General features: G+C 59.4%; 49 protein-coding genes (1 of these 49 running past the window's edge). 40 read left to right on the top strand and 9 right to left on the bottom strand.

Annotated features, from left to right (window positions below):
• Nucleotides 1–144, bottom strand: partial view of a VOC family protein gene (locus Q0O19_RS00245; protein WP_295518716.1) — the 5' end (the start) only. Its footprint begins 564 nt before the window's first position; only the first 144 of its 708 coding nucleotides appear in the window; it begins with the start codon at nt 142–144; its stop codon lies beyond the left edge, outside the window.
• Between the two features lie 99 nt (nt 145–243).
• Here Q0O19_RS00245 and Q0O19_RS00240 point away from each other — a divergent pair, with 99 nt between their 5' ends.
• The 9 genes from Q0O19_RS00240 to Q0O19_RS00200 all read left to right on the top strand — a co-directional run bounded on the left by Q0O19_RS00240 (nt 244) and on the right by Q0O19_RS00200 (nt 12,660).
• Nucleotides 244–849, top strand: coding sequence for an isochorismatase family protein (locus tag Q0O19_RS00240; protein WP_295518713.1), 606 nt, complete (start codon nt 244–246; stop codon nt 847–849).
• Between the two features lie 203 nt (nt 850–1,052).
• Nucleotides 1,053–2,951 carry a propionate--CoA ligase gene (locus Q0O19_RS00235; RefSeq protein WP_295518710.1) on the top strand — a complete coding sequence of 633 codons (1,899 nt, stop codon included), beginning with the start codon at nt 1,053–1,055 and terminating at the stop codon, nt 2,949–2,951.
• 141 nt (nt 2,952–3,092) lie between these two features.
• Nucleotides 3,093–5,960 carry a 2-oxoglutarate dehydrogenase E1 component gene (locus tag Q0O19_RS00230; protein ID WP_295518708.1) on the top strand — a complete coding sequence of 956 codons (2,868 nt, stop codon included), beginning with the start codon at nt 3,093–3,095 and terminating at the stop codon, nt 5,958–5,960.
• Between the two features lie 70 nt (nt 5,961–6,030).
• Nucleotides 6,031–7,278 carry a 2-oxoglutarate dehydrogenase complex dihydrolipoyllysine-residue succinyltransferase gene (gene odhB / locus Q0O19_RS00225; protein ID WP_295518704.1) on the top strand — a complete coding sequence of 416 codons (1,248 nt, stop codon included), beginning with the start codon at nt 6,031–6,033 and terminating at the stop codon, nt 7,276–7,278.
• Nucleotides 7,279–7,338: 60 nt separating this feature from the next.
• The gene (gene lpdA, locus Q0O19_RS00220) at nt 7,339–8,766 is read left to right on the top strand and encodes a dihydrolipoyl dehydrogenase (RefSeq protein ID WP_295518702.1); all 1,428 of its coding nucleotides are present in this window, start codon (nt 7,339–7,341) and stop codon (nt 8,764–8,766) included.
• Nucleotides 8,767–8,880: 114 nt separating this feature from the next.
• Nucleotides 8,881–9,978 carry a cell division protein ZapE gene (gene zapE, locus Q0O19_RS00215; RefSeq protein WP_295518700.1) on the top strand — a complete coding sequence of 366 codons (1,098 nt, stop codon included), beginning with the start codon at nt 8,881–8,883 and terminating at the stop codon, nt 9,976–9,978.
• Nucleotides 9,975–10,322 carry a hypothetical protein gene (locus tag Q0O19_RS00210; protein WP_295518697.1) on the top strand — a complete coding sequence of 116 codons (348 nt, stop codon included), beginning with the start codon at nt 9,975–9,977 and terminating at the stop codon, nt 10,320–10,322. The genes zapE and Q0O19_RS00210 overlap by 4 nt, the downstream gene beginning before the upstream one ends.
• On the top strand, nt 10,319–10,537 hold the full coding sequence (locus tag Q0O19_RS00205; RefSeq protein WP_295518694.1) for a YdcH family protein: 219 nt from the start codon (nt 10,319–10,321) through the stop codon (nt 10,535–10,537). Before Q0O19_RS00210 ends, Q0O19_RS00205 begins: the two co-directional genes overlap by 4 nt.
• 95 nt (nt 10,538–10,632) lie before the next feature.
• Complete coding sequence (locus tag Q0O19_RS00200; protein WP_295518793.1) at nt 10,633–12,660, top strand: ATP-dependent DNA helicase; 2,028 nt, start codon at nt 10,633–10,635, stop codon at nt 12,658–12,660.
• On the opposite strand, the gene Q0O19_RS00195 is transcribed toward Q0O19_RS00200, so the two are convergent.
• On the bottom strand, nt 12,626–13,384 hold the full coding sequence (locus Q0O19_RS00195; protein ID WP_295518691.1) for an outer membrane protein assembly factor BamD: 759 nt from the start codon (nt 13,382–13,384) through the stop codon (nt 12,626–12,628). The two genes, Q0O19_RS00200 and Q0O19_RS00195, sit on opposite strands and share 35 nt — an antisense overlap.
• Nucleotides 13,385–13,484: 100 nt before the next feature.
• Here Q0O19_RS00195 and Q0O19_RS00190 point away from each other — a divergent pair, with 100 nt between their 5' ends.
• From Q0O19_RS00190 to Q0O19_RS00085, 22 genes are all read left to right on the top strand, one after another.
• The gene (locus Q0O19_RS00190) at nt 13,485–14,510 is read left to right on the top strand and encodes an RluA family pseudouridine synthase (RefSeq protein WP_295518791.1); all 1,026 of its coding nucleotides are present in this window, start codon (nt 13,485–13,487) and stop codon (nt 14,508–14,510) included.
• Between the two features lie 48 nt (nt 14,511–14,558).
• A complete protein-coding gene (gene scpB, locus Q0O19_RS00185; RefSeq protein WP_295518688.1) occupies nt 14,559–15,245 on the top strand; it encodes an SMC-Scp complex subunit ScpB in 687 nt (228 codons plus the stop codon).
• Entirely contained in the window at nt 15,242–16,444 is a 1,203-nt protein-coding gene (locus Q0O19_RS00180; RefSeq protein WP_295518685.1) for a pseudouridine synthase, read from the top strand. The genes scpB and Q0O19_RS00180 overlap by 4 nt, the downstream gene beginning before the upstream one ends.
• 149 nt (nt 16,445–16,593) lie before the next feature.
• Nucleotides 16,594–17,019 carry a nucleoside-diphosphate kinase gene (gene ndk / locus Q0O19_RS00175; protein ID WP_295518683.1) on the top strand — a complete coding sequence of 142 codons (426 nt, stop codon included), beginning with the start codon at nt 16,594–16,596 and terminating at the stop codon, nt 17,017–17,019.
• Between the two features lie 33 nt (nt 17,020–17,052).
• Nucleotides 17,053–18,222: a 23S rRNA (adenine(2503)-C(2))-methyltransferase RlmN gene (gene rlmN, locus Q0O19_RS00170; RefSeq protein WP_295518680.1), complete on the top strand. Its 1,170-nt coding sequence runs from the start codon at nt 17,053–17,055 to the stop codon at nt 18,220–18,222.
• 25 nt (nt 18,223–18,247) lie between these two features.
• A complete protein-coding gene (locus Q0O19_RS00165) occupies nt 18,248–19,120 on the top strand; it encodes a helix-turn-helix domain-containing protein (RefSeq protein ID WP_295518677.1) in 873 nt (290 codons plus the stop codon).
• Entirely contained in the window at nt 19,117–20,400 is a 1,284-nt protein-coding gene (gene ispG / locus Q0O19_RS00160) for a flavodoxin-dependent (E)-4-hydroxy-3-methylbut-2-enyl-diphosphate synthase (RefSeq protein ID WP_295518674.1), read from the top strand. Before Q0O19_RS00165 ends, ispG begins: the two co-directional genes overlap by 4 nt.
• Complete coding sequence (gene hisS, locus Q0O19_RS00155) at nt 20,397–21,737, top strand: histidine--tRNA ligase (RefSeq protein ID WP_295518671.1); 1,341 nt, start codon at nt 20,397–20,399, stop codon at nt 21,735–21,737. Before ispG ends, hisS begins: the two co-directional genes overlap by 4 nt.
• Nucleotides 21,738–21,761: 24 nt before the next feature.
• The gene (locus Q0O19_RS00150; protein ID WP_295518669.1) at nt 21,762–22,433 is read left to right on the top strand and encodes a tetratricopeptide repeat protein; all 672 of its coding nucleotides are present in this window, start codon (nt 21,762–21,764) and stop codon (nt 22,431–22,433) included.
• Complete coding sequence (gene bamB / locus Q0O19_RS00145; protein ID WP_295518666.1) at nt 22,430–23,566, top strand: outer membrane protein assembly factor BamB; 1,137 nt, start codon at nt 22,430–22,432, stop codon at nt 23,564–23,566. The genes Q0O19_RS00150 and bamB overlap by 4 nt, the downstream gene beginning before the upstream one ends.
• A gap of 19 nt (nt 23,567–23,585) precedes the next feature.
• Nucleotides 23,586–24,926 carry a ribosome biogenesis GTPase Der gene (der, locus tag Q0O19_RS00140; RefSeq protein WP_295518664.1) on the top strand — a complete coding sequence of 447 codons (1,341 nt, stop codon included), beginning with the start codon at nt 23,586–23,588 and terminating at the stop codon, nt 24,924–24,926.
• Between the two features lie 88 nt (nt 24,927–25,014).
• Nucleotides 25,015–25,260: an RNA chaperone Hfq gene (gene hfq, locus Q0O19_RS00135; protein ID WP_019429044.1), complete on the top strand. Its 246-nt coding sequence runs from the start codon at nt 25,015–25,017 to the stop codon at nt 25,258–25,260.
• Nucleotides 25,261–25,302: 42 nt separating this feature from the next.
• Nucleotides 25,303–26,499 (top strand): GTPase HflX, encoded by a 1,197-nt coding sequence (gene hflX / locus Q0O19_RS00130; RefSeq protein ID WP_295518660.1) that lies wholly within the window; start codon nt 25,303–25,305, stop codon nt 26,497–26,499.
• Between the two features lie 56 nt (nt 26,500–26,555).
• Nucleotides 26,556–27,944 (top strand): FtsH protease activity modulator HflK, encoded by a 1,389-nt coding sequence (gene hflK / locus Q0O19_RS00125; protein WP_295518657.1) that lies wholly within the window; start codon nt 26,556–26,558, stop codon nt 27,942–27,944.
• 11 nt (nt 27,945–27,955) lie between these two features.
• Nucleotides 27,956–28,855, top strand: coding sequence for a protease modulator HflC (hflC, locus tag Q0O19_RS00120; RefSeq protein WP_295518654.1), 900 nt, complete (start codon nt 27,956–27,958; stop codon nt 28,853–28,855).
• Between the two features lie 3 nt (nt 28,856–28,858).
• A complete protein-coding gene (locus Q0O19_RS00115; protein ID WP_295518651.1) occupies nt 28,859–29,044 on the top strand; it encodes a DUF2065 domain-containing protein in 186 nt (61 codons plus the stop codon).
• A gap of 66 nt (nt 29,045–29,110) precedes the next feature.
• Nucleotides 29,111–30,271 (top strand): ATP phosphoribosyltransferase regulatory subunit, encoded by a 1,161-nt coding sequence (locus tag Q0O19_RS00110; RefSeq protein ID WP_295518648.1) that lies wholly within the window; start codon nt 29,111–29,113, stop codon nt 30,269–30,271.
• A gap of 17 nt (nt 30,272–30,288) precedes the next feature.
• Nucleotides 30,289–31,617 carry an adenylosuccinate synthase gene (locus Q0O19_RS00105; protein ID WP_295518646.1) on the top strand — a complete coding sequence of 443 codons (1,329 nt, stop codon included), beginning with the start codon at nt 30,289–30,291 and terminating at the stop codon, nt 31,615–31,617.
• 63 nt (nt 31,618–31,680) lie between these two features.
• Nucleotides 31,681–32,205, top strand: coding sequence for a phosphoribosyltransferase (locus Q0O19_RS00100; protein WP_295518643.1), 525 nt, complete (start codon nt 31,681–31,683; stop codon nt 32,203–32,205).
• 109 nt (nt 32,206–32,314) lie between these two features.
• The gene (locus Q0O19_RS00095; protein WP_295518640.1) at nt 32,315–33,556 is read left to right on the top strand and encodes a PLP-dependent transferase; all 1,242 of its coding nucleotides are present in this window, start codon (nt 32,315–32,317) and stop codon (nt 33,554–33,556) included.
• Between the two features lie 182 nt (nt 33,557–33,738).
• On the top strand, nt 33,739–34,554 hold the full coding sequence (locus tag Q0O19_RS00090) for a DUF2189 domain-containing protein (RefSeq protein WP_295518788.1): 816 nt from the start codon (nt 33,739–33,741) through the stop codon (nt 34,552–34,554).
• Nucleotides 34,555–34,564: 10 nt separating this feature from the next.
• Entirely contained in the window at nt 34,565–34,756 is a 192-nt protein-coding gene (locus tag Q0O19_RS00085; protein WP_295518637.1) for a hypothetical protein, read from the top strand.
• A 5-nt stretch (nt 34,757–34,761) separates the two neighbouring features.
• Here Q0O19_RS00085 and mnmH read toward each other — a convergent pair whose 3' ends face one another.
• Together mnmH and Q0O19_RS00075 are read right to left on the bottom strand one after the other, a co-directional pair.
• Nucleotides 34,762–35,859: a tRNA 2-selenouridine(34) synthase MnmH gene (mnmH, locus tag Q0O19_RS00080; protein WP_295518635.1), complete on the bottom strand. Its 1,098-nt coding sequence runs from the start codon at nt 35,857–35,859 to the stop codon at nt 34,762–34,764.
• Entirely contained in the window at nt 35,856–36,518 is a 663-nt protein-coding gene (locus tag Q0O19_RS00075) for an arylesterase (RefSeq protein ID WP_295518632.1), read from the bottom strand. The genes mnmH and Q0O19_RS00075 overlap by 4 nt, the downstream gene beginning before the upstream one ends.
• Here Q0O19_RS00075 and Q0O19_RS00070 point away from each other — a divergent pair.
• Genes Q0O19_RS00070 through Q0O19_RS00060 form a run of 3 tightly spaced genes read left to right on the top strand, consistent with a single transcriptional unit; the run spans nt 36,517 to nt 38,368 of the window.
• Nucleotides 36,517–37,206: an ABC transporter ATP-binding protein gene (locus Q0O19_RS00070; protein WP_295518629.1), complete on the top strand. Its 690-nt coding sequence runs from the start codon at nt 36,517–36,519 to the stop codon at nt 37,204–37,206. The genes Q0O19_RS00075 and Q0O19_RS00070 overlap by 2 nt on opposite strands.
• Before the next feature lie 60 nt (nt 37,207–37,266).
• The gene (gene rlmB, locus Q0O19_RS00065; protein ID WP_295518627.1) at nt 37,267–38,001 is read left to right on the top strand and encodes a 23S rRNA (guanosine(2251)-2'-O)-methyltransferase RlmB; all 735 of its coding nucleotides are present in this window, start codon (nt 37,267–37,269) and stop codon (nt 37,999–38,001) included.
• Between the two features lie 16 nt (nt 38,002–38,017).
• Nucleotides 38,018–38,368: a hypothetical protein gene (locus Q0O19_RS00060; RefSeq protein ID WP_295518624.1), complete on the top strand. Its 351-nt coding sequence runs from the start codon at nt 38,018–38,020 to the stop codon at nt 38,366–38,368.
• Between the two features lie 15 nt (nt 38,369–38,383).
• On the opposite strand, the gene Q0O19_RS00055 is transcribed toward Q0O19_RS00060, so the two are convergent.
• Both Q0O19_RS00055 and Q0O19_RS00050 read right to left on the bottom strand, forming a co-directional pair.
• On the bottom strand, nt 38,384–38,986 hold the full coding sequence (locus Q0O19_RS00055; RefSeq protein WP_295518622.1) for a chromate transporter: 603 nt from the start codon (nt 38,984–38,986) through the stop codon (nt 38,384–38,386).
• Nucleotides 38,983–39,588 (bottom strand): chromate transporter, encoded by a 606-nt coding sequence (locus tag Q0O19_RS00050; protein WP_295518619.1) that lies wholly within the window; start codon nt 39,586–39,588, stop codon nt 38,983–38,985. Before Q0O19_RS00050 ends, Q0O19_RS00055 begins: the two co-directional genes overlap by 4 nt.
• 150 nt (nt 39,589–39,738) lie before the next feature.
• On the opposite strand from Q0O19_RS00050, the gene Q0O19_RS00045 reads away from it, so the two are divergent.
• The gene (locus tag Q0O19_RS00045; protein WP_295518785.1) at nt 39,739–42,120 is read left to right on the top strand and encodes a YgiQ family radical SAM protein; all 2,382 of its coding nucleotides are present in this window, start codon (nt 39,739–39,741) and stop codon (nt 42,118–42,120) included.
• Between the two features lie 31 nt (nt 42,121–42,151).
• Here the strand turns inward: Q0O19_RS00045 and Q0O19_RS00040 are convergent, their stop codons facing one another.
• Together Q0O19_RS00040 and map are read right to left on the bottom strand one after the other, a co-directional pair.
• On the bottom strand, nt 42,152–44,800 hold the full coding sequence (locus tag Q0O19_RS00040) for a [protein-PII] uridylyltransferase (RefSeq protein ID WP_295518616.1): 2,649 nt from the start codon (nt 44,798–44,800) through the stop codon (nt 42,152–42,154).
• Nucleotide 44,801: 1 nt separating this feature from the next.
• Nucleotides 44,802–45,629, bottom strand: a complete 828-nt coding sequence (gene map, locus Q0O19_RS00035) for a type I methionyl aminopeptidase (protein ID WP_295518614.1) — start codon at nt 45,627–45,629, stop codon at nt 44,802–44,804.
• Between the two features lie 151 nt (nt 45,630–45,780).
• On the opposite strand from map, the gene Q0O19_RS00030 reads away from it, so the two are divergent.
• The 5 genes from Q0O19_RS00030 to Q0O19_RS00010 all read left to right on the top strand — a co-directional run bounded on the left by Q0O19_RS00030 (nt 45,781) and on the right by Q0O19_RS00010 (nt 56,302).
• A complete protein-coding gene (locus Q0O19_RS00030) occupies nt 45,781–46,461 on the top strand; it encodes a GntR family transcriptional regulator (protein ID WP_295518612.1) in 681 nt (226 codons plus the stop codon).
• A gap of 2 nt (nt 46,462–46,463) precedes the next feature.
• Entirely contained in the window at nt 46,464–47,336 is an 873-nt protein-coding gene (locus tag Q0O19_RS00025) for a phytanoyl-CoA dioxygenase family protein (RefSeq protein WP_295518610.1), read from the top strand.
• Nucleotides 47,333–48,676, top strand: coding sequence for a Gfo/Idh/MocA family oxidoreductase (locus Q0O19_RS00020; RefSeq protein WP_295518607.1), 1,344 nt, complete (start codon nt 47,333–47,335; stop codon nt 48,674–48,676). Before Q0O19_RS00025 ends, Q0O19_RS00020 begins: the two co-directional genes overlap by 4 nt.
• 198 nt (nt 48,677–48,874) lie before the next feature.
• On the top strand, nt 48,875–52,888 hold the full coding sequence (gene purL, locus Q0O19_RS00015; RefSeq protein WP_295518606.1) for a phosphoribosylformylglycinamidine synthase: 4,014 nt from the start codon (nt 48,875–48,877) through the stop codon (nt 52,886–52,888).
• A gap of 12 nt (nt 52,889–52,900) precedes the next feature.
• On the top strand, nt 52,901–56,302 hold the full coding sequence (locus Q0O19_RS00010; protein ID WP_295518603.1) for a DEAD/DEAH box helicase: 3,402 nt from the start codon (nt 52,901–52,903) through the stop codon (nt 56,300–56,302).
• A 62-nt stretch (nt 56,303–56,364) separates the two neighbouring features.
• On the opposite strand, the gene Q0O19_RS00005 is transcribed toward Q0O19_RS00010, so the two are convergent.
• Nucleotides 56,365–57,671, bottom strand: a 1,307-nt coding sequence (locus Q0O19_RS00005) for a DUF3656 domain-containing protein (RefSeq protein ID WP_295518601.1), incomplete at its 5' end; no start/stop codon positions are given.

Genomic DNA, 57,671 nt, shown 5'->3' with positions numbered 1-57,671 from the left:
AATTTTGAACAGGCGGTTGTGGGTGCCGTATTTTTCGTGTTCGCCGCCTGGCCCGGGGGTGATGCCGAGCGTGTCTTCACACCATTGCACGCCTGCTTCTAAGGATGAGGCCATCACCACGAGGTGGTCAATTTGGGTTTTCATTTTTCAAGATCAGATTGTTGGCGTGGAGCATAACGGATGGCCACCCCTTTGTACCCACGCGGGCCTGCGACAATCGAGGCACCCTTCCATGGAGCCCTTATGTTGATCGATGCAGACGAAAGCCAACTGGTGTTGGTGGATTTTCAGGCCCGCCTCAAGCCCGTGATGTGGGACGCCGAAGCCGTTTGGGCCAATGCCGCCCGCTTGGCCACCTTGGCCCAAGCCTTGTCCGTACCGACCTGGGGCACCGAGCAAAACCCTTCCCGCTTGGGCGAGATGCCGCCTGAAATCCGCAGCCACTGCCGCCAAGTGTTGGCCAAGATGCAGTTCAGCGCTGTGGAAGAGGGCTTGGGCGAATGGCTTCAACCTGAGCCGCCCCAAGCGCCGAAGGGCAACGCACGCAGTTTGCCTCGCCACCTGCAAAAACCCCAGCCCGGTGTCGAAGAGCGCAAAACCATTGTGTTGGCCGGCTGCGAGGCCCATATTTGCCTCATGCAAACCGCGCTCGATGTGCTCGAAGACGAGTTCGAGGTGTGGGTGGTGACCGACGCGTGCAGCTCCCGCACCGAGCGCAACCGCGATGCCGCTTACGACCGTTTGGCCGGGGCCGGGGCTGAGCTGGTGACGGCTGAAATGGTGGCTTTCGAGTGGGTTCGCACAGCAGAGCACTCGCAATTCAAGCTCTTGCAAAGCCTGTTCAAGTGATGCCCTCAACGGTTTTGTGTGTCTTGACCCTGGTCCGGACTTCAGAGCCTTGACTGTAGCGATATGGTTACTTTGCGCACTGCATTTGTGGAGTCAGCTTCTTGCAAGTCACTTCGTCATAATTATGAATTCAAAAGTACGGGGTGGTGCCACGGAACCGCCCCATCACCGACTTCATGTGGCCAGGCATTCAGGAGACTTTCATGGGCAACTTTGCTGACTTTCACGCACGCTCGATCAACGACCGCGACGCTTTTTGGGCCGAACAGGCGAAGTTGGTGGACTGGAAAGTCCAGCCGCAGCGAATCTGTGACTACAGTCAGCCGCCCTTTGCCAAATGGTTTGTGGGGGGGCAAACCAACCTGTGCCACAACGCGGTGGACCGCCACTTGGCCGAGCGGGCAGAACAGCCTGCGTTGATCTTTGTTTCGACCGAAACCGATCAGGAAAAAACCTACACCTTCCGCGAACTGCATGCCGAAGTCCAGCGCATGGCTGCTGTGTTGCAAGACCTGGGTGTGGTCAAAGGCGACCGCGTGCTGATTTACATGCCCATGATCGCCGAGGCAGCATTCGCCATGCTCGCTTGCGTCCGTCTGGGTGCCATCCATTCGGTGGTGTTTGGCGGTTTCGCCTCTCATTCCCTGGCCACCCGCATCGAAGACGCTTCGCCCAAAGTCATCATCAGCGCCGACGCCGGTTCGCGCGGTGGCAAGGTGGTGCCTTACAAACCGTTACTGGACGAGGCCATCGAATTGTCCGCCCACAAGCCTGCCAAGGTGATCATGGTGGACCGTCAGCTGTCGGCCTTCACGGCTGTGGCCAGCCGCGATGTGGACTACGCCACCGAGCGCGCCAAGCACTTGGACGCGGTGGTGCCATGCGAGTGGGTCGAATCGACACACCCCAGCTACACGCTGTACACATCGGGCACCACGGGCAAGCCCAAGGGGGTTCAGCGCGACACCGGTGGCTACACCGTGGCTTTGGCCGCCAGCATCCCGTACGTCTTTGAAGGACAAGCCGGTGGCACGTTTTTCTGCACCAGCGACATTGGGTGGGTGGTGGGCCACAGCTACATCATCTATGGCCCGCTGATCGGCGGCATGGCGACCATCCTGTACGAAGGCCTGCCGATCCGGCCGGACGGCGGCATTTGGTGGAGTTTGGTCGAAAAATACCAAGTCAACGTCATGTTCAGCGCCCCGACGGCGATTCGGGTGCTCAAAAAACAAGACCCAGCGCTGCTGAGCAAATACGACCTGTCCAGCTTGCAAGCCCTGTTTTTGGCCGGTGAGCCGCTCGACGAGCCCACCGCCAAGTGGATCTCTGAGGGTTTGAGCGGCAAGCCCATCATCGACAACTACTGGCAAACCGAAACCGGTTGGCCGATTTTGAGCATTTGCAATGGCGTGGAAAAAGCACCCAGCAAGTTCGGCTCGCCTGGCAAGGCCATTTATGGCTACAACGTCAAACTGGTCGACGACCAGACCGGTGAAGAGCTGACCGGTGCCCATCAAAAGGGCGTGTTGACCATTGAAGGCCCATTGCCTCCTGGCAACCTGCAAACCATTTGGGGCGATGACGCACGTTTCGTCAAAACCTACTGGAACACCGTGCCGAACAAGCTGGTTTACAGCACCTTTGACTGGGCGGTTCGTGACGAAGACGGTTACTTCTTTATTTTGGGCCGCACCGATGACGTGATCAATGTGGCCGGACACCGGCTGGGCACCCGCGAGATCGAAGAAAGCATTTCCAGCCACCCCAACATCGCCGAAGTGGCCGTGGTGGGTGTGGCCGACCCGCTCAAAGGCCAGGTCGCCATGGCTTTTGCCATTGCCAAAGACACCTCAGGCTTGACGGACGCGAGGTCACGCCTTCAGTTCGAAGGCGAAGTGATGAAGGTGGTGGATTCTCAATTGGGCGCAGTGGCGCGGCCTTCCAGGGTGTTCTTTGTGACCGCTTTGCCCAAGACCCGCAGCGGCAAACTGCTGCGTCGCGCCATCCAGGCGGTGGCCGAAGGCCGTGACCCGGGCGACTTGACCACGATGGACGACCCCGCTGCCTTGCAGCAGATCGTGGATGGGGTCAAAGGCTGATTCCCAAGCCATGGCACAATGCGTTTTGTACTCAGGCCCTTCCCCTGCCACAGTCGCATCCGCCAACCGGTCCAGCCGTGTCGCGGAAGGTAACAATCCACCAACTAATGTTTCCCCGAGGGAAACGGAGGTCAGCGAAACATGAGCGAGACTAATTCCGTCTACTCTGCCTATTCAGGCAATACCCATCTCTTCGGGGGCAACACCCCCTACGTTGAAGAGATGTATGACAACTATTTGGCCAACCCCGGCAGCGTGCCCGATTCTTGGCGCGACTACTTCGACGCTCTTCAGCACGTTCCAGCACTCGATGGCTCCAATGCCAAAGACGTGCCTCATCAGCCGGTCATCAATGCTTTTGCCGAGCGCGCCAAAGCCGGCGGCACCAAAGTCGTTTTGGCCAGTGCCGATGTCGAAATGGGCCGCAAGCGCACCGCCGTTCAGCAGCTGATCGCCGCTTACCGCAACGTGGGCCAACGCTGGGCCGATCTGGACCCGCTCAAACGGACCGAGCGCCCCAATATCCCTGACCTCGACCCCGCGTTTTTTGGCTTCACCGATGCCGACCAAGAAACCGTGTTTGACACCAGCAACACCTTTTTCGGCAAAAATCGCATGTCTTTGCGCGAGCTGCTCAATGCGCTGCGTGAAACCTATTGCGGCACGCTGGGTGCGGAATACATGTACACCACCGAGCAGGCTGAAAAGCGCTGGTGGCAACAAAAGCTCGAAAGCATCCGCAGCAAGCCCAATTTCACATCGGACAAGAAAAAGCAGATCCTCGACCGTCTGACGGCTGCCGAAGGTCTGGAGCGCTACTTGCACACCAAATATGTGGGACAAAAGCGTTTCTCTCTGGAAGGTGGCGAAAGCTTCATTGCCGCCATGGACGAGTTGATCCAGCAAGCCGGTGCGCAAGGCGTGCAGGAAGTGGTGATCGGCATGGCCCACCGTGGCCGCCTGAACGTCTTGGTCAACACCATGGGCAAGCTGCCGGCCGACATGTTTGCCGAGTTCGATCACACCGCGCCTGAAGATTTGCCTGCGGGTGACGTTAAGTACCACCAAGGCTTCAGCTCTGACGTGAACACCGCCGGTGGGCCGGTTCACCTGTCGTTGGCCTTCAACCCCTCGCACCTGGAAATCGTCAACCCCGTGGTTGAAGGCTCGGTGCGCGCCCGAATGGACCGCCGAAACGATCCGTTGGGCAAGCAAGTGCTGCCCGTCCTGGTGCACGGCGATGCGGCCTTTGGTGGCCAAGGTGTGAACCAGGAAACCTTTGCCTTGGCCCAAACCCGTGGTTACTCCACAGGCGGCACGGTCCACATCATCATCAACAACCAGATCGGCTTCACCACCTCGGACCCTCGCGACATGCGCTCGAGCGTGTTCTGCACCGACATCGTCAAGATGGTCGAGGCCCCAGTGTTGCACGTCAACGGTGACGACCCGGAGGCGGTGGTGTTGGCCACCCAGCTGGCTTTGGAATACCGCATGACGTTCCAAAAAGACGTGGTGCTGGACGTGGTGTGTTTCCGAAAGTTGGGCCACAACGAGCAGGACACCCCCGCTCTGACACAACCTTTGATGTACAAAAAGATTGCAGCCCATCCCGGTACCCGCAAGTTGTTTGCCGACAAACTGGCCACGCAAGGCTTGGGCGACACCCTGGGTGACGACATGGCCAAGGCCTACCGCGCCGCTTTGGATGCTGGCATCAACACGACCGAACCCGTGTTGACCAACTTCAAAACACAGTTCACCGTGGACTGGGCTCCCTTCATGGGCAAGAAGTGGACCGATGCGGGAGACACCTCCATCCCCTTGGCCGACTGGAAGCGTTTGGCCGAGAAGATCACCACCATTCCTGAGTCTGTCACGCCGCACCAGTTGGTGAAAAAGGTGTACGACGACCGCGCCGCCATGGGGCGCGGCGACACCCCGGTGGATTGGGGCATGGGCGAGCACATGGCTTTTGCCTCTTTGGTGGCAGGTGGTTACCCAGTGCGCCTGTCTGGCGAAGACAGCGGCCGTGGCACCTTCACCCACCGCCATGCCGTGATTCACGACCAAAAGCGCGAGAAGTGGGACACAGGCACCTATGTGGCCCTGCAAAACGTCTCGGACAAGCAGGCCCCGTTTGTGGTCATCGACTCGATCCTGTCAGAAGAGGCTGTCTTGGCTTTTGAGTACGGTTACGCATCGAACGACCCGCACACCTTGGTGATCTGGGAGGCTCAGTTTGGCGATTTCGCCAACGGCGCCCAGGTGGTGATTGACCAGTTCATCGCCTCCGGTGAAGTCAAGTGGGGCCGTGTCAATGGCATGACCTTGATGCTGCCGCACGGCTACGAAGGTCAAGGCCCCGAGCACAGCTCGGCCCGCGTCGAGCGTTTCATGCAACTGGCTGCCGACACCAACATGCAGCTTGTGCAGCCGACCACGGCCAGCCAGATTTTCCATGTTCTGCGTCGCCAGATGGTGCGTGACCTGCGCAAGCCCCTGGTCATCTTCACGCCCAAGTCGCTGCTGCGCAACAAAGACGCCACCAGCCCGGTGTCTGAGTTCACCAAAGGCAGCTTCCAGACGGTGATCCCCGAGAACAAGGCGCTCAAGGCCGACAAGGTCAAGCGCGTGATCGCTTGCTCGGGCAAGGTCTACTACGACTTGGTCAAACATCGCGAAGCCAAGGGCTCTGACGACACCGCGATCATCCGCGTGGAGCAGCTTTATCCGTTCCCGCACAAAGCGTTTGCGGCCGAGCTGAAAAAATACCCGAACGCCAGCGACATCGTGTGGTGCCAGGACGAGCCACAGAACCAGGGTGCCTGGTTTTTCATTCAGCACAACATCCACGAGAACATGCTCGAAGGTCAAAAGCTCGGTTATGCCGGTCGCGCAGCGTCCGCATCGCCAGCGGTGGGTTACTCCCACCTGCACCAAGACCAACAAAAAGCACTGATCGAAGCGGCCTTCTCGAAGCTCAAGGGCTTCGTGCTGTCCAAGTGAACCAGCGTCTGACGCTGAAGGTTCAGCGTCAGACCCCCTCGTCAAACGACCAACGCATAACGGAAACACCATGGCCATCGTAGAAGTCAAAGTCCCCCAACTGTCCGAGTCTGTGGCGGAAGCCACCATGCTGCAGTGGAAAAAGAAAGTCGGCGAATCGGTTGCAGCCGACGAAATCTTGATTGACATCGAGACCGACAAAGTCGTGCTCGAAGTGCCAGCCCCCTCGGCTGGTGTGATTTGTGAAATCCTGGTGGCCGACGGCGGCACCGTGGCGGCCGAGCAATTGATCGCCCGCATCGACACCGATGGCAAGGTCGGTGCTGCAGCGGCCCCAGCCGCGACTCCCGCAGCGCCAGTGGCCGCCGCACCCGTGGCTGCAGCCGCCACTGGCGGCAGCATGGCGGGTGTGGCGATGCCCGCCGCTGCCAAGTTGATGGCCGACAACAGCCTGGCGGCTGGTTCGGTGGCCGGTTCTGGCAAAGACGGCCGCGTGACCAAGGGCGATGTGCTGTCGGCCGTTGCTGGTGGCGTCAAATCGACCGCCGCTGTCATCCCCACAGGCGTGCCCACCAAGGCCTTGGCCCAAGTGGCCGCACCTGATGTGAACTTGGGCGACCGCCCAGAGCAGCGCGTGCCCATGACGCGTTTGCGCGCCCGCGTGGCCGAGCGTTTGCTGCAATCGCAGTCGACCAACGCCATCTTGACCACCTTCAACGAAATCAACATGGCCCCGGTCATGGACATGCGCAAACGCATGCAAGACCGTTTCGAAAAGGAACACGGCTGCAAGCTGGGTTTCATGAGCTTCTTCGTCAAGGCCGCTGTGCACGCCCTGAAGAAATTCCCGGTCCTGAACGCCTCGGTGGACGGCAACGACATCGTCTACCACGGCTATTTCGACATCGGCATCGCGGTCGGTTCGCCACGCGGCTTGGTGGTGCCCATTTTGCGCAATGCCGACCAAATGAGCTTTGCCGATATCGAAAAGAAGATCGCTGAATTTGGCCAAAAAGCCAAAGACGGCAAGCTGGGCATTGAAGAGATGACTGGCGGCACTTTTTCTATCTCTAACGGTGGCACCTTCGGCTCGATGATGTCCACCCCGATCATCAACCCACCCCAGTCGGCCATTTTGGGCGTGCACGCGACCAAAGACCGCGCGATGGTGGAAAACGGCCAAGTCGTGGTTCGCCCCATGAACTACTTCGCCATGTCGTACGACCACCGCATCATTGACGGCCGCGAAGCCGTCTTGGGCTTGGTGGCGATGAAAGAGGCGCTGGAAGACCCAGCCCGCTTGCTCTTCGACATCTAAATTTCCTTGTTTTGAATGCCCCCTGCCCAGGGGGCGTTTTCCATCCATAAGACCTATCTCATGAGCAAACAATTCGACGTCGTTGTCATCGGCGGTGGCCCCGGTGGCTACATTGCGGCCATTCGCGCGGCACAACTCGGTTTTCAAGTCGCCTGCATTGACGAATGGAAAAACGCTGCCGGTGGTCCTGCGCCCGGTGGCACCTGCACCAACGTGGGTTGCATTCCCTCCAAAGCGCTGCTGCAGTCCAGTGAACACTTTGACCACGCCAACCACCACTTCGCCGAGCACGGCATCAGCGCCACGGGCGTGAAGATGGATGTGGCCAAGATGATTGCCCGCAAGGACACCGTGGTCAAGCAAAACAACGATGGCATCCTTTACTTGCTCAAAAAGAACAAGGTCACGTTTTTCCACGGCCGCGGCAGTTTTGTCGGCAAAGCCGAAGGCGCCTACGAGATCAAGGTGGCAGGCAAGACCGAAGAGGCCATCACGGCCAAACAGGTCATCATCGCCACAGGCTCTAATGCCCGTGCGTTGCCCGGCACACCGTTTGACGAGCTCAATGTCTTGTCCAACGACGGCGCTTTGCGCTTGGGCGCTGTGCCCAAGAAACTGGCCTTGATCGGTTCAGGCGTGATTGGTCTGGAGATGGGTTCGGTCTGGCGTCGTCTCGGCGCGGACGTGACCATCCTTGAAGGCTTGTCCACGTTTTTGGGCGCTGTGGACGAGCAAATCGCCAAAGAAGCCAAGAAGGCATTTGACAAACAAGGCCTGAAGATCGAACTCGGCGTGAAAGTCGGCGAGATCGTCAATGGCAAGAAGGGCGTCACGGTCAATTACACCAACGCCAAGGGCGAGGCGGTGGCGTTGGATGCGGACAAGCTGATCATCTCGATCGGCCGCGTGCCCAACACCATGGGCCTGAACACCGAAGCCGTGGGCCTGCAGCTCGACGAGCGCGGCGCGGTGGTGGTGGATGCGGATTGCAAAACCAACCTGCCTGGCGTCTGGGCGGTGGGTGATGTGGTGCGTGGCCCGATGTTGGCGCACAAAGCCGAAGAAGAGGGTGTGGCCGTGGCCGAGCGCATTGCGGGCCAACACGGGCATGTCAACTTCAACACCATTCCTTGGGTGATTTACACCAGTCCCGAGATCGCCTGGGTGGGCCGCACCGAACAGCAGCTCAAAGCCGACGGCGTGGCCTACAAGGCGGGTTCGTTTCCGTTCCTGGCCAACGGCCGTGCCCGCGCTTTGGGCGATACGACCGGCATGGTGAAGATGCTGGCGGACGCGACCACCGACGAAATCCTGGGCGTGCACATCGTTGGGCCTCAAGCCTCAGAGCTGATTGCTGAGGCCGTGGTGGCCATGGAGTTCCGTGCCAGCGCGGAAGACATTGCCCGCATTTGCCATGCACACCCGTCTTTGAGCGAGTCGACCAAAGAGGCCGCGTTGGCGGTGGACAAGCGCAGCTTGAACTTCTAAGCTCATACCCGACCCCAGACATGGTTCATGGGTGAGTTGGGTTAAAGTTCTGCATCCCTGAAAACCCGGGCTTGGTCCCGGGTTTTGTCATATGAATTGAAGAGCACGCCACCCATGTCCGTTCGTGAAGTTTACGAAGCAGAGTTGCAAAAACGCGGCTACCAGAGTGACCCGGCTCAACTGCGAGCGATTGAGGCACTGGAGCGTTGTGCGCAGGAGTGGACCGGCTACAAATCCAAGCGTTCGGGCCTGTTGGGCAAATTCTTCAGTCGACCTGAAATCCCCAAGGGGGTTTACATGTTTGGTGGGGTGGGGCGTGGCAAAAGTTTTTTGATGGACTGTTTTTTTGCAGCAGTCCCTGTCGAGCGAAAAACCCGTTTGCACTTCCATGAATTCATGCGCGAGGTGCATCGCGAACTGGCGGCCATTCAGGGCACCGTGAACCCGCTGGACGAACTGGGCAAACGCATGGCCAAGCGTTACCGCCTGATTTGCTTTGACGAGTTCCACGTCGCCGACATCACCGACGCGATGATCTTGCACCGCTTGTTGGTGTCCTTGTTTGACAACGGCGTGGGTTTTGTCACCACCTCCAACTTCGAGCCCGACGGCTTATACCCGGATGGCTTGCACCGCGACCGCATCTTGCCCGCCATTGCCTTACTCAACCAGCGCATGCAGGTGCTGAATGTGGACAATGGCACCGACTACCGCCGCCGCACGCTGGAGATGGTCAAGCTCTACCACTCGCCACTCGGTGCGCAGGCTGACGACGAAATGAACGACGCCTTCAACCGCCTCGCCACAGGCCCGGACGAAGACCCGGTGCTGCACATCGAAGCGCGTGACATCACCGCCAAACGCCGTGCAGGGGATGTGGTGTGGTTTGACTTCCGTGCCATTTGTGGCGGCCCGCGTTCGCAAAACGATTACCTTGAAATTGCCACCCAATACCACACCGTCTTGTTGAGTAACGTCCCTCCAATGTCCGCCAGCATGGCGTCGGAAGCGCGTCGATTCACTTGGCTGATCGATGTGCTGTATGACCGGCGCGTCAAACTGATCATGTCGGCTGCAGTGGCACCTGAGGCCCTTTACACAGCGGGCCCCCTGTCGCACGAGTTTCCACGCACCGTTTCGCGTTTGCATGAAATGCAGTCCAGTGAGTTTTTGGCCCTGGAGCACCGCACGGTGGACACCCATCTCACATGAAACACTTGGCGCTTGTTTCCTTGTCGGTTTGGATCGTGCTGACCAGCTCGCTGGTGGGTGCTCAGACCCTTTCGGGTGAGCCAGAGTTCATCCGGTCGCAGCGTGAAGCCATCGCGCAAGATCGCCAAGCCGTCATGCACGATTACGAACTGTCGGCCAAGGCCTGTTGGCAAAAGTTTGCGGTGAACACTTGCCTGGGCGATGCCCGCCAAGCCCGCCGCGCTGCACTTGAGCCTCTGCGCCAACAAGACTTGGTGCTGAACACGCAAGAACGTTTGTGGCGCACCGAGCAGCGCGACTTGCGCCTGCAAGGCAAGCAGCCCGATGAGCCGCGCCAGCCATGAAGGACACCCCCGCGCAAGACCTTCGGTCCCCCCAGCGGCAGTTGATTGAATGCCAGATGGCCCACGCCGATTTGGATGCCTTGATTGACCAAGCGGTCCTGGCGCCTTTGCCGCTGGACGAGTTGATGCTCCGTCGTTTGAAGAAAAGGCGTTTGGCTTTGCGCGACCAAATCACGCAACTGCAATGGGCCATCCAGCCCAAGGAGCCTGCTTGAGCTTGTTGCTGCAAAGGGTGGCCGACACCTTGTCGCACCATGGTGCGCTGGCCCATGCGGTGCCAGGCTTTCAGCCCCGCGAGGGTCAAACCGACATGGCCTTGGCCGTGACCCAGACTTTGGAGCAGGGGGGGCAACTGGTGGTGGAGGCGGGCACGGGCGTGGGCAAAACCTATGCTTATTTGGTGCCGGTCTTGCTCAGTGGCCAGCGTGCGCTGGTCTCCACGGCCACCAAGGCGCTGCAAGAACAATTGTTTTCCCGCGACATCCCCCGCCTGGTCGAGGTCCTGGCTTTGCCCATTCGCGTGGCCTTGCTCAAGGGGCGCTCCAACTACCTGTGTTTGCACCGCATGCAGCAAGCTCGGCACAGCGCCGAATCGGCCCAACCGGGTGCCCAGCGTGCATTGGCCAAGATCGAAACCTGGTCCCAGTCGACACGCACTGGCGACATGGCCGAGCTGACTGGCCTGGACGAACGCTCTCCGTTGTGGCCGTTGGTGACATCGACGCGCGACAACTGTTTGGGGTCCAGCTGCCCCAGTTACCGTGCTTGTCATGTGAATTTGGCGAGAAAAGAAGCGATGGCGTCTGACGTGGTGGTCATCAACCACCACTTGTTTTTTGCCGACATGGCGGTGCGCGAATCCGGGGTGGCCGAGTTGCTGCCCACGGTGCGGGTGACGGTTTTTGACGAAGCCCACCAGCTCAACGAGATCGGCGTGAACTTTTTGGGCAAACAATTGTCCACGGTTCAGTTGCTGGAGTTGTCACGCGATGTGCTGGCCACAGGCTTGCAACTGGCGCGTGGCTTGGTGGACTGGCACGCGCTGGCCGATGCGCTGGAAAAAGCGGCCCGCGATTTGCGCTTGGCGGCCGGCATGCACCGGGGCTCGGTGCGATTGCGTTGGACCGATGTGATGCCCGAAGGTGTGGAGCCTGAAGATTGGACCCCTGCGCTCGCACAATTAACCCAGGCTTTGGGGCAGTTGCAGGCGGGTTTGGAACTGGTGACTGAGTTGGCCCCAGACTTTCAGCGCTTGCACGAACGTGTCGCCGAGTTGGCCCAAAAAGCACACTTGTTTTCGCAAGCGCCCGACCCGGAGGGTGTGCGCTGGGCCGAAGTCAGTGCGCAGCTGCGCTTGATCGAATCGCCCCTGGACATTGCCCAGGCTTTTTCGGCGCTGACGCGTCCTGCTCAGGCCAAGCAGCCCAGCGAGGCCGAGTCGTCCCTGGATCCCGATTCTCTGGAGGCCTTGATGGCGGGTGATCCCCGTCATGGGGCAGAGGACCGCGCAGGGGCTGCCGCAGGCATGGGCTCGGGTGTTGGCCAGCGCGCCTGGATTTTCACCTCAGCCACCTTGGGCGATGAGCCCAGTCTGCGTTGGTTCACAGAGCCTTGTGGCCTGACTTCCGCCCAGGTGATGCAGGTCACCAGCCCGTTTGATTACGCGCAGCAAGCGGCCCTGTATGTGCCCGAGCACTTGCCCAAGCCCGGTGACCCAGGACATGCCGGGCATGTGGCGCAGCTTGTTGTGGAGGCCGTGCAACTGCTGGGCGGCAGAACGTTGGTACTGACCACCACCTTGAATGCCATGCGCAGCATTGGCGAATATTTGCAGGCCCGATTGGACCCGGCAGCGAATGTGGAGGTGTTGGTGCAAGGTCAAAGCCCCAAGCGGCGTTTGATGGAGCGCTTTCGTGAGGGGGCTGGCGATGGCCGTGCGGGGTGTGTGTTGGTGGCCTCAGCCTCGTTTTGGGAAGGCTTTGATGTGCCCGGTGAGGCATTGCAGCTGGTGGTCATCGACAAGCTGCCATTTCCACCACCAGGTGACCCTTTGTTTGAGGCGAGAAGCCAGCGCATCGTGCGCGAAGGACGCAGTGCCTTTGCAGACCATGCGTTGCCAGAAGCTGCCGTTGCGCTCAAGCAAGGCGCTGGGCGCTTGATCCGAAGTGAAACCGACCGGGGTGTTTTGGTGGTGTGCGACACCCGTTTGGCCACCATGTCCTATGGTCGCAGGTTGGTGCGGGGTTTGCCGCAGATGCGCCGATTGAATGGGCACCCAGAATTTTTGGAGACTTTGCTTCAGCTCACCACAGACGCCACCAAGGACTCGACTTTTTGAGCCCACCCGCTTTGTGGTGGTCAGACTGGGGGAAATTCTTTTCCAACACGCGTTTGGCATCGTCGCGCAAAGTGGTCATGCCCAAGGCGTCGTAAGACCCCACCAAAATGGCCAAAGCCTCTTCGACAGCAGGCACGCCTTGGTAATCCGAAATGGCCTGTTGGGCGCGGTTGACCGCGGCCACATGGGCCCCCCGGCTGGCGTAGAAGCGGGCCACATGCACTTCGTAAGACGCCAAGGCGTTCACGATGTACATCATGCGCTGGCGTGCATCAGGGGAATATTTCGAGTCAGGAAAGCGGGTGCTTAACTCTTTGAACGCCTCATAAGAGTCTTTTGTCGCCATTTGGTCGCGTTCCGACAAATCTTGTTGGGTCAGAAAGGAGAACAGCCCCAAGTTGTCGTTGAAGTTGACCAAGCCCTTGAGGTAGAAGGCGTAGTCCAAAGCCGGGCTGGCCGGGTGCAGGCGGATGAATCGGTCCAAAGTGGCGATGGCCTGGATTTTGTCGCCTGTTTTGTATTGGGCATAAGCTTTGTCGATTTGAGCTTGTTGCGCCAAGGCGGTGCCCGCAGCACGTCCTTCGAGCTTTTCGTAGTAAGCGATGGCCTTGTCCCATGCCCCGGAGTTGGCTTCGTCACGGGCTTCGGCGTAGATTTTTTCAGGTGTCCAGCCTGCTGTGGTGTCTTTGGGGGTGTTGGCGCAGCCTGACAGGAGCAGCCCCATGGCCAAAACCAGGCCACAGGGAACCGCCGATAATCTGAAGCTTCGCATCTGTGACACCCTTGAACTGTTGAACACTTTGATTATATCGACCGACCCCGAAATGCATGAGCCTTCTGCCATGGTGGACGAGGGCGAGCGCGTGCTGGAGGCTTCGGACGAGGAGGTGCGCACCAGTCAAGTGCCCATGGATTTGCATGGCCAGCGTTTGGACAAAGCGCTGGCTCAGTTGGTGCCTGAGTTCTCGCGCAGTTATTTGCAGCAACTCATTGAGCAAGGCGATGCGTTGATCGACGGGCGCATCGTGACCAAGGTGTCTTCCAAAGTTCGCCTGGGGCACCAGGTTCAAGTCACCTTGCGCGCCACGCCCCAGTCGCAGGCTTTCGTGCCCGAGCAGATGCCCATCGACGTGGTCTACGAAGACGCACACCTGCGGGTCATCAACAAACCAGCGGGTCTGGTGGTGCACCCCGCCCCCGGCCATTGGCGCGGCACCTTGCTCAACGGTTTGTTGGCGTTGGACCCGCTGGCCTCAGACGTGCCCCGGGCGGGCATTGTTCACCGCTTGGACAAAGACACCAGTGGCTTGATGGTGGTGGCCCGCACCCGCCAAGCCATGGACGCATTGGTACAACTGATTGCGGCACGTGACGTCAAGCGCCAATACCTGGCCATCGGCCACAAACCCTGGACAGCCCCTTCGCCCACCACCGTGGAAGCGGCGATCGGGCGTGACCCGGCCAATCGCTTGCGCATGGCGGTGGTGGATTTGACTTACCAGTCGGGCAAAACGGCGGCAACGACGATCGAGGTGCTGGACCAAAACCAGCACGGCTGCTTGGTTCAATGCACCCTGCACACCGGGCGGACCCACCAAATTCGGGTTCACATGGCCCACATCGGGCACCCCTTGCTGGCCGATTCAGTTTATGGCGGTGCCAAGGCAGCAGGCTTAGAGCGACAGGCCTTGCACGCATGGCATTTGGCGTTTGAGCACCCGATCACCGGGGAATCTATAGCCCTCCGTTCGGCATTGCCCCACGACATGACGCAGGCCCTTGCCAATTGGGGGCTCAGTTACAATCAACTCACCTACAAATGTACAGTTGCTGTGCACTCGACGCCGTGAGGCATCATTCCCGACGCCGTGAGGCGTCTTTTTCCGAAAGACCGACACATGAACACGGCGCAAGCCCAACGTGTCCTGGAAACGGCCTTGCTCACAGCAGGCCAGCCTTTGTCATTGCGCGACATGCGCGTGCTGTTTGACGATGCGCTCGGGGCCGACACCCTGCGGCAAATGCTGCAAGACCTGCAACTCGAGTGGGCTCAAAAAGGTCTGGAATTGACACGCGTGGCCAGTGGATGGCGCTTCCAAAGCCGCCCTGAACTGCGCGATTACCTTGACCGTCTTCACCCCGAAAAGCCCCCCAAATACACCCGGGCAGTGCTCGAAACCTTGGCCATCATTGCCTACCGCCAACCCGTCACCCGTGGCGACATGGAAGACATCCGCGGGGTGACCATCAATTCGCAAATCCTCAAGCAGTTGGAAGACCGCGGTTGGGTCGAGGTCATTGGCCACCGCGAAACCGTTGGCCGACCCGGTCTTTACGCCACGACGCGCCAGTTTCTCGACGATTTGGGCTTGGCTGCCCTCGACCAGTTGCCCATGTTGTCTCAAGTGGATGGCCAAAGTGCGGCTTTGTCGGGGTGGGTGGAAGCCTTGCCCTTGCAGCCGTCCTTGTCGCTTGAAGACGCCATCGACGCTTTGCCTTTTGAAATGCCCATCGCGGCCGACTCTGAAGACCTTCTTAACCCCCTAGACCGTCCGCTGCAAGGCGAAGAGTCCGCCCCAACATGAACAAGCCCTCATCAGACGACAGCAATGCGTCAAAACCCCAAACGACCGCACGAACTGCGCGAACCGCCCAGTCTGAGGCGCCTTCAGAGTCGGTTTACAAAGCCATTGCTTTGGCCGATGTGGTGTCTGGCCAGTTTGACGATGAAGAGGCCTCAGAAGACCTCACAGTCGATTTGGGCAAACGCGTGCTCGCCCCCCAAACCGACTCGCCCAAGCTGCACAAAGTGCTGGCGCAAGCGGGCATGGGTTCGCGGCTGGAGATGGAAAAACTCATCGCCGAAGGCCGCATCGCGGTGAACAACGAGCCCGCCCATGTGGGCCAACGCGTGCAATATGGTGATCAAATCAAGGTCAACGGCAAGCCGATCCACATCCGCATCGATCCACCACCCGCCCGCGTGATCGCTTACCACAAGCCTGCGGGTGAGATCGTCAGCCACGACGACCCCCAAAACCGACCCTCGGTCTTTCGTAAATTACCCCGCTTGCAAAACGGCAAATGGCAATCGGTGGGGCGTCTCGACCTGAACACCGAAGGTTTGTTGCTGTTCACCAGCTCCGGTGAATTGGCCAACCAGCTGATGCACCCCCGTTTTGGCTTGGAGCGTGAATACGCTGTGCGCGTGCTGGGGGCGCTGAGCAAGGAAGAAAAGCAAAAACTGCTCGATGGTGTCAACCTTGACGACGGCCCGGCCCAGTTCGGTTCTATTGAAGACGGCGGTGGTGAGGGCTCCAACTGCTGGTACAGGGTGACGATTTCTGAAGGCCGTAACCGGGAGGTGCGCCGAATGATGGAGTCGGTGGGCCATGCGGTCAGCCGCCTGATTCGCATTCGCTATGGCGCCATGGTCTTGCCGCACGGCTTGCGCCGTGGGGCTTGGCTGGAGCTGGACGAGTCCGATATCCGGGCCTTGATGCGCGCCGCTGGCACCTTGGACCGCACCCGCACCCCTGTGCCGCGCCCAGTGTCCAGAACCGACCGCAACGACCGCCGTCCCCGCACGGGTGGGCAGGGCAGGGCGGGCACGGCTGTGCCGCGTGCCAAACCTGCAGCCAAGCCCAATCAGGCTCCAGGCGGCTCAGGTTTGCATGCCAAGGCGGATGCGCCCAAGAGCGAAGCCAAGTACATCGGGGCTGAAAGTTTCAACCGCTTGAAAAAAGCCCCGGGCGGTACGGGTCGCGGCGGTCGCAGCCGCTGAACCAGACCCTGGGCTTGGGCGCTTGCGTTCTGGCCTTTCCCCTGTGGGCCCATCATTTTCTGGGGAATAACACCGCTGGGCTGCGGTTAGAATAAACAGCTTTGCCGCAGGGCAAAATCGATTAAAAATACTTTGCAATAGGAAAAACCATGGCCATCGAACGCACTCTCTCCATCATCAAGCCAGACGCTGTCGCCAAGAACGTCATCGGTCAAATTTACGCCCGTTTCGAAGCAGCCGGCTTGAAAGTGGTCGCTGCCCGTATGGCGCACCTGTCGCGCGGCGAAGCCGAGCAGTTTTATGCTGTGCACAAGGCCCGTCCTTTCTTCAAGGACCTGGTTGACTTCATGATCTCCGGTCCAGTGATGATTCAAGCCCTCGAAGGCGAGAACGCCATCACCAAAAACCGTGACCTGATGGGCGCAACCGATCCCAAGAAAGCCGACGCTGGCACGATCCGCGCTGACTTTGCCGACAGCATCGACGCGAACGCGGTGCACGGCTCTGACGCCCCTGAAACAGCCGCCGCTGAAATCGCTTTCTTTTTCGCTGGCTTGAACGTTTACGCACGCTGATCGCGTAGCGGTCCTCGCCCGTCCCAGCACCCCATGACGGCCAACCTTCTCGAATTTGATCTGGATGGTTTGGCCCTTTTTTGTGAGGGGCTGGGCGAAAAGCGCTTCAGGGCCACCCAGTTGTTCCGCTGGATTCACCAGCGGGGCGCTGCGGATTTTGATCACATGAGCGATTTGGCCAAGTCATTGCGCCAAAAGCTCCAGGCACATGCCCACATCTCGGCTCTGCCTGTCCTCAGTCAACACATCTCCACCGACGGCACCATCAAGTGGCTGTTCGATGTGGGTGATGGCAATGCCATCGAATCGGTGTTCATTCCCGAAGACGACCGAGGCACCTTGTGTATTTCTTCCCAAGCCGGTTGTGCAGTGGGTTGCCGCTTTTGCTCGACCGGCCATCAAGGCTTCAGCCGAAACCTCACAACGGGTGAGATCCTCTCGCAGCTCTGGTTTGCAGAACACTTTTTGCGCAAACACCTGAACACCCCAGACCGTGTCATCTCCAATGTGGTGATGATGGGCATGGGCGAACCACTGCAAAATTATTCGGCCTTGGTGCCTGCCTTGCGCGCCATGCTGGACGACCACGGTTATGGCCTCTCGCGCCGCCGTGTCACGGTGTCCACCTCTGGCGTGGTGCCCATGATCGAGCGTCTATCGGCCGATTGCCCTGTGGCTCTGGCGGTCTCCTTGCATGCGCCCAACGATGCGCTGCGTGACAACCTGGTGCCGCTCAACCGCAAATACCCGCTCGATGAGCTCATGCACGCTTGTCTTGGCTACTTGGCGCATGCACCGCGCGACTTCATCACTTTCGAGTACTGCATGCTGGACGGCGTGAACGACCAGCCCGAGCATGCCAGCCAGTTGGTGGACCTGGTCCAAAAGCATGCCCGTCAAGGCTTGCGTTGCAAATTCAACCTGATCCCCTTCAACCCTTTCCCGGCCTCCGGTTTGCTGCGCTCTCCACATGCCCGCGTGCAGGCTTTTGCCAAACAACTGCAAGATGCGGGAATGGTGACCACGGTTCGCAAAACCCGAGGCGATGACATCGACGCCGCCTGCGGTCAACTGGCGGGGGACGTGAAAGACCGGACCCAAGTGCAAAGCCGCATGGCCCAGCAACGCACCATTCGACTGGTGCCTGCTCCCCATTTGTCGTCCGTTTCAACTGTTCAAGTCGGGGAGCCTGGTGATGACTGAAAACGCACAAGATGAGAGTTCCCCTATGGCGACGACTGCTGGTGGACTTTTGAAGGCTGCACGGTTGGCCGTGGGGATGCATTTGGCGGTTTTGTCGGTGAACCTGAAAGTGCCTGTGCGGCAATTGGAGGCCTTGGAGGCTGATCAATACTTGGTGGACCAAAGCCCCGTGTTTGCACGTGCTTTGGCGGCCAGTGTGTGCCGACAATTGCGTGTGGATCCGGCCCCTGTCTTGGCTTTGATGCCCATGTCGGCCAACTATCTGGAGTCAAATGGTGTTGTGCGACAGGTTTACACAGCCCCTGCGAATTTGGGCCGTTTGTCCCCGACATCGCCTGTTGCCCCACTCAAAATATTGTGGATTGCTGTGGGCATGTTGCTCTTGATTGCGGGTTTGATTTGGTTGCCAAATTTTTCCCAGTGGGCAGGGTTTGAAAGTTTGCGTGCCCACTGGTCTGTCTATGAGCCCACCGTTCAAATTGCCGGTCCTGTGGCCTTGCCTGAACCGTCTGCATTGGGTGCTCAGGGGCCGGGTTTCGTTTCTTCAGAGCCCAAATCCAAGGCGGTGGTGACCGAGGTCAAGCCGGTTTTGCCGACCTTGGCACCTGGGGTGACCAGTGTGGCCGCAACCGCGACTGGGGCAACTGTCGCCGTGCCCGAGCCAGAATTGGTGTTCTCAGCGCAAAGCATGAGCTGGATCGAGGTGCGAGATGCTCAAAAACAGCTGGTCTGGAACGGGGTTTTGAACCCCGGCGACAGCAAACGTCTCTCGGTGTCTTTGCCCGTCTCTGTGGTGGTGGGCCGATCAGATGCCATCCAATTGCGTGTCAAGGGCCAGCCCTTTGACCTCAAGCCGCACACACAAGTCAATACCGCCCGTTTTGAGGTGAAACCATGAACGAACCCACATTTGCCCCCGATGCGATTGCCATTGCATTGCCAGACAAGCGCCACAGCCGTCAGTCCCAAGTGGTCTGGGGTTCGCGGGTGGTCACGGTGGGGGGCGGTGCGCCTGTGCGCGTGCAGTCCATGACCAATACCGACACGGTCGATGTGATCGGCACCGCCATCCAGGTCAAGGAATTGGCCCTGGCCGGCTCGGAGATGGTGCGCATCACGGTGAACACGCCGGAGGCTGCCGAGGCCGTGCCGCACATCCGCGACCAGCTCGACAAAATGGGCATCGATGTGCCGCTGATTGGCGATTTTCATTACAACGGTCACCGCTTGCTGACCGATTACCCCGCTTGTGCCCAGGCGCTGTCCAAATACCGCATCAACCCAGGCAACGTGGGCAAAGGTGAAAAGCGCGATGTCCAGTTTGGCCAAATGATTGAAGCGGCCATGCGTTATGACAAAGCCATCCGAATCGGTGTGAACTGGGGCAGTCTCGACCAAGAGTTGTTGGCCGATCTGATGGACACCAACAGCCAACGAGCCCAGCCTTGGGAAGCGCGTCAGGTGATGTACGAGGCCTTGATTTCCTCGGCCATCTCCTCGGCCCAGCGCGCTGAGGCCATGGGTCTGAATGGGGCACAGATCGCTTTGTCCTGCAAGGTTTCGGGCGTTCAGGATTTGATCGCGGTTTACCGTGAACTGGGCCGCCGCTGCGATTACCCCTTGCATCTGGGACTGACCGAGGCGGGCATGGGCACCAAAGGCACCGTAGCCTCGGCCACCGCTTTGTCCATTTTGTTGCAAGAGGGCATTGGCGACACCATTCGCGTCTCGCTCACCCCACAGCCGGGCGAAGCCCGCACGCAAGAGGTGGTGATCGCGTCGGAGATTTTGCAGTCGCTGGGTTTGCGTATTTTTGTACCCAGCGTGACGGCTTGCCCAGGTTGTGGCCGCACGACCAGCAGCACCTTTCAGGAACTGGCCAAGCAGATCGACGACTTTTTGCGCGCCCAAATGCCTGTGTGGCGTGCGCACTACCCTGGGGTGGAAAACCTGAAGGTGGCCGTGATGGGTTGCATCGTGAATGGCCCCGGCGAGAGCAAGCATGCCGATATTGGCATCAGCTTGCCCGGCACCGGTGAAGCACCCGCCGCGCCGGTGTTCATCGATGGCGAAAAACGCCTGACTTTGCGCGGCGAAGGCATCGCGCAAGAGTTCCAGGTGCTGGTTGAAAACTACATTGAGAACCGCTTTGGTTCCGGATCTGCAGAACAAAAATGAGCGAACCGCTGACTGACAAAGCCCACATTAAAGCCGTAAAGACTGCCAAATCACCCAAATTGGTTGGCGTCAAGGGGATGAACGACATCCTGCCGCCCGAGTCGGCCCGTTGGGAGTGGCTGGAGGCCCAAGTGCGCGGCCTGATGGCCCGCTATGCCTACCGCAACGTGCGTTTGCCCATTGTCGAGCCTACCGCGCTGTTTGTGCGTGGCTTGGGCGAGGTGACCGACATCGTCGAAAAAGAGATGTACTCTTTTGAAGACCGCTTGAACGGCGAGCAACTGACCCTGCGCCCCGAAGGTACAGCCGGTTTGGTGCGTGCGGTGGTGGAGCGCAACCTGCTGTACGAGGGCGGAAAGCGCCTGTATTATATGGGCCCCATGTTTCGCCACGAGCGTCCACAACGTGGCCGTTACCGTCAGTTCCACCAAATTGGCGCTGAGGTGTTGGGTTTTGGTGGGGCCGAGGTCGATGCCGAGCTGATTTTGTTGGCCAACGACCTGTGGAAAGTGCTGGGCCTCCAAGATGTGCGCCTTGAACTCAACAGCCTGGGACAGCCCGCCGAGCGCCAGGCCCACCGTGCGGCGCTGATCGCCCATCTCGAAAATCACCGCGATGTGCTGGACGAAGAAGCCCAACGGCGCCTGCACAGCAACCCCTTGCGCATTTTGGACACCAAAAACCCGGTCATGCAAAGCGTGGTCGAAGCCGCTCCGCGCTTGCTCGACTTTTTGGGGGAGGCGTCTTTGGCCCACTTCAACGCGGTCAAGGCCATTTTGGACGCCAACGGCGTGGCCTACAGCATCAACCCGCGTTTGGTGCGGGGCATGGACTATTACAACCTCACAGTCTTCGAATTCATCACCGCCCGCTTGGGTTCGCAAGGCACCATTTGCGGTGGTGGTCGGTATGACTACCTTGTCGAGCAAGTCGGTGGCAAGCCATCGCCTGCCGTCGGCTGGGCTCTGGGTGTGGAGCGTGTGCTCGAACTCATCAAGGAGCAGGGAGAGGCGCTGCCCGATCTGGCCCCCGATGTCTACGCCATCATTCCCGAAACCGCTGACTTGCCGGTGGCGATGCAGGTGCTGCAAGCCTTGCGGGCCCAAGGGGTGTCTGCCCAGATGCATGCTGGCAGTGGCGAAGGCATGGGCAGCATGAAGTCTCAGTTCAAAAAAGCCGATGGCTCTGGTGCCCGCTTTGCGCTGGTCTTCGGTGCCGAAGAATTGGCGCGGGGACAAGTGGCGGTCAAATCGCTGCGCGACGGGGAGGGGGCCCAGCGCACCGAGCCCTTGAACACCGTGGCCGAATGGGCCCACAGCCTACAATCTCCGCTTTGAAGCGCAATCAGCAGTAAAGTCACTATGGCCAAAGCACTCGACCTTGATGAACAAGAGCAACTCGACCAGATCAAGCACTTCTGGAAGACTTGGGGCAACCTCATTTCCTGGATTCTGATCGCTGTGTTGGGCAGTTATGCCGCATGGAACGGTTACCAATACTGGGAAAGAAGCCAGGCGGCCAAAGCTGCAGCGCTTTACGACGAAGTCGAGCGCGCTGTGGGCTCGGGTGACATTGCCCGGGTCGAACGCAGCTTGGCCGACATGAAAGACAAATTTGGCCGCACCCAATTTGCACAGCAATCGGCTTTTTTGGCCGCCAAAACCTTGCAAGCCCAAGGCAAGGCCGATGCTGCCCGTGAAGCTCTGAGTTGGGTCGCCCAGGTTGCAACAGACCCGGGCTACCGTGACATCGCGCGTTTGCGCTTGGCCGCTTTGCACTTGGATGCCAAAGCTTACGAAGATGCCTTGAAGCAATTGGGCTCGGACTTCACGCCAGAGATGTCTGGCCTTGCCGCCGACCTGCGCGGCGATGTGCTGCAAGCCAAAGGCCAGAACCCAGAGGCTGCGGTGGCTTACCAGCAAGCTTGGAAAAAGCTGGCCGACACCCCCGATTACCGACGTTTGGTGCAGGCCAAACTCAACGCCTTGGGCATCGATCCTGATGCGACCGCTGTTTCGGAGACAACAAAGTGACGACTGTTTTCTCACGCGCTTGGACCCGTTGGATTGGCTTGGGCGTTTTGGCCCTGACAGTGGCGGCTTGCTCGAGTTCACCCGACAAGCCACAGCCCTCAGCTTTGCCCAATGTGAGCGGCCAATTGGCGATTCAAAAAGTCTGGACGGCCAACATTGGGCCGGTCACCACACCCTTGTTCGCCTTGGTGCATGGTGATCGGGTGGCGGTGGCGTCCACAGCGGGCCAAGTGGCTTTGATCGACGCTGCGACCGGACAAGATGTGTGGCGTTTGCAGTTGGACAGCCCCCTTCAAGCGGGCGTAGGCGGTGACGGTCAGCGTTTTGCTGTGATCACGCGCAACAACGAAGTGGTCGCGATCGAAGCGGGCAAAGTGGTGTGGCGCTTGCGTTTGGCAGCCATGTCGTACACCCCCCCTTTGGTGGCGGGTGGCCGTGTGTTTGTTTTGACCGCTGACCGAATGGTGACTGCTCTTGACGGGGCCTCGGGCCAAAAACTCTGGACTCAGCAACGCTCGGGTGACCCCTTGGTGCTCCAGCAAGCAGGCTTGCTCATGCCCTTTGGCGATACCTTGTTGACAGGTTGGGGCGGTCGTTTGGCTTCATTGAACCCGAACACTGGCGCGGTGCGTTGGGAAACTCTGGTGGGCACATCGCGGGGCACCAATGAGATTGAGCGTTTGGTGGACTTGGTCAACGGCGCCAGCCGCATGGGCAATGGGGTGTGTGTGCGTGCGTTTCAGTCCGCCGTGTCCTGCGTAGACGCTCAACGCGGCAGCGCTTTGTGGACACGCCCAGCCCAAGGCCATCAAGGTTTGGATGGTGACGAGAGTTCGGTGTTTGGTGTGGAGTCCGACAGCAAGGTGTTGGCTTGGCAGCGCCAAACCGGCCAGCCCGTTTGGAGCCAAGAGGCGCTGCGCTTTCGCGGCTTGAGTGCACCTTTGGTGCTGGGTCGATCGGTGGTGATGGGGGATGGCAATGGCTTGGTGCACTTTCTCTCGCGCCAGGATGGCCAGGCTTTGCAACGTTTGAGCACAGACGGCAGCGCCATCGTGGGCAAGCCCCTGGCCGCTGGCCAAACTTTGGTGGTGGTGACACGCACCGGGGGCGTCTTCGGATTTCGCCCTGAATGATGGATCGGAACATTTTTAAGTGAAACCTGTATTGGCCCTCGTTGGCCGCCCCAATGTGGGCAAATCCACGCTGTTCAATCGACTCACCAAGAGTCGTGACGCCATCGTGGCTGATTTTGCGGGTTTGACCCGTGACCGCCATTACGGCAATGGAAAGCAGGGTCGCCAAGAATTCATCGTCATCGATACCGGTGGGTTTGAGCCTGACGCCAGCACCGGCATCTACAAAGAAATGGCCAAGCAGACCCAGCAGGCGGTGGCAGAAGCCGACATGGTGGTGTTTGTGGTCGATGCGCGGGGTGGTTTGTCTGCGCAAGACCATGACATTGCCAAATACCTGCGCAAAATTGGCAAACCCACATTGCTGGTCGCCAACAAAGCAGAGGGCATGCTCGAGGGCATCCAGTTGACCGAGTTCTATGAGCTGGGTTTGGGCGAAGTGATCGCGATTTCTGCCGCCCACGGTCAGGGCACGCGCGGCTTGGTGGAGTTGGCGTTTGAATCATTGAACCTTCCCGATGAACCCGAAGAAACCGAAGTCGACCCCTCCGTCATCAAGCTCGCTGTGGCGGGCCGACCCAACGTGGGCAAGTCCACTCTGATCAACACCTGGTTGGGTGAAGAGCGCTTGGTGGCTTTTGACATGCCGGGCACGACGCGTGACGCGATTTCGGTGCCGTTTGAAAAACAAGGGCAAAAGTTCGAGCTGATTGACACCGCCGGTTTGCGCCGCAAGGGCAAAGTGTTTGAAGCCATCGAAAAATTCTCGGTGGTCAAAACCTTGCAAGCCATCGAGTCGGCCAATGTGGTGCTGTTGCTGCTCGACGCCGAGCAGGGCGTGACCGATCAAGATGCCCACATTGCAGGTTACGCACTGGAAAGTGGCCGGGCCATGGTCTTGGCCGTCAACAAATGGGATGCGGTGGACGAGTACCAGCGGCAATTGGTGCAGCGCTCCATTGAGACCCGTTTGCCTTTCTTGAGCTTTGCCAACATGCACTTCATCTCGGCGAAAAAGCGCCAGGGTTTGGGCCCCGTTTGGGCGTCGATTGTGCAGGCGCACAAAGCGGCCATGTGCAAAATGAGTACGCCGATTTTGACGCGCTTGTTGCTCGAAGCGGTGCAGTTCCAAAGCCCTCAACGTGGCGGCATGTTCCGGCCCAAGCTGCGTTACGCACACCAAGGCGGCATGAACCCACCCGTGATCGTGGTGCACGGTAACTCATTGGAACATGTTACTGACACCTACAAGCGCTTTTTGGAAGGGCGCTTTAGAAAAGCTTTTAACCTGTCGGGTACACCCCTGCGGATTGAAATGAAAACATCCACCAATCCTTTTGCAGACAAAGATGCCAGCTGATCTTTGAGGGCATGATTTTTCGCCATTAGACGCTGACTTTGCCTGTGGTAAGGTCAAATATTATTCACTTCTGAACACGGAGCATATCGTGAGCAACAAAGGTCAACTTTTGCAAGACCCTTTCCTGAACGCACTGCGCAAAGAGCATGTGCCGGTTTCGATATACCTCGTCAATGGCATCAAGCTGCAAGGTCAGATCGAGTCTTTTGATCAGTATGTGGTGCTCCTGCGCAACACCGTCACACAAATGGTATACAAACACGCCATTTCGACCATTGTCCCGGGTCGCTCCGTCACCTTCAGCACACCCGAAACGGGTGAAATTACCGCTTGACGCGGTTTCTTCCAAGGCCTTGGTTGAACGCCAAGCCCGCTGGTGCTGACATTGCCTGAGACATCTTCCAACTCCCCTGCGCCGACCCTCTTGGTCGGCGTTGACTTTGGGCGTGCGCATTTCGATGCCGATCTTCAAGAGTTGGGCTTGCTGGCAGACTCGGCGGGTTTGAAGCCGGTGGCGCGTTTGACCTGCAAACGCAAAGCGCCCGATCCGGCGCTGTTTGTGGGCAGTGGCAAGGCCGATGAAATCAAGGCCTTGGCTTTGTTGCATGGTGCGGTCGAAGTCTTGTTTGACCAATCCTTGAGCCCTGCGCAACAGCGCAATTTGGAACGCCACATCGGTTTGCCGGTGAACGATCGCACTTTGTTGATTTTGGAAATTTTCGGCCAGCGTGCGCGCAGCCACGAAGGTAAATTGCAGGTGGAGTTGGCCCGCCAGCAGTACCTGAGCACCCGTTTGGTGCGCCGCTGGTCGCATTTGGAGAGGCAAAGCGGTGGCATCGGCATGCGTGGAGGTCCGGGCGAGACGCAAATTGAGTTGGACCGTCGCATGATCAATGACTCGATCAAGCGCATCAAGGAGCGCTTGGTCAAGGTCAAGCGCCAGCGCAGCACACAGCGCCGCCAGCGCGATCGCCGTGACACCTTCAATATTTCATTGGTGGGCTACACCAACGCAGGCAAATCGACCTTGTTCAATGCCTTGGTCAAGGCGCGTGCTTACGCTGCCGACCAATTGTTTGCCACGCTGGACACCACCACCCGCCAGTTGTATCTGGGTGAAGCCGGCCGTTCGGTCTCCTTGTCGGACACCGTCGGGTTCATCCGCGATTTGCCGCACGGCTTGGTGGAGGCTTTTCAGGCCACCTTGCAAGAGGCCACCGATGCCGATCTGTTGTTGCATGTAGTGGATGCGGCCAACCTCGATTGGCCAGAGCAAATGGCCGAGGTACAAAAGGTGTTGACTGAAATTGGGGCCGACAGGGTGCCCCAACTCTTGGTCTTCAACAAGCTCGATGCGCTGGACGCAGAGCGTTACCCTTTGCAGCTGCAAGACCAATACGAAATCGACGGCCAGCCCGCGCCGCGTGTATTTTTGAGCGCTCAATCGGGCAAAGGCTTGGATGTGCTGCGTTCGGCTTTGTCGGAGATCGTCATCACCGCGTTGCCCCCTGCTGTTGCACCAGACAGAGATCCCCGTGACATGACCCGGGAATATTCGGGTGATCTGCATTGAACTCCAAGCGAATTCGGCACAATGTAGGTTCGTCATTCCGACAAAGACACCTCACCATGATTTTTCACCTGCCAACCCTGCGTTGGTCTTTGCTCCCCGCCAAGATCCGAGGCATGTTCAATCTGAACGACCCCCGTTGGGGCCGGGATGACGACAAATCCACCGCCGAATCGGGCAACAAGCCTGCAGGGGATGTTCCGCCGCCGCCTGGCCCCAAGCCTGACGAATGGCAAAAGCCACCAGGTAGTGGACAGCAGCAACAGCAAAGTGGCCCCCCTGATCTGGACGAGTTGTGGCGTGATTTCAACCGCAAACTGGGGCAATTGTTTGGCGGCAAAGGTGGCTCCCAAAAACCCTCAGGATCAGGTGGATCGGGCGGGTCTGGGGGTCCGGGCATCCCCGTGTTTTTCAAAAATCTGGGTTTGGGCGTGGTTTTGGCTGCGGCACTTCTGGTTTGGTTGGGGACCGGCTTCTTCATTGTGCAAGAAGGCCAGCAAGCGGTCATCACCCAGTTCGGCAAGTACCACTCGACGGTGGGTGCGGGTTTCAACTGGCGCGTGCCTTACCCCATTCAACGCCAAGAACTGGTGTTTGTGACCCAAATCCGCTCGGTGGACATCGGCCGCGACAACATCATCAAGGCCACAGGCTTGCGTGAGTCGGCCATGTTGACCGAAGACGAGAACATTGTGGAAATCAAGTTTGCTGTTCAGTACCGTTTGAACGATGCACGGGCCTATCTGTTTGAAAGCCGCAACCCGACCGAAGCCGTGGTGCAGTCTGCAGAGACCGCTGTGCGCGAAGTCGTGGGCAAAATGAAAATGGATTCGGCTCTGGCCGAAGAGCGCGACCAAATTGCGCCTCGCGTTCGCGAAAAAATGCAAACCATTTTGGACCGCTACAAAGTGGGCATTGAGGTGGTCGGCATCAACTTGCAGCAAGGCGGCGTGCGTCCTCCTGAGCAGGTGCAGGCGGCGTTTGACGATGTGTTGAAAGCTGGCCAAGAGCGCGAGCGTGCCAAAAACGAGGCACAAGCCTATGCCAACGATGTGGTGCCACGCGCTGTGGGTGCAGCCTCGCGGTTGAAAGAAGAGGCCGACGCCTACCGCGAGCGCATCGTGGCGCAAGCCGAAGGCGATGCCCAACGCTTCAAGACCATCTTGCCCGAATACCAAAAGTCGCCGCAGGTGATGCGCGACCGCATGTACACCGACACCATGCAGCAGATTTACAGCAACGTGACCAAGGTGCTGGTGGACAGCAAGCAAGGCTCGAACCTGCTGTATTTGCCCCTCGACAAAATCATGCAGCAAGTCACCAGTGTGGCCGCGCCAGCTTTGGACGCGGCGCCTGCCTTGCCTGCCAATGGCGTCAGTGCCAACAACGGCGCTGTGGACACGCGCTCTCGTGACCTGCAGCGTTCGCGTGACCGCGATCCACGATAAGGACAAAGAAAATGAATCGCATTGGATTGTGGATTTCAACCCTGCTGGTGGCCTTTTTGGTCCTCAGCTCGACGGTATTTGTGGTGGACCAACGCCAGTTTGGCGTGGTCTATGCATTGGGTCAAATCAAGGAAGTGATCACCGAACCCGGTTTGCACTTCAAGCTGCCGCCCCCACTGCAAAACGTCAATTACATCGACAAGCGCCTTCTAACGCTGGACAGCCCCGACAACGAACCCATGCTCACGGCTGAAAAGCAGCGGGTGGTGATCGACTGGTATGTGCGTTGGCGCATTGCCGATCCCCAGGCCTACATCCGCAACGTGGGTTTGGACGAAAAATCTGGCACCAACCAGCTCAACCGCGTGGTACGCAACGCTTTTCAAGAGGAAATCAACAAACGAACCGTCAAGGAATTGTTGTCTCTCAAGCGTGAAGAGCTGATGGACGATGTCAAGGCGGCTGTTTTGCTGGTCGTCAAAGGGGCCAAGCCTTGGGGAGTGGATGTGGTCGACGTGCGCATTACCCGCGCCGATTATGTGGACACCATCACCGAATCCGTTTACCGCCGTATGGAAGCCGAGCGCAAGCGCGTGGCCAACGAACTGCGCTCGACCGGTGGTGCCGAGGGTGAAAAGATTCGCGCCGATGCCGATCGCCAACGCGAAGTGACGATCGCCAACGCTTACCGTGAAGCTCAAAAAATCAAAGGTCAGGGCGATGCCCAAGCGGCACGCTTGTACGCCGAGTCCTTTGGCCGTGACCCTCAATTTGCCCAGTTTTACCGCAGCTTGGAGGCCTACAAGTCCAGTTTCAACAGCAAGGGCGATGTGATGGTGCTGGACCCCAGCAGCTCCGAGTTCTTCAAAGGCATGCGCGGTGCTGCGGGCAATACCCCAGCTCGAAAGTAAACCTTGCTCGAGACCCTCCTGATGGCATTGGGCCTGATGCTCATCCTGGAGGGTTTGATGCCCATGGTTTCGCCCATTCGTTGGCGAAGCCTGTTCGAGCAGCTGCTCAAGCTCGAGGACGGTCAAATCCGCTTTTTCGGCATGACCATGGTCATCATCGGCTTGCTGTTGTTCTGGTTTGTTTCCTGAATCGTTTCCAGGAATCGGGTCTGCAACCCGGTAAAATCCTTCTTTTAACAGTCCCCCACTATTCCCATGTCTGCTTGGGTCCTACCGGATCACATTGCCGATGTCTTGCCCTCTGAGGCTCGCCACATCGAAGAACTCCGCCGTCAACTGTTGGATACCGCCCGTGGCTATGGCTATGAGTTGGTCATGCCACCGTTGTTGGAACATTTGGAGTCCCTGCTCACCGGCACGGGCGAGGCGCTTGATTTGCAGACATTCAAGTTGGTGGACCAGTTGTCTGGCCGCACACTGGGTTTGCGGGCCGACACCACCCCCCAAGTCGCTCGCATTGACGCCCATTTGCTCGGTCGTTCTGGACTGACAAGGCTGTGTTACTGCGGTCCTGTGTTGCACACCCGACCAGCGCGCCCGCATGCCACCCGTGAACCCCTGCAGTTGGGCGCCGAGATTTACGGTCACGCGGGTCCGGAGGCCGACCTTGAAATTTTGCAATTGGCCCTTGACTGCCTGCGCGCTGCCAGCGTGGGCAATTTGCAGGTCGATCTGGCCGATGCCCGCATCGTGAACAGCTTGCTGCAAGCCGAGCCTGTTTCTGATTCACGCCGCCACGACATCCATGACGCACTCGCGATCAAGGATGCCAGCGCCATTGACCGTTTGACCCTTGGTTTTGCCCCGGTGAACCGGGCTGGATTGTTGGCTTTGGTTCATTTGTATGGCGATGCCCGCGTGCTCGATGAAGCAGCGCAATGTTTGCCCGCGACACCGGCCATCACCGAAGCTTTGAGCCAGTTGCGTGGGTTGGCGGCACACATTCCAGGCGCGGCCATCAGTTTTGATTTGGGTGATTCGCGAGGCTACGCTTATTACAGCGGTACGCGCTTTGCCATTTATGCCCAAGGCGCATCCGACGCCCTGGCGCGCGGTGGCCGTTACGACGGAGTCGGGGCTGTGTTTGGGCACCGCATCGATCGTGACCGGCCGGCCGTGGGGTTCAGCCTCGATCTGAAAGAGCTGGTGTCCGCCGTCAAACCGCTGGCTTTGCGCGCAGCCATCCGGGCGCCATGGGGCCATGCGTCCCACTTGCGTGAGGCCATTGCCGCCTTGCGCAGCCAGGGCGAAACCGTGGTGTGTGTTTTGCCTGGGCACGAAAGTGAAATCGACGAATTCCATTGCGACCGCGAACTTGTTGAAGCGGCTGGGCATTGGGTGGTAAAGACTCTTTGAGAAAGAACATTTCAAGCATGAACATGAAGCAAGGCCGTAATGTGGTCGTCGTGGGTACCCAATGGGGCGATGAGGGCAAAGGCAAACTGGTCGATTGGTTGACCGAAAGCGCGCAAGGTGTGGTGCGTTTTCAGGGGGGGCACAATGCGGGCCACACCTTGGTGATCAACGGCGTCAAAACCGCTTTGCACCTCATTCCCAGCGGGATCATGCGCGCTGGCGTCAAGTGCTACATCGGCAACGGTGTCGTGTTGTCGGTGCCCAAATTGCTGGAAGAAATCGCCGGTCTTGAAAAAGCCGGTGTGCAGGTGCGTTCGCGCCTGCGCGTGAGCGAAGCTTGCCCGTTGATTTTGCCTTACCACGTGGCGCTCGATGTCGGTCGTGAAGCGGCCAAGGAAAAGGCCGGTACCGCCAAAATCGGCACCACGGGGCGTGGCATCGGCCCCGCTTATGAAGACAAAGTGGCGCGTCGCGCTCTGCGTGTGCAAGACCTGAAATACCCCGAGCGTTTTGCCATCAAGCTGCGCGAAAACCTGGCTTTGCACAACGAGATTTTGGTCAATATCTTGGGTGTTGCGCCGGTGGACTTTGACACCACCTACAACGAAGCCATGGCTTATGCCAAGGACTTGCTGCCCATGGTGGCCGATGTCTCGCGCGAATTGAACGATGCCCACAAGGCCGGTGCCAATTTGTTGTTTGAGGGCGCGCAAGGCACTTTGCTGGATGTGGATCACGGCACCTACCCTTTTGTGACCTCGAGCAACTGCGTGGCGGGCAATGCCGCTGCCGGTGCGGGTGTTGGACCCGGCATGCTGCACTACATCTTGGGCATCACCAAGGCTTATTGCACCCGTGTGGGTGGTGGCCCTTTCCCGACCGAACTGGACTGGGAAACCCCCGGTACACCCGGTTACCACATGTCCACCGTCGGCGCCGAAAAAGGCGTGACCACGGGGCGCTCCCGCCGCTGTGGCTGGTTTGATGCGGCTTTGCTCAAGCGCAGTGCGCAGGTCAACGGTTTGAGCGGCCTTTGCATCACCAAGCTCGATGTGCTCGACGGTTTGAAAGAATTGCTGCTGTGCACCGGCTACGAACTGGATGGCGAAACGATCGACATCTTGCCCATGGGCGCAGACGAGATCGCCCGCTGCAAACCCATCTACGAAGTCATCCCTGGCTGGTCAGAAAACACCGTGGGCGTGACCGAGATGGACAAACTGCCCGCCACGGCCCGCTATTATTTGGACCGCATTGCCCAAGTGACCGGCGTGCCAGTGCATGTGGTGTCCACCAGCCCGGACCGTGACCACACGATCTTGCTGCAAAACCCGTTTGCGGCCTGACTGCCTGACTGCCTGACCCCAAAAACGCATCGATCTCAACCCCTATTTGAATGGAGTGACCCCATGTTGACCGAAGACGGCAAGCACCTGTACGTGAGCTACGACGAGTACCACAACCTGATCGAAAAACTCGCCATCAAAATTCACCAGTCCGGATGGGAGTTTGACAACATTCTGTGTCTGGCTCGTGGTGGCATGCGCCCAGGTGACATTTTGTCGCGCATTTTTGACAAACCGCTGGCCATCATGTCCACCAGTTCATACCGCGCTGAAGCCGGCACAGTACAAGGTCATTTGGACATCGCCCGCTACATCACCACCCCCAAAGGCGAGATCGCTGGCCGCGTCTTGTTGGTGGATGATTTGGCCGATACCGGTCATACCTTGCGTGCCGTGGTGGACCAATTGAAAAACAACTACAAGCCTGTCACGGAGTTGCGTACGGCGGTGATCTGGACCAAAGGCGTGTCGAGCTTCAAGCCCGATTACTCGGTGGAAGATTTGCCCACCAACCCCTGGATTCACCAGCCCTTTGAGCCGTATGACAACATGCGACCCGAAAAATTGCTGGAAAAGTGGAGCGTCTGAGCCTGGACGCGCTGGCCCTGAATTGGTTTTTCTGATGCCCAACAGCCTCCCTTGTGGAGGCTGTTTGCATTACGATGTAGGTATAAAAGACCGAACAGAAGCTGACACGATGCCGCACCACACCACAGGCTTGATCCACCACCCCTACAGACCACCGGGAGATTTTCAAGCCCCACAACCGGGCGTTTTCAAAGCCTCGACGGTGTACTTTCCCACCGTGGCCGACATGCGCCGGCGTGAATGGAAGGACAAATCTGCTTACACCTATGGCTTGCACGGCACACCCACGACGTACTTGCTGGAAGAGCGCTTGTGCAGTCTGGAGGGGGGCTTGCAGTGCCTGTTGGTGCCCAGTGGTTTGGCTGCTTTGGCTTTGGTGGCTTTGGCGGTCCTGAAGACCGGCGACGAGGTGCTGATTCCGGACAACGCTTACGGTCCCAACAAAGCTCTAGCCGAAGGTGAGTTGCGCCATTTTGGCATCACTCACCGGTATTACGACCCCATGAGCCCTGACGATTTGTCCAGCCAAATCACCGAACGAACCCGCATGGTCTGGCTGGAAGCGCCCGGGTCGGTGAGCATGGAGTTTCCCGATTTGCGTGAAATGGTGCGTCGCTGCCGCGACCGAGGCGTCTTGTGCGCCCTGGACAACACCTGGGGTGCAGGTTTGGCTTTCAAACCCTTCGATTTGTTGGGCGATCAAGGGGCCTCAAACGACAGCGAGCAAGCCCCTCTGGGTGTCGACATCAGTGCCCATGCACTCACGAAATACCCCAGCGGCGGTGGCGATGTGTTGATGGGCAGTGTGATCACCCGCGATGCCGCATTGCACCTGAAAATCAAGCTGTGCCACATGCGCTTGGGGCTGGGTGTGGCCGCCAACGACGCCGAGACGGTTCTGCGCTCATTGCCCAGCATGGACTTGCGCTACAAAGCGCACGACCAGACGGCCCGTGAATTGGCGGCTTGGTGGCAAGCACAACCCCAATGCGCACAACTGTTGCATCCGGCTTTTGAGGGGGCTCCAGGGCACGCCCATTGGCAGGCCTTGTGTGAGCGCGAGCCAGGCCAAGGTTTGGCCGCAGGCTTGTTCAGCGTCATGATCGACGCGCGCTACAACCAAGCCCAGGTCGACGCGTTTTGCGATGGGCTGAAACTCTTCAAGATTGGTTACAGCTGGGGCGGGCCTGTGAGCTTGGTGGTGCCCTACAACATTGCCTCGATGCGGCAGGCCTGGCCTGGCCATTTGAAGCCGGGAACGCTGGTGCGTTTTTCGACCGGTCTGGAGTCGGCGCGGGACTTGATTCTTGACTTGCATCAAGCCATGCAAGCGCATTTGCCCATGGCCTGATTCCGCAGCTGACAGAGAGTGGGCACTTTGGTGCCTCAAAACACGCGCCCGTGGGGCTTCCATGACTGGTCAAAGCGTACCGGTGAGGGTAATCTGGATTCCTTTGTATTTTCAGATTGATTTTTCACATGAACGCCGATGCCAAGTCTCTTGAAGCCGTCCATGCGCCAGACCTGCCCATCATGGCGGAGCCCTATGTGCCCCCGCCGCCCTTCGGGCCGCGCTCGCACATGCGCCCTTTGAGTTTTTCAGATCCTTTTCGCTGGCTGGCTCGGGGTCTCAAGGACATGCGCCAGTACCCGGGTATTGCCCTGTTTTATGGTGTGTGTTTTTGGGGCATGGCGCAGGTGCTGGCCTTGGTGTTCAAACACAAGCCCGAGTACACCTTGTCCTTGATCTCGGGCTGCTTGCTGGTGGGGCCATTTTTGGCCATGGGCTTGTACGAGGTCAGCCGCAAACGCGAGCTGGGCGAAGTGCCCGAGATGTCCAGTTCCTTGATGTGCTGGGACCAACACATCAAGAGCATGGCCATGTTGGTGCTGGTGCTGATGGTGCTGGAGCTGCTGTGGGGCAGGGCGTCGCTGGTGGTGTTTGCGGTGTTCTTCAACACCGGCATGCCGTCGACGACGGGCGTGATCGAGGCGGTGTTCAATCCGCAGAACATCGAATTTTTGATGGTCTATCTGGCGGTGGGCGGCGTGTTTGCGGCCCTGGTTTATGGCTTGTCGGTGGTGTCGATCCCCATGATCTTGGACCGCGACACCGATGCCATTTCGGCCGCGATCACCAGCATGCGGGTGGTTTTTTCGCACCCGGGCGTGATGCTCTTGTGGGGCTTGCTGCTGAGTGTGCTGGTGCTGGCAGCCCTGTGGCCTTGGGCGCTGGGCATCATCGTGGTAGGGCCTTGGCTTGGACATGCCAGCTGGCACGCCTACCGGGGCAGTGTCGAGTGGGCAGAAATCGACGAAGAAGCTGTTACATTGGGCAGCTCAAATTAAAGGAGCCATCTTGGCCACACCCAACTACGGATTCGAAAAGCGCCAGAAAGAACTGGCCAAAAAACGCAAAAAAGAAGACAAGCTCAAAGCCAAGTCCGATCGCAAATCTGGACTGCTGCCTGAAGACGGGTCCGAGGGCGAAGAGGGCGAGGCTGACAATGCCACCCCCGGTGTGACAGAAACACCCACGCCCGCTGCTTGAGAAAGCTATGGCCCTGAGTTGGGGCCACCCCCATGATTTGGCGTTGATCCTGACAACACCAGTTCTTTCGCCAGTGTCAGCATGTCGCGCATGCTGTGACTGGCTGGTGCGATCAAGGGGGCTTTGGCGTAATGCACAAAATTGCTTCCCGTCGAGGTCTCGTAGCCTGGGTCGTAATGGCCTGACAGCAGTTCAGTGACGACCTCGCGCATTTCTCCCCGCTCGATCCGTTCTTGCCAGCCCTGCACGATGGCTTTGCCTCGCAGGGACGTGAGCCGCTCCAGGCGGTCAGCAAACAAGGCACGGTCCTGGGTAAAAAACGCATAGTCTTCCATCAGCAAATCTACCCGATTGTCCAGTGACAAGTCCACCCGAAGGCAAGGGCTGGAGCGCATGGCCACCATCAATTCGGCGGGCACGGTCAAGTTGCCGACTTTCTTGCTTTCGGCTTCCACAAAGACGGGTTGATCTGCATGGAAACCCCGCAGCGCGTCCCAAACCTGTGTGTCAAAAGCCTTTTGGGTCGGTTGCGGCGTGCCGGGAATGAGGCCCAACACCGAGCTGCGGTGACACGCAATGGCTTCCAGGTCCAGCACTTGGGCGCCCGCTTGTGACAATGCTTGCAACAAACGCGTCTTGCCCGAGCCCGTGGGGCCACACAGCACCCGAAACTGCAAGCGCTGCGCCTGTCGGGGCGTGTCTTCCATCACTTCTTTGCGGAACGCTTTGTACCCGCCTTCGATCAGGTGCACCTTGAAGCCAATTTGACCCAAGATCAGCGCCAGCGAGTTGCTGCGTTTGCCCCCGCGCCAGCAATACACCAGCGGCTGCCAGTTTTTGGGCTTGTCCATCACATGGGTTTCAATGTGTCGGGCAATGTTTTTGGCCACCAGCGCGGCCCCGACTTTTTGCGCTTCAAACGGGTTGACTTGCTTGTACAGCGTGCCCACGCGGATGCGCTCGTCGTTGTTGAGCGATGGCCAGCTCAGTGCCTTTGGCAGGTGGTCTTCGGCATGTTCGCCTTCAGAGCGCGCGTCCAGGATGGTGTCAAATTGGTTCAGTCTGGCCATGGCCTCGGCAGCCGAAATCAGGTGAACGCTCATGGGAGTTGTTTCTTCAAAACGGGCCAGACGTTGGCCAGAAGGCGTGGCTGCGCGGCTTCATTGGGGTGAATGCGGTCGGGTTGGAACCATTTGAGCGGCTCCGAGTCATCGCCCACGCCTTTCAAAAAGAAAGGGACCAGTGCCGCTTTTTGGCTTTGAGCCACTTGGACATAAGCCGCTTCAAACTGGCGTGCCATGTCCGGGCCGTAATTGGGGGGCATTTGCATGCCCAGCAGCAGTACCTTGGCGCCAGCCGCTTGAGACTGCTGGGTCATGGCCAGCAAATTGCCTTGCGTCAAGGCCATGGGCAAGCCGCGCAGGGCATCGTTGCCACCCAACTCGATGACCACATGGCTGGGCTGGTGTTTTTTGAGCAAAGCGGGCAGGCGAGATCGCCCGCCCGAGGTGGTGTCGCCGCTTATGCTGGCGTTGACGACTTCCACGCCGGGTTTTTCTTGTGCCAATTGTTTTTGCAGCAAAGCTACCCAGCCTGTGCCACGCGCCAGCCCATACTCGGCGCTCAAAGAGTCGCCTACAACCAAAATGCGCTGATTGGACACAGATACAGTTGAAGCTGGAACAGGCGCAGCAAAGCCCCAGCAGACCAGGGCCAGCAAGGTCCAGTTAAAGTGGCGTCGTCTCAACAAAGGTGTGTGCATGCCTGAATCCATCATTGCCGTGCGTGGCGTCTCCAAAAGTGTGCAGGATGCCAGCGGTCAACTGGACATTTTGCGCGATATCGATTTCTCCTTGAGCGCAGGTGAAACAGCCGCCATTGTCGGTGCTTCCGGTTCGGGCAAAAGCACTTTGTTGGCCATTTTGGCGGGGCTGGACACGCCCAGTGCCGGACAGGTGATGCTGGCGGGACGATCGCTGTTTGATTTGTCCGAAGACGAACGTGCGGCGCTGCGTGCCCAGCATGTGGGTTTTGTGTTTCAGAGCTTTCAGCTCATGCCCAACCTCACGGCACTCGAAAACGTGATGTTGCCGCTGGAGTTGGCCGATCAGCCGGATGCCCGCAGCCAGGCGACGGCCATGCTGCAACGCGTGGGGTTGGGTGAACGCCTCAAACACCTGCCCAAAGTGCTGTCGGGCGGTGAGCAGCAGCGTGTGGCTTTGGCCCGGGCGTTTGTGGTCAAGCCCGATCTGTTGCTGGCCGACGAACCCACGGGCAGCCTGGACCACGCCACAGGCGAGGCCATCATGGACTTGATGTTCGCGCTCAACCGTGAGCAGGGCACCACCTTGGTCTTGGTCACGCACGACAGGCAACTGGCTGCCCGATGCGCGCGCAGCCTGACGATTCAGGCCGGACGTTTGACAGAAACAACGGCTTTGCAGTCCTGAAGTCGAGCCCGCAACTCGCCGCAAACCGCAGGCCACTGACCGAGCAACGATAATCCCAGCATGTCATCCCACAAAGTGCTCTTCGGCTTCCATGCCGTGGGCGTTCGCCTCAAGATCGCCCCTCAGTCTGTTGTTGAAATCCATTACGAGGTCACCCGCCGCGATGCCCGCATGCGGCAGTTCATTGACAAAGCCCGTGATTCGGGCATGCGCCTGATCGAATCCGATGGCGAGCGCCTGGCCAAGCTGGCCGGTGGTCACGGTCACCAGGGGGTGGTGGCCATGGTGGCACCCATGCCTCAAAACCATTCGTTGGACGACTTGCTCGATACGGTTGAAGGCCCTCCCTTGCTGTTGGTGCTGGACGGCGTGACCGACCCGCACAACTTGGGCGCTTGCCTGCGTGTGGCCGATGGTGCAGGCGCACACGCCGTGATCGCGCCCAAGGACCATGCGGCCGGCATCAACGCCACGGTGGCCAAAGTGGCCAGCGGCGCGGCTGAAACCATGCCTTATTTCATGGTCACTAATTTGGCGCGGACTTTGGGTGAACTTAAAGAGCGCAGCATCTGGATTGTGGGCACCAGCGACGATGCCCCCCGCACGGTTTACCAGGCCGACCTGAAAGTTCCCACGGCCTTGGTGCTGGGCGCAGAAGGCGCTGGCATGCGCCAACTGACCCGTAAAAACTGCGATGAGTTGGTGAGCATCCCCATGCGTGGCGCAGTTGAAAGTCTGAATGTGTCGGTGGCCAGTGGCGTCTGTTTGTACGAAGCCTTGCGCCAACGCAGCTGAACCCCCAGGAGCTCCCATGAAAAACTTACTCATCCGTTTGACGCTCGTATCCTCCCTGATGGGCTTGATGCTCCTTGGCGCTTGTACCCAGGAGCAACAAAACAAAATCAGCCGCGACATTCAGAACTGGACTGGCACTGACGGTGTGATGGAGGTCTATGCGGGTGACAAGGTTGTGCGGCGCTTTTTGAAGGTCGACAAAATCAGCACCGCTTTGGGCACTGAAGATGGCAAACCCCGTGCTTACCGGTATGGCTACGGTGTATTCGACGAAAACCTGAACATGCAGGCGGACCCCGGCGAAAAAAAGGTCTACTTTGAGGTCAGCGATTTCTCGAACACGGTGTTTTTCGAGAACCCACGCTGACCATCACGGCTCAGCCTAGACCCAACCCCAGGCACCCAAGACGGCGCCAGCGCCAATGAGCCAGAGCAAGTGGATTCGGGTGCGCCAGACCAAAATCACCGAGGCCAAGGTCAGCAACCAAAGCGGCCAATCCCTCTCGGCTTGGTTGTGGCTGGCGGTCAGCAGCCAAGCCGTGGAGATCAGCAAGGCAATCACCAAGGGGGCCATGCCCAATTTGAAGGCTTTGATGGCGCGGTTGTCGCGGTGTTGGTGCGCCCATCGTGTGGTGGTGTAGGTCAATACCGAGGAGGGCAGCATGATGCCCAGCAGGCTCAACACCAGACCCAGTGTCGACAAGCCCACGGAGACCCAACCACCGCCCAAGCCTGCGCCCGCATTCAAACCCACGTTCCAACCCATCAAGCCCACAAACAAGACATTGGGCCCCGGTGCAGATTGCGCGAGCGCTATGGACGAGCTGAACTGCTGCTCTGTGAGCCACTGGTTTTCATCGACCAAAAAACGGTGCATGTCTGGCGCGGTGATCACCGCACCACCCACGGCGAGCAATGACAGCGACAAAAAATGCTGGAAAAAAGCCAGCCAATCGGAAAAGCTCAGTTGCAAAGACAAAGTCATGACTTGTCTCCTGCGGCCAACTGCGCGGCCTCGAGGCGAAACAACTGAAGGTAAGCCCAGCTGCAAGCCAAACTGCCAATGCCCAGCAGCACCCACATCAGCGGCCAGCGCAGCAAGCTGACACTGATGAAGGCGCTCACCATGACGCCGGCGCATGCCGTCCAACCCATGGGGTTGAGTTTCAAGGCCGAGATGAGTTTGATGCCTGTGGCTGCAAACATGCCAGCCGCCACAGCCCCCATGCCGCGCAAAGCCCCTTGGGCCCAGGCCTGATCTGAAACGCCATTGAAAAAAACCGCGATCACAATCAACACGGCTGTCGGCGCTGCCAACAAGCCTGCCAGCGCGGCCAAAGCCCCCATCAGGCCAAAATAACGCCCACCGATCATCAGGCAAAAATTGATCACATTGGGGCCGGGCAAAATTTGCGCGACCGCCCAATCTTCCAGAAATTGGCTCGGGGTCATCCATCTTTTGTGCTCGACCACTTCGCGTTGCACCACGGTCAACACACCGCCGAAACCTTGTAAAGCCAACAAGGTGAACGACACAAACAAGTCGGTTTTGGAGCTCGGGCGATTCAGTGGCAGGTCTACAGTCATGCGACCATTATCTCTTTGCGATTGCACAAATGGTTGCCAAGCAAGCGCGCAAGGGCATGTTCTGGATGCATTCGGTTTGGGCAATAACCGCTGTTTCTCGTGGCTCACCCCCAAACGCCTACACTAACGGGTTATCCCGAGTTGCTGTCCATGAACGCCTTTGTAGACGTCTCTTTCTTTCCGCGTGAAGCCAAACCCCTGACCAGTTACCGCAAGTTCTGGGCGCAGCGCTTTGGTACGGCCCCGTTTTTGCCGATGAGCCGAGAGGAAATGACCCAGCTGGGCTGGGACAGTTGCGACATTGTGTTGGTCACGGGTGATGCTTATGTGGACCATCCCAGTTTTGGCATGGCCGTGATTGGCCGCATGTTGGAAAACCAGGGTTTTCGGGTGGGCATCATTGCTCAGCCCGACTGGACCAGTGCTGAGGCCTTCAAGGCTCTGGGAAAACCCAACCTGTTTTGGGGCGTGACCAGCGGCAACATGGACTCCATGATCAACCGCTACACGGCGGACCGCAAAATCCGCACCGATGACGCCTACACCCCAGGCGATGTGGGGGGCAAACGACCTGACCGCGCGGCCATCGTTTACAGCCAGCGCTGCCGCGAGTCTTTTCCTGAAGTGCCCATTGTGCTGGGCGGCATCGAAGGCAGCTTGCGCCGCATCGCGCATTACGACTACTGGTCTGACAAAGTGCGCCGCTCGGTGGTGGTTGACAGCAAGTGCGACTTGTTGCTGTATGGCAATGCTGAGCGCGCGATTGTCGAGATCGCCCACCGCCTGGCGGCGCGCGAACCTGTGCAACAAATCACCGATGTGCGCGGCACCGCCTTTGTGCGCCGTGAAACCCCCGAAGGCTGGTATGAGATCGATTCCACCAGCGTGGACACGCCCGGCCATGTGGAAGCGCACATCAACCCCTATTTGATGATTTCGGACCAGGCGCGGGAGCAGGGCGCCACCTGTGCCCGAGAGGAAGAAGCCAAGGGCGTCGCCGAAGGCCACAACGCGAAAAGCGCCCGAAACCTTGAAGCCGATTTGTCTGCTGCTGTGGCCCAAGCCCGCCAAGTGCAAATCGACATTCAGCCGCTGACTTTTGTGCCCAACCCCGCCTTGAGGGGCAAGGGCACCCACAAAGTACCGCCGCGCGACAAGAGCGTGATCCGACTGCCCAGCTACGAGCAAGTCAAACAAGACGCCGTGCTGTATGCCCACGCCAACCGCGTCCTTCACCTGGAAACCAACCCCGGCAACGCACGCTGCCTGGTCCAAGCGCACGGAGAGGGCACCACCGCCCGCGATGTGTGGATCACGCCTCCGCCCATTCCGCTGACCACCGCCGAGATGGATTTGGTGTTCGATCTGCCCTATGCCCGCAGCCCGCACCCGCGCTACGCCGACGAGAACGGCAGCCACGACCACGCGACCAAAATTCCGGCCTGGGAGATGATCCGTTTCTCGGTCAACATCATGCGAGGCTGCTTTGGCGGTTGCACTTTCTGCTCGATCACCGAACACGAAGGCCGCATCATCCAAAGCCGCTCTGAAGATTCTGTCATCCGCGAGGTCGAGGAGATCCGCGACAAGGTCAAAGGCTTCACCGGCGTCATCTCCGATTTGGGCGGCCCTACGGCCAACATGTACCGCCTGGGTTGCCGCAGTCCCGAGATCGAATCGGCCTGCCGCAAACCCAGCTGCGTGTTTCCCGGCATCTGCCAGAACCTGACCACCGACCACGGACCGTTGATCAACATGTACCGTCGGGCGCGCAACCTCAAGGGCATCAAGAAGATCCTCATTGGCTCCGGCTTGCGTTACGACTTGGCTGTGCAGTCGCCTGAGTATGTGAAAGAGTTGGTGCAGCACCATGTGGGCGGCTACCTCAAAATCGCGCCCGAACACACCGAGGGCGGCCCGCTGTCCAAGATGATGAAACCGGGCATCGGCACCTACGACCGCTTCAAGTCGATGTTCGACAAGTACAGCGAAGAGGTGGGTAAAAAACAGTTCCTGATCCCGTACTTCATCGCCGCGCACCCGGGCACCAGTGACGAAGACATGATGAACCTGGCGGTCTGGCTCAAAAAGAATGGTTTTCGGGCCGACCAGGTGCAAACCTTTTACCCCAGCCCCATGGCCACGGCCACGGCCATGTACCACTCCACGCGCAACCCGTTGCGCAAAATCACCCGCGACAGCGAAAAAGTGGATGTGGTCAAAGGTGACAAGCGTCGCCGCCTGCACAAGGCGTTTTTGCGTTACCACGACGCCAACAACTGGCCCTTGCTGCGCGAAGCGCTCAAAACCATGGGCCGGGCCGATCTCATTGGTAACGGCAAACACCACCTGATCCCCAATTGGCAACCGTTGGTCGAAGAGGGCTACCAAAGCGCCCGGCGCAAAAACAGCACGGGTGCGGGTGCCAAATCCTCGGTCTCGCTGTCCACCGCTCCCAAGCGCTTGGGCCAGCCCAAGAAAGGTGGCTTGCTGACGCAGCACACCGGTCTGCCGCCGCGCAAAAAGGCTTGATTCAGCAGAACATCCTGGTCGGACGGGCCCTTTAGCCCGCCTGCAGCGCCTTCAACAGCTCCGTCTCGATCTCGATTTGCGCCTTGTTTTGCTGCAACTCAGCGCCGCGGATCAAGAAAGTGTCTTCCACCCGTTCACCCAGGGTGCTGATTTTGGCCAGTTGCAGGTGGATGCCATGCTGTGCCAGCACGCTGGCAATGCTGTACAGCAGTCCAATACGGTCACTGGCCGAGATGCTGAGCAGCCAGCTTTGGGCTTTGTCGTCGGGCTTGAGGCTCACGCGTGGGGTCACGGGAAAGCTCTTGACGCGGCGCGACACGCGTCCCCGTGTGGGTGCGGGCAAGGCTCCCTTCTTTTCGAGGGTTTGGGTCAGTCCCGACTCGACCATGCTGAGCAGTTCGCGGTAATGTTCAGGCAACATGGACGTGACGATCTGGAAGGTGTCCAGCGCCCACCCCGTTCGGGTGGTGTGGATGCGTGCGTCCAAAATGCTGAACCCCGATTGGTCAAAGTGGCCACAGATGCGGGCGAATAAATCAGGTTGGTCGGGCGTGAACACCAGCACCTGCAAACCTTCACCCACGGGCGAAAGTCGTGCGCGCACGATGGGTCGGGGTTGGCCATCTGCAGGTTTGGCCACATGGCGCGACAGTTGCCGGGCGTGCCAGGCGATGTCGCTGGCGTCGTGGCGCATGAAGTAACCCACGTCCAGGGTGTCCCAAAGCGCTTTTTGGCCTTCGTAGGGTTCGCTGTGGCGGGCCAATTCGATCAAGGCATCGCGCTTGCGCGCTTCCACTTCGGCGTTGGCGTCGGGGGCACGGCCACCGAGCACGCGCAAAGTGGACTTGTACAAGTCTTCCAGCAGTTTGCCTTTCCAGGCGTTCCACACTTTGGGGCTGGTGCCGCGGATGTCGGCCACGGTGAGCAGGTACAAGGCGGTGAGGCGGCGCTCGTTGCCCACGCGCTGGGCAAAACGGGCAATGACTTCGGGGTCGCTCAGGTCTTCCTTTTGGGCGACATGGCTCATGGTCAGGTGTTCGCCTACCAAAAACTCAACCAGCTGTGCGTCTTCTGCATCCAGTTTGTGCTGCCGTGCAAAGGTGCGCACTTCGGCAATGCCCAGTTTGGAATGGTCGCCACCCCGGCCTTTGGCGATGTCGTGAAACAAAGCGGCCATGTACAAAATCCAGGGCTTGTCCCAACCGCCAGCCAATTGCGAGCAAAACGGGTACTCATGGGTGTGCTCGGCCATGAAAAAGCGCCGCACATTGCGCAGCACCATCAAAATGTGCTGGTCGACGGTGTAGGCGTGAAACAGGTCGTGCTGCATTTGGCCCACGATGCGCCGAAACACCCACAGGTAGCGTCCCAACACCGATGTCTCGTTCATCAAGCGCATGGCGTGTGTGATGCCTTGGGGCTGCTGAAGGATCTGCAGAAAGGTTTGCCGGTTGATGGGGTCGGCGCGAAAGCGCCCGTTCATGATGGCCCGCACGTTGTAAAGTGCTCGCAGCGTTCGGGCCGACAAGCCTTTGATTCCCGGTGTGGCTTGGTACAGCAAAAAGGTCTCAAGGATGGCGTGCGGGTGCTTTTGGTACAGGTCGTCGCTGGCCACTTCGATGAGGCCTGCTTTTTCAAAGAATCGCTCGTTGAGGGGGCGAAAACTGTCCAGCATTTCACCCCGATCGGCTTTCAGCCGGTCTTCGATGTTGAGCAGCAAAATCTGGTTGAGCTGGGTCACTGCCTTGGCCGCCCAATAGTACTGGCGCATCAGCTTTTCGCTGGCGCGAAGGGCCAGACGCCCCTCGGGCGTCACATCCGACGCGTAGCCAAACGACTCGGCCACATTGGTTTGCAAGTCGAACACCAGCCGGTCTTCCCGGCGATGGGCCTGCAGATGCAAGCGCGCACGGATCAAACCCAGCAGGGCTTCGTTGCGCTTGATCTGCCGCGCTTCGAGGGGTGTGGCCAGCCCTTTGCGCGCCAGCTCATCCCAGCTTTGGCCCAGACCTGCCGCGCGTGCCACCCACAAAATGACCTGCAGATCGCGCAGCCCGCCGGGCGACTCTTTGCAGTTGGGCTCCAGGGCGTAGGGCGTGTCTTCAAACTTGGTGTGGCGTTGACGCATTTCCAGCGTTTTGGCGACCCAAAAGGCTTGCGGGTCCATGTCCGCTTGGTACTGCTTTTGGAACGCGCTGAACAAACGGGTATTGCCCGTCACGCGGCGTGACTCCAGCAGTGAGGTTTGCACCGTGATGTCTTTGGCCGATTCGGCCAGGCACTCGCTCAGGGTACGAACGCTGGAGCCGATTTCCAAGCCTGTGTCCCAGCAGCTGCCAATGAAACGTTCCAACTGGCCTTGCAGCTCGGGCGAGTTCTCGGGTGACTGGCCATCGGGCAAGAGCACCAGCACATCCACGTCGGAATAAGGGAAAAGCTCGGCCCGGCCAAAACCGCCTACAGCGACCAAGCACACATCGGGCGCAAAGCCCGACTTTTGCCACAGTTGGATCAGCAGACCGTCGGCCAGGATGGACAATTGCCGCAGGGTGGGCTTCAAGCCCCGTGCGGCCGCCCCGCTCATGGCCAGGCTGTTCAACACCGCGGCTTTGTCGTGTTTGTAGGTTTCGCGCAGCTGGGCCAGATCGACCCGATCGTCTTTAGGGGCCTGTGCGCTCATCTCAGGCAGTGGCTTGGTCGTTGATGGCGGCTTGAATGAAGGCCGGCGCAGCGGGGCTGCCCGCCGACAAGGTCAACACCTCGTAGCCGGTCTCGGTCACCACCACCGTGTGCTCCCATTGGGCAGACAGAGAATGGTCTTTGGTCACAATGGTCCAGCCATCGCCCATTTCCTTGATGTCGCGTTTGCCCGCATTGATCATCGGCTCGATGGTGAAGACCATGCCCGGCAACAACTCGGTCAGGGTGCCGGGTTTGCCGTAGTGCAACACCTGGGGCTCTTCGTGGAACACCCGGCCAATGCCGTGGCCACAAAACTCACGCACCACCGAAAACCCGTGGCCTTCGGCAAACTTCTGGATGGCATGGCCTATGTCGCCCAAGTGGGCACCGGGTTTGACTTGTTCAATGCCTTTCCACATGGCTTCATAGGTCAGCGAAGCCAAACGTTTGGCGGCGATGGAGGCTTCGCCCACATGGAACATGCGGCTGGTGTCACCGTGCCAGCCATTTTTGATGGTGGTGATGTCGACATTGAGCGAATCGCCTTTTTTCAGGGGCTTGTCGTTCGGGATGCCGTGGCATACCTGGTGGTTGATCGAGGTACAAATCGACTTGGGGTAGGGCTTGTAGCCGCCCGGTGCGTAATTCAACGGGGCCGGAATGCAGCCTTGCACATCGACCATGTAGTCGTGGCACAGCTTGTCAATCTCGTTGGTGGTGATGCCCGGTTTGATGAAGGGCTCGATGTAATCGAGGACTTCTGAGGCCAGGCGGCAAGCCACGCGCATGCCTTCGATGTCTTGGGCGGTTTTGAGGGTGGTAGTCATAGTGCCAGATTATCCCATCGAGGCCTTGGTCTGACTGTCATTAAGGTCCCTCCAACCGGTGACTGCCTCTTGAAATCAAAGGGGGGATTGGGTGATTCAGGGTTAACACCCATTCATGGCTTTGGGGATTTTTTGTATTCTGTATACAGAAATGAATTCTTCACTCCTTCAACTCACTACAGCGCCTGATCTCGTGGAACAGATTTATGCGCGTTTGCTCGACGCCATCAGCGAGGGCACGCTGGCACCGGGTGAACGGTTGACGCAAGAGGACTTGGCGCAGCGCTTTGCCGTGTCCCGGCAGCCGGTATTGCAAGCCCTGCGCTTGCTGAAAAAAGACGGCTTTGTCGAAGACGCACCCGGTCGCGGTGTGCAGGTCACCCAACTCGATGTGCGCTGGATTGACCAGGTTTACCAAGTTCGCAGCAGCTTGGACGCCTTGGCCGTGCGCTTGGCCGCCGAGCGTCGCGCACAGCTCGACCCCGAGGTGATGCGCCAAGGCCGTTGGGTTCACCAAAGGCCTGACGTGCAGGCCATGATCCAAGCCGACCTGGCCTTTCACCGCGCCATTTACCAAGCCTCTGGTAACCCCCTCATCGCGCAAAGCATTGACCTGCACTGGCACCACCTCAAGCGCGTGATGGGCGCGGTGTTGCAGTCGTCTTTCCAGCGCCAAACCGTCTGGGACGAACACGAGGCCATCGCCAACGCCATTGCTGCAGGTGAGGCCGATGTGGCTGTTCGCCTGGTGCAAGAACACGCCCATGCGGCCAGCGTGCAACTCACGGCCCGACTGACCGAGCAACTGTCAACCATCCACACTGGAGCATAAGCATGAGACTGACCCCCGAACAATTGGAACAATTTGACCGTGAAGGGTATTTGTTTTTTCCTGGCCTGTTCACACCTGAAGAGACTAAAAATCTGACCGATGCGGTGCCCGAGCTTTACAGCCGCCGCGAGGCTTACAACGTGCGCGAAAAAGGCAGTGACGCCGTGCGCACCAACTTTGCGGCCCACATGTACAGCGAGCCCTTTGCCAAGCTCGCTCGCCACCCCCGCATGATCGAGCCGGTGCAAGACTTGTTTGGCGAAGCGCTGTACATGCACCAGTTCAAGATCAACGGCAAGATGGCGTTCGAGGGCGATGTGTGGCAATGGCACCAGGACTACGGCACTTGGCTCAATGACGACATGATGCCCACCGAGCGGGCCATGAATGTGGCGATTTTTCTGGACGATGTGAACCCCTTCAACGGCCCGCTGATGTTCATCCCCGGCAGCCACAAAAAAGGCGTGGTTGAGGCCAAGCACGACTTGTCGACCACCAGTTATCCGCTGTGGACGGTGGACAACGACTTGATCGCCCAGTTGGTGGAACGTGCAGGTGGCAAAGAAGGCGGCATCGTCAGCCCCACCGGTCCAGCGGGCTCGATGATCCTGTTCCACAGCTGCTTGGTGCATGCCTCGGCCAGCAACTTGTCGCCTTGGAACCGCGTGAGCGTTTACCTGAGCCTGTGCACAGTGTCCAACCACATCCGCCGACACAAGCGCCCCGAATACATTGCACACCGTGACTTCACCCCCATCAGCTGCCTGCCCGACGATTGCTTGGTGAACAGCTACCCGGTGGACTTGCCTTGGAAGGGCGGCATGCCTGAAAGCGCCCTGAAAACCTCGCTGGATGTTTTGAAAGAAGCCGCATGAACTTGCACGCCAAACTTCTGCAACGCGCCGCTGAAAACCGCCCCATCCGCATCGGTCTGATCGGCGCGGGCAAATTCGGCTCCATGTACCTGGCGCAAATCCCGCGCACCCCCGGCGTGCATTTGGTGGGCATTGCCGACCTGTCGCCTGACAGCGCGCGCGCCAACTTGGCCCGTGTGGGCTGGAACCCAGAGCGCCTGACCGCCACCACCTTGGACGATGCTGTCAAAAACGGTACTACTTTTGTGGGCGAAGACTGGCAAAGCCTGGTGCGCCACCCGGCGGTGGACGTGCTGGTGGAGTGCACAGGCTCGCCCCTGCATGCGGTGGACCACATTCTGGAAGCCTTTGCCCACCGCAAACATGTGGTCAACGTGACGGTCGAAGCCGACGCCTTTTGTGGCCCCTTGCTCGCCACCCGTGCCCAAACAGCGGGGGTGGTCTATTCGCTGGCATTTGGCGATCAGCCTGCGCTCATTTGTGATCTGGTGGATTGGGCCCGCACCTGCGGTTTTCCGGTGGTGGCGGCGGGTCGGGGCCACAAATGGTTGCCGCATTTCTCTGAATCCACACCCGAGACCGTCTGGGGCTATTACGGCCTCACGCCCGAGCAAGCCGAACGTGGCGGCCTGAACCCCAAAATGTTCAACAGCTTTTTGGATGGCTCCAAGCCCTCGATCGAGAGCACCGCTGTGTCCAACGCCACCGGCCTGGGCGTGCCCAGCAACGGCTTGCTGTATCCGCCCGCCAGTGTGGAAGACATCCCTTACGTCACCCGCCCGATCTCGGAAGGTGGCGTGTTGGAGCGCAAAGGCATGGTCGAGGTGATCTCGAGCCTCGAAACCGACGGCCGCAAAATCCCCTACGACATCCGAATGGGCGTGTGGGTCACCGTAGAGGCCGAAACCGATTACATCAAGAACTGTTTTGAAGAGTACAACGCCCACACCGACCCTTCAGGCCATTACTTCACGCTGTACAAGCGCTGGCACCTGATCGGCCTGGAGGTCGGCGTGAGCGTGGCCAGCGTCGCTTTGCGCAACGAGCCCACTGGCGTGGCCATCGGCTGGAACGCCGATGTGGTGGCCACCGCCAAGCGCGACCTCAAACCCGGCGACATGCTGGACGGCGAGGGCGGGTACACGGTGTGGGGCAAGTTGTTGCCGGCGGCCACTTCCAAGCGCATGGGTGGCGTGCCGCTGGGCTTGGCCCACGGCGTCAAGGTCATCCGTCCCGTGGCCAAGGGCCAAAGCCTGAGCTGGGAGGATGTGGCCATGGACACCAGCACCCATGCCTACCAAATCCGGCGCGAGATGGAGGCGACTTCGGTGCAGGGTTGAACGCTCTTGCCTGGGGGTGATCAGCCAAGCCGTGCAGCGTCCGCCGCACGGCTTTTTCCTGCTTGAAAAAGACAAGTGCAGGATCTGTCCATCGCGCCTTCAAATCAGGGTTTCCCCCGTTAAAATACCGCCTTTGCCGACCAGCCCCAGTCAGCGGCCCCGGACCACCGGTTTTCCGTCCCTTTACAAGGCCACCCCGTGTCCCTGCACATCACGACTTTTGAAGGCGCCAGCGCCCTCAGCGACTTTCGCGTGGCCCAGCTTTTGCCGCGTCTGGCCGAGGTTTCACCGCAAATTCTCGGTGTCTCGGCCCGCTTTGTGCATTTGGTGGCCACCGTGGGGCCTTTGGCGGCAGCCCAAAAACAAACCTTGTTGTCACTTTTGACCTACGGCGAGCCCTATGCAGGACCTGTTGATGGCCCCGTGATCGTGGTCAGCCCCCGTTTGGGCACCGTGTCGCCTTGGGCGTCCAAAGCCACCGACATCGCGCACAACTGCGGTTTTGATGTGCGCCGCGTGGAACGCCTGACCGAATACCGCCTGATGATGAAGTCGGGCCTGCTGGGGACCGCCAAGCTGAATGTCGAGCAGTGGCGCCAAGTGGCCGTGGTGCTGCACGACCGCATGACCGAGTCGGCCATGCCCAGCCGCGATGAGGCCGCAGCTTTGTTCACCGCCTTGGAGCCCGCTGCGATGGCCCATGTGGATGTGCTGGGCGGCGGGCGTGCGTCTTTGGAGGCGGCCAACAAGGCCTGGGGCTTGGCCCTGGCCGATGACGAGATCGCGTATTTGGTCACCGCCTTCACGGGTCTGAAGCGCAACCCCACCGATGTGGAGCTGATGATGTTCGCCCAGGCCAACAGCGAGCATTGCCGCCACAAGATTTTCAACGCCGAGTTCACCATCGACGGTGTGGCCCAGCCCAAGAGCCTGTTTGGCATGATCCGAAACACCCACCAGTGCAGCCCACAGCACACGGTGGTGGCGTATTCGGACAATGCTTCGGTGATGGAAGGCCACAAGGTGGAGCGTTTTGTCGCCCGGATGTCCGCTGATGCGGTGCAGCCGGGCGCGGCTTACCAGACCGAAGAGGCCTTGCACCATGTGCTGATGAAGGTGGAGACCCACAACCACCCGACCGCGATTTCGCCGTTCCCCGGCGCATTGACTGGCGCGGGCGGTGAGATCCGCGACGAGGGTGCCACAGGCCGCGGCTCCAAGCCCAAGGCGGGCTTGAGCGGATTCACCGTGTCCAAGCTTTGGGGCGGCATGTCGGACCAAGTGGGCGGCAAGCCAGAGCACATCGCGAGCCCCTTGCAAATCATGACCGAAGGCCCACTGGGGGGCGCGGCGTTCAACAACGAGTTTGGTCGCCCGAATTTGTTGGGCTATTTCCGTGAATATGAGCAGACCGTGGATGGCGTGGTGCGCGGGTACCACAAGCCCATCATGATCGCTGGCGGTCTGGGCCAAATTGACGCCCAGCAAACGACAAAGATCGTGTTTCCGGCGGGCAGCTTGCTGATCCAGCTGGGTGGTCCCGGCATGCGCATTGGCATGGGCGGCAGCGCGGCCAGCTCCATGGCCACCGGCACCAATGCGGCAGATCTGGATTTTGATTCGGTGCAGCGGGGCAACCCAGAGATCGAGCGGCGGGCGCAAGAGGTCATCAACCATTGCTGGGCGCAAGGCAGCCAAAACCCGATTTTGGCCATACACGACGTGGGCGCGGGTGGTTTGTCCAACGCCTTCCCCGAACTGACCCACGACGCCGGTCGGGGCGCTCGCTTCGATTTGCGTGCCGTGAAGCTCGAAGAATCTGGCCTGTCGCCCAAAGAAATTTGGTCCAACGAGAGCCAGGAACGCTATGTGATGGCGATTGCGCCCGAGTCTTTGGCGCAATTCACCGCCTTTTGTGAGCGCGAGCGCTGCCCATTTGCCGTGATCGGTGTGGCCACCAACGAGCGCCAACTGGTGCTGGAAGACAAAGGCCAAGAATCACCGGTGGACATGCCCATGGACGTGCTGCTGGGCAAACCGCCCAAGATGCACCGTGATGTGAAGACCGTGGTGCGCCAGTCACCTGCCATGGACCTCACAGGCGTTTCGCTGCAACAAGCCGTGATTGACGTCCTGAGCCACCCCACCGTGGCATCCAAACGCTTTTTGATCACCATTGGCGACCGCGCCGTGGGCGGCCTGACCCACCGCGACCAGATGGTCGGCCCCTGGCAAGTGCCTGTGGCCGATGTGGCTGTGACCCTGGCCGACTACGCGGGCTTCGCTGGAGAGGCCATGAGCATGGGCGAACGCACGCCGCTGGCCTCACTCAACGCTGCCGCTTCTGGCCGGATGGCCGTGGCCGAGGCCATCACCAATTTGCTGGCCGCGCCCATCGAGTTGCCCCGCGTCAAGATGTCGGCCAACTGGATGGCCGCTTGCGGCGAGCCGGGCGAAGACGCCGCTTTGTACGAAACCGTCAAGGCCGTGGGCATGGAACTGTGCCCAGCGCTGGGCATCTCGATTCCTGTGGGCAAAGACAGTTTGTCGATGCGCACGCTGTGGCAATCTGATGGCGAGGTGACCCACAAGGTCACCTCGCCAATCAGCCTGATCATCACCGCCTTTGCCAGCTTGACCGATGTGCGCGGCACGCTGACGCCGCAGTTGGACGCGCAAGAGGGCGACAGCAGCTTGTTGCTGATCGACCTGGGCCAAGGCCACAAGCGCATGGGCGGCAGCGTGCTCGGCCAGGTGCTGGGCCAGTTTGGTGACAGCGTCCCCGACCTGGAAGACCCGAAAAGCCTGGTGAATCTGGTGAACGCCGTCAATGATTTGCGCGCCAAAGGCCAGGTTCTGGCCTACCACGACCGCAGCGACGGCGGCTTGCTGGCCGCCGTGGCCGAAATGGCTTTTGCAGGCCATGTGGGCGTGGCGCTCAATGTGGACATGTTGGTCACCGAAGGCGACGGCATCTCTGACAGCCGCGCTGACCATGGCGATGCCAAGAACTGGGCGGGCCAAGTCAGTGCTCGCCGCGAAGAACTCACCCTCAAAGCCCTGTTCAACGAAGAGCTGGGTGTGGTGCTGCAAGTGCGCACGTCCCAGCGCAACGCGGTGCTGCAAACCCTGCGCGAGCACGGTCTGTCCAAACACACCCATGTGATTGGCAAGACCCGACCCGTTCAATCCACCATTCAAAAAGGCGTGGGCGAACTCAGCATCTGGCGCGACACGAAAGAGGTGTTTGCCGCCAAACTCGACAACCTGCACCAGGTCTGGGACAGCGTGAGCTGGAAGATTTGCCAGCAGCGCGACAACCCGGCTTGCGCCGACGCCGAACACGCGGCCGCAGGCCAGGCCAATGACCCCGGCATGCACGTGGCGCTGAGCTTTGACCCGGCCGAGAACGTGGCCGCACCGTTCCTGAACCTGTCGCGCCCCAAAGTGGCGATCCTGCGCGAGCAGGGTGTCAACTCGCATGTGGAGATGGCCTACGCCTTCCACAAAGCGGGCTTTGAGTCGCACGACGTGCACATGACCGACCTGCAATCGGGCCGTGCCAAGTTGGCCGACTTCAAAGGTCTGGTGGCATGCGGTGGTTTCAGCTACGGCGACACGCTGGGCGCGGGCATCGGCTGGGCGCGCAGCATCACCTTCAACCCGGCATTGGCCGAGCAGTTCAAAGGCTTTTTTGGCCGCACCGACACATTCGGACTGGGCGTGTGCAACGGCTGCCAGATGTTTGCGGAACTGGCCGACATCATCCCGGGCGCTGAGGCTTGGCCGCGCTTCACCACCAACCATAGCGAGCGTTTTGAAGCCCGCCTGTCCATGGTCGAGGTGCTCGAATCGCCCAGCCTGTTTTTGCAAGGCATGGCGGGCAGCCGTCTGCCGATCGCCGTGGCGCACGGTGAAGGCTTGACCAACTTCAAGCACCGGGGCAATGCGGCGCAGGCCATTGGCGCACTGCGCTTTGTGGACAACCACGGACAGGCGACCGAGCAGTACCCCTTCAACCCCAACGGCAGCGCGGGTGGCCTTACGGCCGTGACCACGGCGGATGGCCGCTTCACGGCCATGATGCCGCACCCTGAGCGCGTGTTTCGGAATGTGCAGATGAGCTGGACAGATCTGGTCTCGTCGGGGGGCATCAACGCCCCCAGCCCGTGGTTGCGTGTGTGGCAAAACGCCCGCAAGTGGGTCGGTTGATTTGTTGCGCGCATGAAGTCCAACAACCCGGCCCAGTGGTTCCCGCCTTCGCAACTGGCTTTTTACTTTGACCAGGGGGCTTGGTCGCGCGGCACCACCTTGTACCTGCAAGACAAGGTCTTGTCCTCACAGCTGTCGCCCGACGGTGACGGCTGGCGTTTGCAGGGCCAAGTGCAGGGCAACGATGCACAACCCTACGCGGTCAATGCCGAACTGCGGGTGAGTGCGGGTGGCAATTTGGCCGAGTGGCGAAGTGGCTGCACTTGCCAGGTGGGGCGCTACTGCAAGCACGGTGCGGCGCTGGGCATTTTGGCGTCGATGCAAGGCTTGGCCCTTCTGAACGAATGGGGTCCTGATGGCCCCTCTGTCGAGGTGTTGGAGCGCCGCTCCCTGATGGAAAAAGAGCGGGCGCTGAGCCATGCCGAATACCAGGTGCGCGACTGGCTCAACCGGCTGGAAAACGCCAACGGCCCGGCTGCTTATGCCTTGCCTGGGAGCACGCACGACCAGTTTGTGTACTGCTTGTCGGTCGTGCAAACCGCCTACAAACCCGTCTTTCACTTGGCCGTTAAGCGGGCTGCGCAAAAGCGCAATGGCGAGTGGGGCAAAGCCAAAAAGTTGAGCAACGAACCCTCATCGCACGACCCCATCTGGCAAACCAGCAGCCCTTTAGACCGCGATATTTTTGACCTGTTGAAGGCTTGCCCTGCCGCCAGCAGCTTCAGCTCTTATGGTTTCCAAAGCGAGGTGAAGCTGCACGGCATGCCGGGCCAATTGTTGTTGCAACTGTGCAGCCAAACCGGCCGGTTGGTGTCGGACGAGGAGGGCATCGCTTTACGCTGGCAAGACGCTCCTGAAGCTTTGGTCGGAACTTGGCGTGAGGTTGTTGGCCAAGACCATTTGCCAGGTGGCTGGCAGCTCAGCATGCAGCCAGTTCGTTCGGGCGTGGTGTTTGGCTTGAACCAGCCCCCTTTTTTCATGGACACGGTGCAAGGCCTTTGCGGCCCGTTGGACACGCAGGGCTTGAGTGCCAATGAGCTGCAAGTCTTGTCCAACGCGCCTGTGTTGCCCGAGAGCGTGGCGTTCAAGTTCCAAAACCAATTGCTGGAGCGTTTGGGCCCTGTGCCCCTGCCGCCCGTGATTCAGAAGATGCCGGAAATCCGAGGCGTCCAGCCCCGCGCCGTGCTCGACATTGCGCCTGTGCATCCCGCAGAGCGCAGTTTGCAGGGCCTGTTCATGGCCGAGTTGACGTTTGACTACGGCGGCCACCGCGGGTTTTGGCCAGGCACCCAACACCGCGTCTTGGTGGGGCAGGGCGCACAAGCGCGCATGTTGCTGCGTGACCTGCCCAGTGAGCGCAAAGCTTGGGATGAACTCGCCGCTTTGGGGCTGGTCACTTTCGACGCCAACATGCTGGTGTTGCCTCCCGATCAGTCGCAGCAGCGCTGGCTCGAATGGGTGGAGTGCGACTTCACTCCTTGGCGCCATGCGGGCTTGGACGTGCATTTCATCTCGGGCGCAAGCCCTTGGCTGCGCCAAGCCGATGACGTGCACATCGATTTGTCGGGCGACGAAGAAGCGCCAGAAACCTCGCCGTGGTTTGATTTGTCTCTCGGCATGGACATCGATGGTCAGCGTGTCAACATCCTGCCCTGGGTGCCCACCATCTTGACTACGCTGGCGCAAATCTGCAGCAACGCCGAAGAGGGCGAAAAAACCGTGCTGCCCCCGTTTTTGTACTTGCCTGACCTGCAAGGCGAGGGCTATGTCAAGTTGCCGACCGCCAAGATCTCGCCTTGGCTGAGCACCTTGATGGAGCTGGTGTCAGAGCGCGGCCGTGACTGGAGTGGTGACGAACTGCGCCTGTCGCGCCTGGAAGCCTTGCGCACCGCGGCCTCTCTGGGAGAGGGGGTGGTTTGGGCGGGCGCCCAAAGCCTGATGAATCTGGTGCAGCAAATGCGCGGCTTTGAAAGCTTGCCCGAGGTGCCAGTACCGGCCAGTTTGCAAGCCACTTTGCGCCCCTACCAACAACAAGGTTTGAACTGGTTGCAGTTTTTGCGCACCCACCAGCTGGCGGGCATCTTGGCCGACGACATGGGCTTGGGTAAAACCTTGCAAACCCTGGCCCACATCCTCACCGAAAAGGATGCAGGGCGACTCACGCAGCCCGCCTTGATCGTGGCGCCCGTGAGTTTGCTGGGCAACTGGCAACGCGAAGCGGCCCGTTTTTGCCCCAGTTTGCGCACCCACATTCACCACGGCCTGACTCGGCATGACGCGTCTCAGGACTTGAGTGGTTTTGACATCGTGTTCACGCCCTATTCATTGCTGCACAGAGACCGTGCGCTGTGGATGGCGACGGACTGGCATGTTCTGGTCCTGGATGAAGCGCAAAACATCAAAAACGCCAATACCCATGCTGCGCAGACCGTCGGGGATATCCCCGCAGCGCACCGTTTGTGCCTGTCGGGTACGCCCATGGAAAACCACTTGGGCGAGTTGTGGAGCCTGTTCCACTTTTTGATGCCCGGCTTTTTGGGCAGTCAAAAGCGCTTTGCCGAGTTGTTTCGCAATCCCATCGAACGCCAGGGCAGCAGCGAAAAAATGGACCAGCTGCGCAAGCGCATCACCCCCTTCATGCTGCGCCGCACCAAAAATGTGGTGGCCAGCGAGCTGCCGCCCAAGATCGAGACCTTGATGCCTGTGCCTTTGCAAGGCCAACAAGCTGACCTCTACGAAACTATCCGTTTGGGCATGGAAAAGACCGTGCGCGACGCCTTGAAAGCGCAGGGTTTGGCCAAATCGCAAATCACCATCCTTGACGCTTTGCTCAAGCTGAGGCAAGTGTGTTGTGATCCGCGACTGCTCAAGCTCGGTGCAGCCAGCCAAGTGCAGCAATCGGCCAAGTTGGAGCAATTGCTGGACATGCTCCCCGAAATGGTGGCCGAAGGTCGCAAGATTTTGCTGTTCTCGCAATTCACCCAAATGCTCGGTTTGATCGAGCAAGAGTTGCCGCGCCTGGGCATCCCATGGGTCAAACTCACAGGCCAAAGTAAAAACCGCGACGCCATCATCGACCAGTTCACCAGCGGTCAGGTGCCTTTGTTCCTCATCAGCCTCAAAGCCGGGGGTGTGGGCCTGAACCTGCCGCAGGCCGATACCGTGATCCATTACGACCCTTGGTGGAACCCTGCGGTGGAAAACCAGGCCACCGACCGGGCCCACCGCATTGGCCAAACCCAAAGTGTGTGGGTGCTCAAACTGGTGGCCCAAGGCACGATTGAAGAGCGCATGTTGGCCCTGCAAGAGCGCAAAGCCCAGTTGGCGCAGGACATGTATTCCGGATCGGTGCAGCGCAAAGAGCCGCTGTTTGGCGAATCGGACTTGAACGAACTCTTCAAGCCGCTGGGCTGAGCCTTGGGGAGAGACTTTTTCCCTGAAAGTCTTGTGCGGCAGGGTGTTGGCGTGCTCGGGGGTCAGTGCAGGCCCACCACGGGCCTTGATTTGTAAAACTGCACAGGGCTTTGCGGCACTGCGTTCAGCACCGACTTCTTGATCTTGCCCACCACATGCATTTCGCAGGGTTTGCAATCAAAGCGCAGGGTGAGTTTTTCCTTGCCGTTGATCAATTGCATCGGCTCGGCTTTAACGGTGCCCTGCACGCCGGTCACCCCTTTGGCTTGCTTGGGGCAAAGGCTCAAAGAAAAGCGCACGCAATGCTTGGTGATCATCAGGCTCACTTCGCCCAATTCTTCTTGCGCTTCGTAGGCCGCTTCGATGACCTTGACGCCATGTTGGGCGTAAAAGTCACGGGCCTTTTGGTTGAACACATTGGCCAGATAGCTCAGCGTGTCTTCGGGGTAAGCCACTGGCGGCGACACGGGCACGGCGCGAGGGAGGCGATGCAAGCCTGCTGCACGGGCGGTTTCGAGCGCCTGCACGGCATCGCGGCGCAGGGCGTTGAGTTGTGAAGGCGGCACAAACCAAGGTCGGGAAAGGGACAACTGCACGTCCAACGGTTCGAACAAAGTGTCGCCCAGCTTGCCCAAGGCGCTCTTGAGTTTGTCCTGGGTCTGGTTCGGGTCTTTGGGGGCTTGCCAGGCGATGGCTGTGCGCGCCGTGGCGCTGTGGCCGGCTTCGTCGGTCAGCGTCAGTTGCAGGCCATCTTTGTTTTCAGCCAGCTGCAGCCAAACGCCCATGCGCCGCTCGGCGGATTTTTTGTCCAGCGTGCGCACCCAGCGCATGTCTCGGTTGCGGTTGAGCTGCACGCCTTGGCGCAGGTCTTTGAAGCCGGCCATCGGGTCTTTGGGAAAAAGTCGCCAAACACCTTTTGCTTTTTGTGCTTCGGCGCGGTTGATCTGCAGGCCAATCAATTCCTTTTGCAGGTCGTAGTAGCACAGGCCGTCGCCGTTGTGCAGTTCGGTAAGAGGGTCATCGGTGGTGATCTCGACGTGCTCGGGCGTCACCTTGCTCACCCAGCCAATGGGTTGGCCGGGATTCTTGGGCGTGTCGAATGCGCCTATGTCTTCCTTGCGGCCTTGCACAAAGTAGTCGGTGAACTCGCGGTTGAAGTTCTGGTTCGGGTCCGGCTCGAAGCTGAAGGTGGTGCGTCCATGCGAAGCGGCTGCCAGCTCGGGTCGCTCGGCCAGCACTTCGTCAAACAATTTGCGGTAATGGGCCGTGATGTTTTTGACGTAGGCCATGTCTTTGTAGCGGCCCTCGATCTTGAAGCTGCGAATCCCGGCATCCACCAAGTCGCGCAGATTCTCGCTTTGGTTGTTGT

It is taken from the genome of Limnohabitans sp. Rim8, from assembly GCF_945869175.1.
GTDB lineage: Bacteria > Pseudomonadota > Gammaproteobacteria > Burkholderiales > Burkholderiaceae_C > Limnohabitans_A.
The sequence above is the reverse complement of the archived record's forward strand: the minus strand, read 5'-3'. Positions and strand labels throughout refer to the sequence as shown.

Coding starts and splice junctions, on each gene's coding strand:
- hflK (WP_295518657.1), top strand. CDS start 26,556: ATGATTTTTCACCTGCCAACCCTGCGTTGGTCTTTGCTCCCCGCCAAG.
- Q0O19_RS00020 (WP_295518607.1), top strand. CDS start 47,333: ATGAACTTGCACGCCAAACTTCTGCAACGCGCCGCTGAAAACCGCCCC.
- map (WP_295518614.1), bottom strand. CDS start 45,629: ATGACTACCACCCTCAAAACCGCCCAAGACATCGAAGGCATGCGCGTG.
- hflC (WP_295518654.1), top strand. CDS start 27,956: ATGAATCGCATTGGATTGTGGATTTCAACCCTGCTGGTGGCCTTTTTG.
- Q0O19_RS00045 (WP_295518785.1), top strand. CDS start 39,739: ATGAACGCCTTTGTAGACGTCTCTTTCTTTCCGCGTGAAGCCAAACCC.
- Q0O19_RS00165 (WP_295518677.1), top strand. CDS start 18,248: ATGGCGACGACTGCTGGTGGACTTTTGAAGGCTGCACGGTTGGCCGTG.
- Q0O19_RS00110 (WP_295518648.1), top strand. CDS start 29,111: ATGTCTGCTTGGGTCCTACCGGATCACATTGCCGATGTCTTGCCCTCT.
- Q0O19_RS00010 (WP_295518603.1), top strand. CDS start 52,901: ATGAAGTCCAACAACCCGGCCCAGTGGTTCCCGCCTTCGCAACTGGCT.
- Q0O19_RS00235 (WP_295518710.1), top strand. CDS start 1,053: ATGGGCAACTTTGCTGACTTTCACGCACGCTCGATCAACGACCGCGAC.
- Q0O19_RS00150 (WP_295518669.1), top strand. CDS start 21,762: ATGGCCAAAGCACTCGACCTTGATGAACAAGAGCAACTCGACCAGATC.
- Q0O19_RS00100 (WP_295518643.1), top strand. CDS start 31,681: ATGTTGACCGAAGACGGCAAGCACCTGTACGTGAGCTACGACGAGTAC.
- Q0O19_RS00200 (WP_295518793.1), top strand. CDS start 10,633: ATGGCCTTGGCCGTGACCCAGACTTTGGAGCAGGGGGGGCAACTGGTG.
- lpdA (WP_295518702.1), top strand. CDS start 7,339: ATGAGCAAACAATTCGACGTCGTTGTCATCGGCGGTGGCCCCGGTGGC.
- zapE (WP_295518700.1), top strand. CDS start 8,881: ATGTCCGTTCGTGAAGTTTACGAAGCAGAGTTGCAAAAACGCGGCTAC.
- Q0O19_RS00050 (WP_295518619.1), bottom strand. CDS start 39,588: ATGACTGTAGACCTGCCACTGAATCGCCCGAGCTCCAAAACCGACTTG.
- Q0O19_RS00180 (WP_295518685.1), top strand. CDS start 15,242: ATGAACAAGCCCTCATCAGACGACAGCAATGCGTCAAAACCCCAAACG.
- ndk (WP_295518683.1), top strand. CDS start 16,594: ATGGCCATCGAACGCACTCTCTCCATCATCAAGCCAGACGCTGTCGCC.
- ispG (WP_295518674.1), top strand. CDS start 19,117: ATGAACGAACCCACATTTGCCCCCGATGCGATTGCCATTGCATTGCCA.
- odhB (WP_295518704.1), top strand. CDS start 6,031: ATGGCCATCGTAGAAGTCAAAGTCCCCCAACTGTCCGAGTCTGTGGCG.
- Q0O19_RS00090 (WP_295518788.1), top strand. CDS start 33,739: ATGGCGGAGCCCTATGTGCCCCCGCCGCCCTTCGGGCCGCGCTCGCAC.
- Q0O19_RS00195 (WP_295518691.1), bottom strand. CDS start 13,384: ATGGGGCTGCTCCTGTCAGGCTGCGCCAACACCCCCAAAGACACCACA.
- Q0O19_RS00060 (WP_295518624.1), top strand. CDS start 38,018: ATGAAAAACTTACTCATCCGTTTGACGCTCGTATCCTCCCTGATGGGC.
- Q0O19_RS00105 (WP_295518646.1), top strand. CDS start 30,289: ATGAACATGAAGCAAGGCCGTAATGTGGTCGTCGTGGGTACCCAATGG.
- rlmN (WP_295518680.1), top strand. CDS start 17,053: ATGACGGCCAACCTTCTCGAATTTGATCTGGATGGTTTGGCCCTTTTT.
- Q0O19_RS00230 (WP_295518708.1), top strand. CDS start 3,093: ATGAGCGAGACTAATTCCGTCTACTCTGCCTATTCAGGCAATACCCAT.
- rlmB (WP_295518627.1), top strand. CDS start 37,267: ATGTCATCCCACAAAGTGCTCTTCGGCTTCCATGCCGTGGGCGTTCGC.
- hisS (WP_295518671.1), top strand. CDS start 20,397: ATGAGCGAACCGCTGACTGACAAAGCCCACATTAAAGCCGTAAAGACT.
- Q0O19_RS00040 (WP_295518616.1), bottom strand. CDS start 44,800: ATGAGCGCACAGGCCCCTAAAGACGATCGGGTCGATCTGGCCCAGCTG.
- Q0O19_RS00070 (WP_295518629.1), top strand. CDS start 36,517: ATGCCTGAATCCATCATTGCCGTGCGTGGCGTCTCCAAAAGTGTGCAG.
- Q0O19_RS00210 (WP_295518697.1), top strand. CDS start 9,975: ATGAAACACTTGGCGCTTGTTTCCTTGTCGGTTTGGATCGTGCTGACC.
- Q0O19_RS00025 (WP_295518610.1), top strand. CDS start 46,464: ATGAGACTGACCCCCGAACAATTGGAACAATTTGACCGTGAAGGGTAT.
- Q0O19_RS00190 (WP_295518791.1), top strand. CDS start 13,485: ATGCATGAGCCTTCTGCCATGGTGGACGAGGGCGAGCGCGTGCTGGAG.
- Q0O19_RS00095 (WP_295518640.1), top strand. CDS start 32,315: ATGCCGCACCACACCACAGGCTTGATCCACCACCCCTACAGACCACCG.
- Q0O19_RS00030 (WP_295518612.1), top strand. CDS start 45,781: ATGAATTCTTCACTCCTTCAACTCACTACAGCGCCTGATCTCGTGGAA.
- Q0O19_RS00055 (WP_295518622.1), bottom strand. CDS start 38,986: ATGACTTTGTCTTTGCAACTGAGCTTTTCCGATTGGCTGGCTTTTTTC.
- Q0O19_RS00205 (WP_295518694.1), top strand. CDS start 10,319: ATGAAGGACACCCCCGCGCAAGACCTTCGGTCCCCCCAGCGGCAGTTG.
- Q0O19_RS00240 (WP_295518713.1), top strand. CDS start 244: ATGTTGATCGATGCAGACGAAAGCCAACTGGTGTTGGTGGATTTTCAG.
- scpB (WP_295518688.1), top strand. CDS start 14,559: ATGAACACGGCGCAAGCCCAACGTGTCCTGGAAACGGCCTTGCTCACA.
- mnmH (WP_295518635.1), bottom strand. CDS start 35,859: ATGAGCGTTCACCTGATTTCGGCTGCCGAGGCCATGGCCAGACTGAAC.
- Q0O19_RS00075 (WP_295518632.1), bottom strand. CDS start 36,518: ATGCACACACCTTTGTTGAGACGACGCCACTTTAACTGGACCTTGCTG.